Origin of the sequence: Shewanella sp. BC20, from assembly GCF_003129585.1 — a bacterium.
Classification (GTDB): Bacteria; Pseudomonadota; Gammaproteobacteria; order Enterobacterales; family Shewanellaceae; genus Shewanella; species Shewanella seohaensis.
The window spans coordinates 1-57,671 of sequence record NZ_NHRI01000011.1 but is presented as its reverse complement, the minus strand read 5'-3'; the positions used below and the strand labels follow the sequence as shown (position 1 = coordinate 57,671).

50 protein-coding genes, 1 pseudogene and 1 riboswitch (1 of these 52 running past the window's edge) are annotated in these 57,671 nt (G+C 46.8%); of the genes and pseudogenes, 26 read left to right on the top strand and 25 right to left on the bottom strand.

Annotated features, from left to right (window positions below):
- From CBX96_RS12560 to CBX96_RS12550, 3 genes are all read right to left on the bottom strand, one after another.
- Positions 1-335, bottom strand: the beginning of a protein-coding gene (locus CBX96_RS12560; RefSeq protein ID WP_109286937.1) for an EAL domain-containing protein. It extends 1,900 nt beyond the left edge of the window; only the first 335 of its 2,235 coding nucleotides appear in the window; the start codon lies at positions 333-335; its stop codon lies off the left edge, out of view.
- A gap of 140 nt (positions 336-475) precedes the next feature.
- Complete coding sequence (locus CBX96_RS12555) at positions 476-1,315, bottom strand: TIGR03899 family protein (protein WP_109286936.1); 840 nt, start codon at positions 1,313-1,315, stop codon at positions 476-478.
- Positions 1,316-1,461: 146 nt separating this feature from the next.
- Positions 1,462-2,667 (bottom strand): MFS transporter, encoded by a 1,206-nt coding sequence (locus CBX96_RS12550; RefSeq protein WP_109286935.1) that lies wholly within the window; start codon positions 2,665-2,667, stop codon positions 1,462-1,464.
- A 432-nt stretch (positions 2,668-3,099) separates the two neighbouring features.
- Between CBX96_RS12550 and hemG the strand changes: the two genes are divergently transcribed.
- The 3 genes from hemG (at position 3,100) to CBX96_RS12535 (ending at position 5,459) form a co-directional block, all read left to right on the top strand.
- Positions 3,100-3,621 carry a menaquinone-dependent protoporphyrinogen IX dehydrogenase gene (hemG, locus tag CBX96_RS12545; protein ID WP_109286934.1) on the top strand — a complete coding sequence of 174 codons (522 nt, stop codon included), beginning with the start codon at positions 3,100-3,102 and terminating at the stop codon, positions 3,619-3,621.
- Between the two features lie 37 nt (positions 3,622-3,658).
- Positions 3,659-4,186: a cytochrome b/b6 domain-containing protein gene (locus tag CBX96_RS12540; RefSeq protein WP_109286933.1), complete on the top strand. Its 528-nt coding sequence runs from the start codon at positions 3,659-3,661 to the stop codon at positions 4,184-4,186.
- A gap of 265 nt (positions 4,187-4,451) precedes the next feature.
- Positions 4,452-5,459, top strand: coding sequence for a DUF4382 domain-containing protein (locus tag CBX96_RS12535; RefSeq protein WP_109286932.1), 1,008 nt, complete (start codon positions 4,452-4,454; stop codon positions 5,457-5,459).
- A gap of 69 nt (positions 5,460-5,528) precedes the next feature.
- Here CBX96_RS12535 and CBX96_RS12530 read toward each other — a convergent pair whose 3' ends face one another.
- Entirely contained in the window at positions 5,529-6,281 is a 753-nt protein-coding gene (locus CBX96_RS12530; RefSeq protein ID WP_109286931.1) for a DsbA family protein, read from the bottom strand.
- Between CBX96_RS12530 and CBX96_RS21575 the strand changes: the two genes are divergently transcribed.
- Entirely contained in the window at positions 6,274-6,423 is a 150-nt protein-coding gene (locus CBX96_RS21575; protein ID WP_181382199.1) for a hypothetical protein, read from the top strand. The genes CBX96_RS12530 and CBX96_RS21575 overlap by 8 nt on opposite strands.
- Positions 6,424-6,547: 124 nt before the next feature.
- Here the strand turns inward: CBX96_RS21575 and CBX96_RS12525 are convergent, their stop codons facing one another.
- Together CBX96_RS12525 and nfsB are read right to left on the bottom strand one after the other, a co-directional pair.
- A complete protein-coding gene (locus CBX96_RS12525) occupies positions 6,548-7,192 on the bottom strand; it encodes a DNA-J related domain-containing protein (RefSeq protein WP_011623806.1) in 645 nt (214 codons plus the stop codon).
- Between the two features lie 303 nt (positions 7,193-7,495).
- Positions 7,496-8,149 carry an oxygen-insensitive NAD(P)H nitroreductase gene (nfsB, locus tag CBX96_RS12520; protein ID WP_109286930.1) on the bottom strand — a complete coding sequence of 218 codons (654 nt, stop codon included), beginning with the start codon at positions 8,147-8,149 and terminating at the stop codon, positions 7,496-7,498.
- Positions 8,150-8,516: 367 nt separating this feature from the next.
- On the opposite strand from nfsB, the gene CBX96_RS12515 reads away from it, so the two are divergent.
- The 3 genes from CBX96_RS12515 to CBX96_RS21500 all read left to right on the top strand — a co-directional run bounded on the left by CBX96_RS12515 (position 8,517) and on the right by CBX96_RS21500 (position 10,926).
- On the top strand, positions 8,517-9,527 hold the full coding sequence (locus CBX96_RS12515; protein WP_109286929.1) for a sugar-binding protein: 1,011 nt from the start codon (positions 8,517-8,519) through the stop codon (positions 9,525-9,527).
- A gap of 530 nt (positions 9,528-10,057) precedes the next feature.
- On the top strand, positions 10,058-10,408 hold the full coding sequence (locus CBX96_RS21505; protein ID WP_146194345.1) for a hypothetical protein: 351 nt from the start codon (positions 10,058-10,060) through the stop codon (positions 10,406-10,408).
- Positions 10,409-10,605: 197 nt separating this feature from the next.
- On the top strand, positions 10,606-10,926 hold the full coding sequence (locus CBX96_RS21500) for a hypothetical protein (protein WP_146194344.1): 321 nt from the start codon (positions 10,606-10,608) through the stop codon (positions 10,924-10,926).
- A 640-nt stretch (positions 10,927-11,566) separates the two neighbouring features.
- Here the strand turns inward: CBX96_RS21500 and CBX96_RS12510 are convergent.
- The 3 genes from CBX96_RS12510 to CBX96_RS12500 are packed head-to-tail and all read right to left on the bottom strand — an operon-like array spanning position 11,567 to position 13,705.
- Positions 11,567-12,292 (bottom strand): amino acid ABC transporter ATP-binding protein, encoded by a 726-nt coding sequence (locus CBX96_RS12510; RefSeq protein WP_109286928.1) that lies wholly within the window; start codon positions 12,290-12,292, stop codon positions 11,567-11,569.
- A complete protein-coding gene (locus tag CBX96_RS12505; RefSeq protein WP_011623798.1) occupies positions 12,285-12,965 on the bottom strand; it encodes an amino acid ABC transporter permease in 681 nt (226 codons plus the stop codon). The genes CBX96_RS12510 and CBX96_RS12505 overlap by 8 nt, the downstream gene beginning before the upstream one ends.
- A gap of 5 nt (positions 12,966-12,970) precedes the next feature.
- Positions 12,971-13,705 carry a basic amino acid ABC transporter substrate-binding protein gene (locus CBX96_RS12500; RefSeq protein ID WP_109286927.1) on the bottom strand — a complete coding sequence of 245 codons (735 nt, stop codon included), beginning with the start codon at positions 13,703-13,705 and terminating at the stop codon, positions 12,971-12,973.
- 371 nt (positions 13,706-14,076) lie between these two features.
- Here CBX96_RS12500 and CBX96_RS12495 point away from each other — a divergent pair, with 371 nt between their 5' ends.
- Positions 14,077-14,901 (top strand): hypothetical protein, encoded by an 825-nt coding sequence (locus CBX96_RS12495; RefSeq protein ID WP_109286926.1) that lies wholly within the window; start codon positions 14,077-14,079, stop codon positions 14,899-14,901.
- A gap of 4 nt (positions 14,902-14,905) precedes the next feature.
- Here the strand turns inward: CBX96_RS12495 and CBX96_RS12490 are convergent, their stop codons facing one another.
- A complete protein-coding gene (locus CBX96_RS12490; RefSeq protein WP_011716019.1) occupies positions 14,906-15,796 on the bottom strand; it encodes a LysR family transcriptional regulator in 891 nt (296 codons plus the stop codon).
- A 120-nt stretch (positions 15,797-15,916) separates the two neighbouring features.
- On the opposite strand from CBX96_RS12490, the gene CBX96_RS12485 reads away from it, so the two are divergent.
- The 5 genes from CBX96_RS12485 to CBX96_RS12465 all read left to right on the top strand — a co-directional run bounded on the left by CBX96_RS12485 (position 15,917) and on the right by CBX96_RS12465 (position 21,382).
- Positions 15,917-16,351 (top strand): CidA/LrgA family protein, encoded by a 435-nt coding sequence (locus CBX96_RS12485; protein ID WP_011716020.1) that lies wholly within the window; start codon positions 15,917-15,919, stop codon positions 16,349-16,351.
- Positions 16,351-17,085, top strand: a complete 735-nt coding sequence (locus CBX96_RS12480; RefSeq protein WP_011716021.1) for an LrgB family protein — start codon at positions 16,351-16,353, stop codon at positions 17,083-17,085. The genes CBX96_RS12485 and CBX96_RS12480 overlap by 1 nt, the downstream gene beginning before the upstream one ends.
- Before the next feature lie 184 nt (positions 17,086-17,269).
- Positions 17,270-17,746, top strand: coding sequence for a GNAT family N-acetyltransferase (locus tag CBX96_RS12475; RefSeq protein ID WP_011716022.1), 477 nt, complete (start codon positions 17,270-17,272; stop codon positions 17,744-17,746).
- A gap of 227 nt (positions 17,747-17,973) precedes the next feature.
- Positions 17,974-19,449 (top strand): carbon starvation protein A, encoded by a 1,476-nt coding sequence (locus CBX96_RS12470; RefSeq protein ID WP_109286925.1) that lies wholly within the window; start codon positions 17,974-17,976, stop codon positions 19,447-19,449.
- Positions 19,450-19,705: 256 nt separating this feature from the next.
- Positions 19,706-21,382, top strand: a complete 1,677-nt coding sequence (locus CBX96_RS12465) for a glucan biosynthesis protein (protein ID WP_181382198.1) — start codon at positions 19,706-19,708, stop codon at positions 21,380-21,382.
- Between the two features lie 87 nt (positions 21,383-21,469).
- Here the strand turns inward: CBX96_RS12465 and CBX96_RS12460 are convergent, their stop codons facing one another.
- A complete protein-coding gene (locus CBX96_RS12460; RefSeq protein ID WP_109286924.1) occupies positions 21,470-22,186 on the bottom strand; it encodes a type 1 glutamine amidotransferase in 717 nt (238 codons plus the stop codon).
- A gap of 83 nt (positions 22,187-22,269) precedes the next feature.
- Here CBX96_RS12460 and CBX96_RS12455 point away from each other — a divergent pair, with 83 nt between their 5' ends.
- Positions 22,270-23,085 carry an AraC family transcriptional regulator gene (locus CBX96_RS12455; RefSeq protein ID WP_109286923.1) on the top strand — a complete coding sequence of 272 codons (816 nt, stop codon included), beginning with the start codon at positions 22,270-22,272 and terminating at the stop codon, positions 23,083-23,085.
- A gap of 248 nt (positions 23,086-23,333) precedes the next feature.
- Positions 23,334-24,809, top strand: a complete 1,476-nt coding sequence (locus tag CBX96_RS12450; protein ID WP_109286922.1) for an inorganic phosphate transporter — start codon at positions 23,334-23,336, stop codon at positions 24,807-24,809.
- 12 nt (positions 24,810-24,821) lie between these two features.
- On the opposite strand, the gene CBX96_RS12445 is transcribed toward CBX96_RS12450, so the two are convergent.
- Complete coding sequence (locus tag CBX96_RS12445) at positions 24,822-25,715, bottom strand: DUF72 domain-containing protein (RefSeq protein WP_109286921.1); 894 nt, start codon at positions 25,713-25,715, stop codon at positions 24,822-24,824.
- A 345-nt stretch (positions 25,716-26,060) separates the two neighbouring features.
- Here CBX96_RS12445 and CBX96_RS12440 point away from each other — a divergent pair, with 345 nt between their 5' ends.
- Positions 26,061-27,521, top strand: coding sequence for a GGDEF domain-containing protein (locus CBX96_RS12440; protein ID WP_109286920.1), 1,461 nt, complete (start codon positions 26,061-26,063; stop codon positions 27,519-27,521).
- A gap of 93 nt (positions 27,522-27,614) precedes the next feature.
- Here the strand turns inward: CBX96_RS12440 and CBX96_RS12435 are convergent, their stop codons facing one another.
- Complete coding sequence (locus CBX96_RS12435) at positions 27,615-29,507, bottom strand: methyl-accepting chemotaxis protein (protein WP_109286919.1); 1,893 nt, start codon at positions 29,505-29,507, stop codon at positions 27,615-27,617.
- Positions 29,508-29,795: 288 nt separating this feature from the next.
- Here CBX96_RS12435 and CBX96_RS12430 point away from each other — a divergent pair, with 288 nt between their 5' ends.
- Positions 29,796-31,328 (top strand): EAL domain-containing protein, encoded by a 1,533-nt coding sequence (locus CBX96_RS12430; protein ID WP_258294577.1) that lies wholly within the window; start codon positions 29,796-29,798, stop codon positions 31,326-31,328.
- 46 nt (positions 31,329-31,374) lie between these two features.
- On the opposite strand, the gene pepN is transcribed toward CBX96_RS12430, so the two are convergent.
- From pepN to CBX96_RS12400, 6 genes are all read right to left on the bottom strand, one after another.
- The gene (gene pepN, locus CBX96_RS12425; protein ID WP_109286918.1) at positions 31,375-34,008 is read right to left on the bottom strand and encodes an aminopeptidase N; all 2,634 of its coding nucleotides are present in this window, start codon (positions 34,006-34,008) and stop codon (positions 31,375-31,377) included.
- 241 nt (positions 34,009-34,249) lie between these two features.
- Positions 34,250-34,843 carry a penicillin-binding protein activator LpoB gene (lpoB, locus tag CBX96_RS12420; RefSeq protein ID WP_007645693.1) on the bottom strand — a complete coding sequence of 198 codons (594 nt, stop codon included), beginning with the start codon at positions 34,841-34,843 and terminating at the stop codon, positions 34,250-34,252.
- A gap of 67 nt (positions 34,844-34,910) precedes the next feature.
- Positions 34,911-36,311, bottom strand: a complete 1,401-nt coding sequence (locus tag CBX96_RS12415) for a COG3014 family protein (protein ID WP_109286917.1) — start codon at positions 36,309-36,311, stop codon at positions 34,911-34,913.
- On the bottom strand, positions 36,308-36,853 hold the full coding sequence (def, locus tag CBX96_RS12410) for a peptide deformylase (RefSeq protein WP_109286916.1): 546 nt from the start codon (positions 36,851-36,853) through the stop codon (positions 36,308-36,310). The genes CBX96_RS12415 and def overlap by 4 nt, the downstream gene beginning before the upstream one ends.
- A gap of 62 nt (positions 36,854-36,915) precedes the next feature.
- Positions 36,916-37,128: a SlyX family protein gene (locus CBX96_RS12405; protein WP_011625380.1), complete on the bottom strand. Its 213-nt coding sequence runs from the start codon at positions 37,126-37,128 to the stop codon at positions 36,916-36,918.
- 9 nt (positions 37,129-37,137) lie between these two features.
- Positions 37,138-38,088 (bottom strand): WD40 repeat domain-containing protein, encoded by a 951-nt coding sequence (locus tag CBX96_RS12400; RefSeq protein ID WP_109286915.1) that lies wholly within the window; start codon positions 38,086-38,088, stop codon positions 37,138-37,140.
- A gap of 154 nt (positions 38,089-38,242) precedes the next feature.
- Here CBX96_RS12400 and fkpA point away from each other — a divergent pair, with 154 nt between their 5' ends.
- From fkpA to katB, 6 genes are all read left to right on the top strand, one after another.
- Positions 38,243-39,013, top strand: coding sequence for an FKBP-type peptidyl-prolyl cis-trans isomerase (fkpA, locus tag CBX96_RS12395; RefSeq protein ID WP_011716036.1), 771 nt, complete (start codon positions 38,243-38,245; stop codon positions 39,011-39,013).
- 625 nt (positions 39,014-39,638) lie between these two features.
- Positions 39,639-42,251: an extracellular exonuclease ExeM gene (gene exeM, locus CBX96_RS12390; protein WP_109286914.1), complete on the top strand. Its 2,613-nt coding sequence runs from the start codon at positions 39,639-39,641 to the stop codon at positions 42,249-42,251.
- Positions 42,252-42,379: 128 nt separating this feature from the next.
- On the top strand, positions 42,380-42,835 hold the full coding sequence (locus tag CBX96_RS12385) for a hypothetical protein (RefSeq protein WP_109286913.1): 456 nt from the start codon (positions 42,380-42,382) through the stop codon (positions 42,833-42,835).
- A gap of 110 nt (positions 42,836-42,945) precedes the next feature.
- Positions 42,946-43,383, top strand: a complete 438-nt coding sequence (locus tag CBX96_RS12380) for a PaaI family thioesterase (protein ID WP_109286912.1) — start codon at positions 42,946-42,948, stop codon at positions 43,381-43,383.
- 53 nt (positions 43,384-43,436) lie between these two features.
- Positions 43,437-43,682 (top strand): YgjV family protein, encoded by a 246-nt coding sequence (locus CBX96_RS12375; RefSeq protein WP_086902120.1) that lies wholly within the window; start codon positions 43,437-43,439, stop codon positions 43,680-43,682.
- A gap of 346 nt (positions 43,683-44,028) precedes the next feature.
- Positions 44,029-45,489: a catalase KatB gene (gene katB / locus CBX96_RS12370; RefSeq protein ID WP_109286911.1), complete on the top strand. Its 1,461-nt coding sequence runs from the start codon at positions 44,029-44,031 to the stop codon at positions 45,487-45,489.
- A gap of 69 nt (positions 45,490-45,558) precedes the next feature.
- Here katB and CBX96_RS12365 read toward each other — a convergent pair whose 3' ends face one another.
- A complete protein-coding gene (locus CBX96_RS12365) occupies positions 45,559-46,116 on the bottom strand; it encodes a TMEM165/GDT1 family protein (RefSeq protein ID WP_041408851.1) in 558 nt (185 codons plus the stop codon).
- A 402-nt stretch (positions 46,117-46,518) separates the two neighbouring features.
- Positions 46,519-46,614: riboswitch (cyclic di-GMP riboswitch) on the top strand.
- A 125-nt stretch (positions 46,615-46,739) separates the two neighbouring features.
- Between CBX96_RS12365 and gbpA the strand changes: the two genes are divergently transcribed.
- The 3 genes from gbpA to CBX96_RS12350 all read left to right on the top strand — a co-directional run bounded on the left by gbpA (position 46,740) and on the right by CBX96_RS12350 (position 52,347).
- Positions 46,740-48,215: an N-acetylglucosamine-binding protein GbpA gene (gene gbpA, locus CBX96_RS12360; protein WP_109286910.1), complete on the top strand. Its 1,476-nt coding sequence runs from the start codon at positions 46,740-46,742 to the stop codon at positions 48,213-48,215.
- A 561-nt stretch (positions 48,216-48,776) separates the two neighbouring features.
- Positions 48,777-49,952: an aromatic amino acid transport family protein gene (locus CBX96_RS12355; RefSeq protein ID WP_011625389.1), complete on the top strand. Its 1,176-nt coding sequence runs from the start codon at positions 48,777-48,779 to the stop codon at positions 49,950-49,952.
- 238 nt (positions 49,953-50,190) lie between these two features.
- Positions 50,191-52,347: a S46 family peptidase gene (locus tag CBX96_RS12350; protein WP_109286909.1), complete on the top strand. Its 2,157-nt coding sequence runs from the start codon at positions 50,191-50,193 to the stop codon at positions 52,345-52,347.
- A 412-nt stretch (positions 52,348-52,759) separates the two neighbouring features.
- Here CBX96_RS12350 and CBX96_RS12345 read toward each other — a convergent pair whose 3' ends face one another.
- The 5 genes and pseudogenes from CBX96_RS12345 to CBX96_RS12325 form a co-directional block, all read right to left on the bottom strand.
- Positions 52,760-53,794, bottom strand: coding sequence for a transposase (locus CBX96_RS12345; protein ID WP_109286908.1), 1,035 nt, complete (start codon positions 53,792-53,794; stop codon positions 52,760-52,762).
- A 203-nt stretch (positions 53,795-53,997) separates the two neighbouring features.
- Positions 53,998-54,685, bottom strand: a pseudogene (locus CBX96_RS12340) (IS630 family transposase); the annotation flags it as partial.
- Positions 54,686-54,932: 247 nt separating this feature from the next.
- Positions 54,933-55,508 (bottom strand): hypothetical protein, encoded by a 576-nt coding sequence (locus CBX96_RS12335; protein WP_109286907.1) that lies wholly within the window; start codon positions 55,506-55,508, stop codon positions 54,933-54,935.
- Between the two features lie 2 nt (positions 55,509-55,510).
- Positions 55,511-56,098 (bottom strand): hypothetical protein, encoded by a 588-nt coding sequence (locus tag CBX96_RS12330; RefSeq protein ID WP_109286906.1) that lies wholly within the window; start codon positions 56,096-56,098, stop codon positions 55,511-55,513.
- A 211-nt stretch (positions 56,099-56,309) separates the two neighbouring features.
- The gene (locus tag CBX96_RS12325) at positions 56,310-57,287 is read right to left on the bottom strand and encodes a transposase (RefSeq protein WP_109286905.1); all 978 of its coding nucleotides are present in this window, start codon (positions 57,285-57,287) and stop codon (positions 56,310-56,312) included.
- Positions 57,288-57,671 lie beyond the last annotated feature (384 nt).

Genomic DNA, 57,671 nt, shown 5'->3' with positions numbered 1-57,671 from the left:
AGCAGAATAATGCGGATTTTCTCGTTTCCGAGCACTTCCCTGATGCCTCGCACGAGTCTGAGGCCTGCATCTTCGGTTTCCATCACCACATCGACTAAGGCAATGGCAAAGTCGTCTTCATTGGCAACCATCTGACAGGCTTCTGCGTAACTAAATGCTTGGGCTAATTCTATTTTTGCGCCAAGAATGGTGAGAGTGGACAAGGCGAAAGCGGTAGAGCGTTGGAAGTTAATATCATCGTCTACCGTGAGAATTTTGACCGCTTTCGTTGCCTTTAGCGCGGTACTTGGTTCGGGTTCATCTAAGAAGATAATGTCTTGCGATTGGCTGACCATATTCTCTTTCCTTGAGATTTCGAAACATCCTTATTTACCCAGTTTAGAATTGAGTGTTTTTTATACTCAAAGTATTTGCGACACTCAGGGGTAATTCAAGAAAAGATTTCGTGGTCAGACATATAAGTCTGTTTAAGCGATTACTCTATTTTAAAATCCTTCGCAAATAGCGCCTGTAGCGCCTTCAGGTAATCTTGGTCTTGTTTTGGTAGCACCAGTTGCGCCAGCTCATCACCAATCGGGGTTAAGCGATAGTAGCTAAACAGCAAGTTACCACTCTTTGGGGTGAGCTTCATTTGGATGCCGGGCATGGTGAGTTGGATGGGGGTTTTACTGTTGAGTAGGCCAGTTTCAAACTCACTGCTGTGCAGGATCCCCGCATCGACTAAGGTGAGAATGCTGGAGTAGGGCAGACCAAATTGGGATAAGCCTAGGGTGACACTGGTATTTTTACGAAAATATTGGCCGAGTCCGCCCGTGAGCCGATAGCCGCTGATCAGCTTTAAGCGCTGCTCATTATTCACTTTGGCCGCCATACCGAGGGCTTTTTCGAGGATTTGCGCTTCCCTATGGGTCAGTTGTTTTAACAGCGCTAGGGTGCGCAGGCTAAAGTTGCCCGGGTTGACGATTTCACTGGAGAGGATACGGGCCCACAGATCCTGCATTTTGCGGTTGTGGATTTGCTCCGCCATCAAAAAAAATTGATGGCTCCAGTCGGGATCCAGATCGACCCCAGTGACATCCGACGGGGTGTAACTCAAGGCGAGGGCGAAAATGGTTTCGACATTGGCTTGATACTGGCTGGCGAGTTTACGCTCCCTTTGTTGCGCACGTTCGGCAATAGAGGCATTGGCGGGGCGATATTCCTGCTCACTGGCGAGACCGAGTTGGCGACCCAGTACCAGCGCTTTTTTACGGGCCGAGACCTCGGCTGCGGGAGCCGCTTCATCCGCAAGCATTAAAATATCTGAATCCTTCATGCCTTTATCCTGTTTGACCTATTTGTGTTGGCCCTATTTTTGTGAGCTCGTGGGATCAAGTTGACCCCACGAAATGCTTCCAGCTTAGTCGATTGCAATCCTTAAGTCTCTGCGCTGGATTGCTTTTATTACGCTGCGGGCACTTTTTAACTGTCGAGACTCGGTTTTTCGATGGATTTAGCAGACCAAGCCCAATTGGTTTCATTCCCTGGTGACGGATGGCGCGGCACATTGAGGGCCAATACTAAGGAACAGACCGCAAATCCAGCGCCAATGTAGAAGACGAGGGCGGGATCGCTCAACCACAGTAAGCCCAAGAGCACAGGGATAATCACCGCAGCGATATGGTTAATGGTAAAACTGACCGACATGGTAGCCGCAATATCTTTGCTATCGGCAATCTTTTGAAAATAGGTTTTCATGGCAATCGCCATCGCAAACAGCAAATGGTCAATCACATAGAGGGCGGCGGCCATATGGGGTTGCTCGACAAGCGCATAGCTGACAAACACAAAAAATAACCCAATGTATTCCACCGTCAGGGCGTTGCGCTCGCCAATGCGGCCGATTAGGCGACCAATGGATGGCGCAAACAGTAGATTGACCACATAGTTGATCAGGAAAAGGGCGGTGATTTCACTGACGGTATAGCCGAATTTCTCGACCATCATAAAGCCTGCGAACACCATAAAAATCTGCCGACGGGCGCCAGAGAAGAAGGTTAACAGGTAATACAACCAGTAGCGTTTACGCAGGATGATTTTTTTGTGTTGCACTTCGTGGGTATCAAACTGTGGGTAGTACAGACTCATGCTGATCACCATCAGCAGGCCTAATACACCAATAATCAAATACATATGCCAGTAATCGAGTTTTAGCCAAGTCATGACAATCCAAATACTGCCATAGCCGACCAAGGCCGCTGCCGAGCGCCATGCCAGCGCTTTGCCCATAAAACCTGCGGTATCCTGCTTCGCGACCCATTGTAGGGTGAGGGATTGGTTAATGGTTTCAAAGTAATGGAACCCAACCGACATCAATACTGTGGTGAGGTATAAGCCCAATACCTGCGGAAAGAAGCCGGTAATTGCCACGCCAATGCACAGAAGGGCTAATGACAGCAGGGCGAAGGCTTGCTCGCGCACTAACAGCAATACAAAAATAGCGGTAAAGGCCAAAAAGCCGGGGATTTCCCTTAGGCTTTGCAGCATACCGATTTCGGCGCCAGTGAATTGGGCTTTTTCAATCACGAAGTTGTTCAGTAGGGCTTGCCAAACGGCGAAGACGAGCGACATAACAAACGTCATCCACAGCAGCAGTGCTTTGGGATCTGCGTTTTGAGTTGTTTTCATGGGTAGGGTACTCAGGCGATAAGTGAACAAATGCTAATGCTTTTGCCTTTTATGTGCTAGCGCTAAGGATTGGCACTTATTTCTGATTTTGTAACATTTTGATCCCAGAGATGCGGATATTTATTTTTGTGAGCAAGCTAGAATTACCGTATATCCAGCGGCCATTTGGCGCTAAGCCCGTGATCTATTTCATGTAAATTGGTGACTAAATCACCTAGTATGCAATATCGTAATAGGCAGTTTGCTTTTTGCGTGGTAAACCTAAACCGCCTCTATTTAACTCATGCACCATAGACTCGCTTAAATCTTGCCGTGGTGAATTGTGTTATAGAGGCTGAATTAATCGGTTTGTTTAGGTCAACATAAAGCCGCCGTTCTTTGTCTTTCTTCTGGCCGCTTTTTCTTATTTTTGTTGAGATAATCGAGGCTTAAGTGAAAAAAATTCTGATCATCTTCTCTAGTGTTCATGGTCAAACTCGCAAAATCACCAATCAATTGGCGCAGCAACTTAAAGAGTTGGGCAATTCTGTGGTGATTGCGGATATTAAGGCTGTGCCGGCGATGGAGTCCTTCGATAAGATCGTTATTGGCGCCAGTATTCGCCACGGAAAACATAATCCGGCGTTGTACGAATTTATTCAAAAGCATCAAAAGATCCTCTCGCAAAAGGTGAGCGGTTTTTTCTCCGTCAGTTTAGTCGCCCGTAAACCTGAGAAAAACACCCCAGAAACCAATCCTTATATGCAGGCGTTTTTAAGCAAAACCACTTGGCGCCCAACCTTGTTACAAGTGTTTGGCGGTAATCTAAATTACCAAGGCTATAATGCCTTCGATAGAAATATCATTCGCTTTATCATGTGGTTAACTAAGGGGCCGACGGATCCTGTGACCAATGTTGAATACACGGATTGGCAAAAAGTGAATGATTTCGGCCTGTTGATCCACCAAGCCTGAGCGAGCCCGTCGCTTAGCTCTTAAGGGGAAACCCACTATGTCGGCAAAAGTAACCCAGATATTCGATTTTGTGTTGGCACGTCTACACCTGTGGATTGTGCTATCCGTGGGGCTACTCGTCTGCACCAGCCCATGGATTTTTATCGGTAGAAGCCTGCGCGCCAATGCCAGTATCTGGGATTATCTGCATGTTTATCTTGGGTTAATTGCTGCTGCATTGGGGATCTTATTTTTACTGCGTAACAGTATTCAAGGTAAATGGCATCAATACTTCGCCTGGCTGGTGGGGGATTGGGGGCAACTGATACAGGATATTAAAGGACTTTTTAAGGGAAAACTGCCCGTTGCCGGGGGCAAGGGCTTATTCAGCACGATTGAAGGCATTGGCATGTTGCTGCTGGTCGCAACGGGCATGACAGGGGCGTTGTGGTTTTTCTATCAAGGCACCCCGCTGGCGATGACATGGCGTGGTTACCATCAAATTTGCGCCGATGTATTTATTGGCTTTTTAGTGGTTCACTTGGTTTTAGCGGCATCTCACATTATTGAATTTATTAGGCAATAAGTCGCAAATAGGTTCGGATGCACCTAAGGATGTGGCTTTGTTCTGCTCGAGTCCTACACCTTCTTAATATCTTCCACCGTTGAACGGATTTTCACCGTTCAGCGTACGTTCATCGACAAGCTGCACACTCAGCCCTAGATTTATCTCTACATGCCTACCCAGCCCGTTTTAGCCGTTGTTTTCATGCTTTGGCGTTACTATGTGTGCTCATGGGGCGAGGTATGACGATGTTGAGAACTTTTTGGAAGACTAATGAAGGTATCCTATGAATATTCAAAAAAGTGCTCTAGCGATAGCGTTGACAGGTTTGCTGTTTGGTTGCGGTGGATCTGACTCGGGCGAACCTGCCACCCAAATGGCGACATTCAGCCTAGGCGTATCCGATAATCCCGCTGATGCCAAATCGGTCACGATTGCATTCAGGCAAGTGGTATTAAAGAACGACACAGGTAGCTACTCGTTCAATGTCGCCCCAAATGGCGAGCTTAAATTTGTCGATTTATTGGAGTTTCAAGGCAGTGCGGTAGATACCCTAGTGAGCGGTCAATCGATTCCCGTGGGCGAATATCAAATGTGTTTGTATATGAAAAACAGTACAGTAGCCAATAGCGACAGCTCACACGTACAAACCTTAGACGACACTCTCTATGGGCTAACGACCAACAGCAACGGCTCATGCGGCGGTGTGGGTGCCGATGAAAGCGATACGGGCCGATTGTTTTTCAATAAGAAATTCACCATTGCGGCGGGCGTCAATAGCTTTGTTGCCGAGTTTGATTTAAGCAAAGGTTTGCAAGATCCCCACGGTAATAAAGATTACTGGACGCTAAAACCGACTTCAGTGCAATTATTTAATCAGTCCGAAGTGGGCGCGATTAAAGGCACAGTTGGCGCTACTGTGATGGAAGGCTGTGAAGTCGCCGCGGGTGGCTCAGTGTTCTCGCCAGCGGTTTATTTGTATCCAGCCAATACCACGCTGGAGCAGATGAAGGATTTCAGAACCGAGGCCGACACGGCCACTGAGATTGCGCCTATTGCGGCGGCTCGGGTGAATGATGTCACCGATGCAAACGGCCAAGTCATCGGCCACGATTATGAATTTGGCTTTGTGGTCGCAGGGGATTACAGCTTAGGTTATACCTGCCTAGCGCAAAATGATGATCCAGATGTGAGTAACAATCCCGATGATGTGGAATCGCCTTTCTTTATTCACGCCGCAGAAACTGGGGTGACTGTGACGGCCAAAGGGGTTGCCGAGCGTAACTTCCCTTAGTCGTTAACCGAGCCAACAAAAAAACCAGCATCACTGCTGGTTTTTTATTGGCTGCTCGTCAATCGAGCCTTAGCTCAAACGCTTTTGGCGGCCAAGGGCGATAACGGCTGCAAAGGCTAAGAATAACCAGTTTAAGCTGCCGCCTGAACTCTTAGGCGCCTGAGCATCTTTCTCGACGGCCAGATAGTTAATTAAGCCAATCAGCTCATCTAAGGTTTTGATACTGCTTAAGTTAACCGCATATTTATCGTTAACGATAAAAGCAGGCACGCTTTCAACGCGGAATTGATTTTGCTGGGCACGCCACAGGGCCAGCTTCTCATCTGTGCTTTTACTGTCGGCGAGTTGGTCGTACTTGGCCGCATCGATACCAAACTTGGCGAAAATTTGCTTAATGTCGTCACGGCTGTTGATTTGCGGTTCGTGCTTATGGCCTGGCGCACCGTGGTCGTGGCCGTTTGCGCCTGCTTCGCCTTGGATGGCGGCAAACATCGCATGGGTTAACGCATCCTTATTATCTAACTCATGAATGACTGCCAGTGAGCGCATCACTTCGGTGCCAATGTCGCTATTCATAAAGTCGACATGCTTAGTATCAAATGCAATACCTTTGTTTAGATTGGCTTTGATATCAGGCAGATAGTTGGTTTCCATATTGAAACAGTTATGACAATAGAAGGAGAAAAACTCGGTGAGTTTTGGCTCGCGGCTCGGTGCTTTGTCAGAGATTTGCGTGTAGTGCGTGCCTTCGACAAAGTTGGCGGCAAAGGTGCTAAATGGTGCAACGATTAAGGCGACAGCCAAGGCGATTGGTTTGATCATAGAACCCTCAAATTCGGTTAGAGTGAATTCACCGCATCAATTGCATGCGCTGTACCTACCTAAGTGGACTAAGGTGGCTCAGGTGATTTCAGTCTCGGAGTTACGCTCGCGTTATACCAGCGTGTATATGGTTTTAGGTTAGTTTGGGATGCTTAATTATCGCTGAAACGGGCGGTAGATATTGGACTAAATCTGTGATCCCGCGGGAGTTTAGCTCGATAACTTTGTCAGACTGCAAAGGGGATCACAGATATAAAAGGAAAAACTTAAGCAATATCGCGCAGGGATTGCCAAGCCTCACAGACCTCGCGGAAACGCGCCGCATCGCCTTCGGGTCTATCGGGATGCCATTTCAGCGCTAAACGGCGCCATTGTTTGCGGATGTCCCTTGGTGTTGCGCTCTCATCTAACTCGAATACCCTCAGGGCGTGGCCCTTGTGCATCAAGTTCACGTTCAGGCCAATATAGCTCTTATAACTGCTCCAGAAGGCTTCCAATAATTCGCGTACTACGTTTTCACTGGTGTCGTAGTTATTCCAGTCAAGATAGTATTCCCGCAGTGAAGTATCTTCCATTATCAATAGGTTAACGTTGGAAGGCACGAGGCGGAAAATCTGGATCTCCATCGCTTTGACTTGTAGCCATTGCTTTGGCATCAGGATCTCTTGCAATTCGAACAGGGCATTCATCAGTAAAAAATTGCGTTTAAACAAATCATTACCAGGATTTTCATCTAACGGATGGATTAGCCCGCGATTTTGCAGTTCGGTAGCTAGGTGATGGATTTTCCAGCTTTGATTAGAGGCTTGTAACACGGATAACACGGGCCAGATTAACGGGTTATCGCCCTTAGTGGTCGAGAGCGTTGCCGATTGAGCTTCTGCACTGAGTGAAGGTTTAGCGAGTAGCATACTGACTGTCCCATCCTAAGTTGTTATCAAGCGAGTGTGATTAAAAGTAAGGCTTTACTATCTATAAGATTTTAAATGCTTTTATCTTATTGTGATGCGAGTCGTTACTGAGCTTGGAATACACTATGCCATAGAGGAAAAGTGTAGGCAAAGAAGGATTCTAGAGCAATTTACCCCGAGGTCACTCCGACTTTGGTTGGTTTTAACTGCGGCATGGGATCTGCTGATGCTGGAGAGCAGGCGATAAAAATGCCCTTGTTTGCAATCACAAACAAGGGCATATGCAAACTTAGCGAACGAGGTTTAGATCTCGGTAAAGATAACCTCTTGCGCTAAACGTGACTTTGGTAACTTAGCGTTGAAGTCTTCTTCGGAGCGGTAACCTAGAGCGACCACCACTGATGCACAGAAACCTTTTTCGCGTAGGCCTAAGACTTGATTGAGTTTAGTCGCATCAAAACCTTCGATTGGACAGGCATCGATATCGAGCACACTCGCACCTAACATTAGGGTTCCGAGTGCTAAATACACTTGTTTTTCCATCCAATGTTGGGCGTCTTTTAACTCATTCTTGTGCATATTGGCAAAGAAAGAGCGGCCGTTGTGCTGGCCTTGCTTGGCTTCTTCATTGGCAAAACGGCCATCAGCAGCCTCTTGCTCTAACACTTGCAGTAAATGGGCTTCATCGAGTTGAGTGCGAGTGCAGAGCACGACCACATGGGAAGCATTAAGGATTTTCTGGGTGTTAAAGGCAAAGTGCTCGGTCGATTGCGCGATTAAGCTTTTGCCTTCGGCCGTGCTTGCTAACACAAAATGCCAAGGCTGCGAGTTAGTCGATGATGGGCTGAACTGCAGTAATGTCTTGATTTCGGCTATCTTGTCGGCAGGAATCGTCTTTGTTGGATCAAAGGCTTTAGTGGTGTAACGCTTTTTAGCGAGAAAACTTAAATCACTCATGTAACAGCTCCAAATCATCGAGGAATACAAAATCAACGACAGCATTTTAAGCGGGTTTAAGTAAAAAACAATGTGATCAAAACGGCTATCAGTTTCAAAATATTTTTGAAATTAATAGCCGTTATGCGCAATGAATGCTGAGGGACGTTTTGTGAAAAGCAGTGAATAGCAAGAGTCACCTCATGGCGTTATGGCTGGTTAAACAAATTGCTGAGTGCGGTTTTGATGTTGCTAGAGAGATGAGCTAACTTAAAAATACTGAGTGAGATCAAAAGTCTTCCATAATAAAGTTGCCACTTGTGTGGTTTAATCTATTCCTTTGCTACATTTTATTAAGTCGAGCTTACTGTTTTATTTAGGGGAATGTATGGCGAGATTATTGATGCTGCTGATTGCTATTAGCCTATTACCGCTGTCTTGTGGCTACGGAAAGGAGCTTAAGTTTGCAGTAGTACCTAAATTTTATAGTATTTTTTTTGATCAAAGCAAAACGGGTTGTGTTGACGCCGCCGCACAAATTAAAGGGGTTGAATGCATCTATCGGGGACCCGAATCAAGTAGTGTGAGATTGCAAGATCAAGTGATAAACCAGCTGATTGATGAAGGTGTGGATGGAATTGCCGTTGCGGTTACCCAATCTAAGTATTTAATTGAAAATAGCCTTAAAAGAGCAAAGGAAGCCGGCATACCCGTTGTTACCTATGATTCTGACTTTGATGCTTCTATTAACCAAGATCCCAAGAATTTTCGCTTAGCCTATATTGGCACGGACAATTTTGAACTGGGTAAATCATTAGGTGAGGAGTTAAAAAAACTACGGCCTAATGGAGGGACGTTAATCACGCAATCTGGGCGACCAGATTCCCCCAATTTGAATTTAAGACTGATGGGCGTTCGCTCCGCATTATCTGGGACTACATACAGTGTTCCTCCCGGGAAAATGCTAAATAACGAACAGGGCTGGACTGAAGTGCGGGAGCCTTTGTTTAATTTTGACCAACTTAGTCAAGCGGTTAAGCAAATGGAGTCCGTGATGAAAGGTAAGCCAGTAAAGGCAAATTCCTTCGTTGCCGTTGGTGGTTGGGCACAAAATGATGCAGCCCTCTACCGAGAAATGATGGCACCCTATCAAGATAAAATCGATAACAAGGACATCGTCATTATTATTACCGACACCTCTCCAGAGCAATTAGCTATGTTGAAAGACCGCCTTGCCCATATCAACATTGGTCAAAGTCCCTATGAAATGGGAAGGCAGGCCATTTTGACCTTATATAAAATTGTCACCAAACAAAAATACGACGACATTATCTACACACCTGTGACCTTTTGTACTCAGCAGAACTATGAGGCCTGCGAGAAACCTACGGGAATGTAATGCCATAGAGGTTATGTTCTAGAGACCGTTTTGGAGAGTGCAGCCCCAAAAAAGTCACAAACAGATGTTTGCACAGTCTTTTATATCCGTAAGTTGGTGATAAAAGATCATTGGTAATCTGTTACTGTATTAATTTGAAATTACCCTATTAATATTCAAACGTGAAAGTGGATCAAACTTGCCTAGTCTTGTTAACTTCGACCCATTTTCAATTTTCGTTGGCTTCTGGCGAACGCGCTTTTGCCCCAAAAAGTGTAACAGTTAGAAGGCTTGCTCTTGCTTAGTCTGATAGTTTGAGATACTTAAAGTAATGAAAACCAAAAAGTATGACCTAACCATGAGCGATTTCAAAAATCGTTAACAGTGAATCAGACTTGCCTAATCTGGTTCTCTCAATTAGGTAAACACTCATGCGCAATAATGAAATGATTTGCGCCAGTAAATTATCACCGATATGATTCTAATATGCCTTTTGTTATGGCAAATTAGATAATATCTCAAATGAAAATACCGTTAGGATATAGAATATCATGAACTTAAAACCTTTATTATCTACATGCCTTTTGGTGTTTCTTTCAGGCTGTGTCGCACCTACGTTAAAGCTAGTAAATCATGTCGGTCCAGTAACTTATGATGCGTCTTCAGCTTCAGAATACAGCAGCAAACAGACTGAACAAGGATTTATAGTTGTAGCTTTTCGTAGTGTTCATAGGTTCCTTCCTGATACACAACCTGATTACCAAGAGTGCTCTGATGTATTAAATTCAGTAGCTAAAGAATATACCCCTGTATCTTGGAGCGCTGTGAATATAACGGCTCATGAATATAATGGTGTAACAGGTATCGCAAACACAACCTGTACTTATACATATAAAACATGATCTTACTCACTCTGATTACGATGTGAAAGGTGTTAACTACTTAAGGAGTATCTTAGGTTGTTAGATAAAGTTGAGTTACAAAAAAATTATGAAAAAGCTCTGTTTAGAGCACTAAAATAGTTTCAGTTTTTAGAATCTATTCTCATAAAATATATAACTACTTCGCATTATGTTATTCGATTCAAGATTCAAATACGTTGCATTACGATTTTTGTGACGAAAAAGTAGAAGAATGGGGTCTTAGCCGATTAGCGACTCGCTTTAAAAATATATGCAAAAATAATGATTTAAGTTCAAAAATAAAAAGTGTATGTAAGACTCGAAATCAATTAGCACATGATGCTTTTTTTCAAAGTTTTCGTGATAAAATTAATGGTATAAATAACGAAGAACTACATACAAAAGGTTGCAAAATATATAGTAAATCAGTTGAAGTTAGCCAAATTATCACCGAATTACTTAGAGAGCTCAAAGTATTAGAACAGGAATATGAGCAATTAACAAAGCAATCAAGGTGACGTTTTGGTATGAGTTTTGACTTGTTTTGCAGGCTCAGCGCTGGACTCCTAGCGCTATCATATAGGAAATTTTATATTCTCTAGTCTGCAAATCAGCAATTCTGTGTTGAAAAATCTATCCCACAATTGCCTCAAACTAAGCGAGTGAATCACTCTACACCAGACTGATTCACGCGAGCCGCTAAAACCCGTCCCAATCCCCCGATTGCGGCTATTCTGGGGCGGTTTTTTCCCTTAAGATGAATCAAATCTCTAGATAACTGATTCATGCCCCTGTTATGCTTATTCCGACAGGAGATATCGAGTGTTAGTTGGTTTGTTGCCAAACGAAGCATTGCTATTAGAAGAGCTAATCCGAATCTGGCTAAGAAGGGTGAATAATCTAACAAGGTTTTGTCCCTTTGCTTTTTACGTACATATCGCAAATGGGTAGTTAAAATTGGCATTGGGGCACCAGTGACCGTTGGCGACATGGATGTCGCCGTCGAGCCTATAGGGATATATTCACGGCGAGTCACTGGGGAAACAATGACAATAAACTCCATAAATAGATAAAAAATTCATCGCTTCTGTCTCGAAGCATGCTGAGTCTCATCGAGCAAATACCATTGTTCAACTTTCAATGTTGTATAAGTCTTTATTACCTCAGCACTTTACTTAAAAAGCTTTGGGTTCTGGCTTCTTTGGGGCGGGTGAATAATTCCTCGGGGATATTGGACTCCACCACATAGCCGCCATCCATAAAGATGACTCTGTCGGAAACATCGCGTGCAAAGCCCATTTCGTGGGTGACAATCACCATGGTCATGCCTTTTTGCGCTAAATCCTTCATCACATCCAGTACATCGCCGACCATTTCGGGATCGAGTGCCGAGGTGGGCTCATCGAATAGCATCAGATCCGGCTCCATCGCCAGCGCGCGTGCAATGGCAACCCGTTGTTTTTGTCCACCCGAGAGACTCGAAGGATAAGCATGGGCTTTATCCTGCAAACCCACTTGAGTGAGTAGCGTGAGCGCCTTGTTATCGGCTTCGGCTTGGGTCATTAACTTTAGGCTCACTGGCGCTAAGGTAATGTTTTGCAATACGGTTTTATGGGGGAACAGGTTGAAGTTTTGGAACACCATGCCCACTTTTTGCCGTAATTTGTCGACACAGGCATCCTTAGCGGTAATGGATTGCCCTTCGATTTCAATATCCCCTTGGGTGGGTTTTTCTAACAGGTTGATGCAACGTAAAAAGGTGCTTTTACCGCTGCCGCTAGGGCCGATCACACTCACCACTTCGCCTTGGCGAATATGTTCGTTGATGCCCTTAAGGACCGCATTATCGCCGTAACTTTTGTGTAGGTTGGTTATGTTAATCACTTTGCTTCAACCTCTTTTCGAATTTCGACAGCATAAATGTGAAGCTGTAGGTCAGGAACAGGTAAATCAGTGCACAGGTAAAGAGTGGGATACTGTCTTCAAAGGTACGGCTACGGATAATCTCACCCGCCCGCATTAAATCCACGCCGCCAATAAAGCCAATTACGGCGGTTTCTTTGAGTAGCACGATAAACTCATTACCTAATGCGGGCAGAATATTCTTAATCGCCTGCGGCAGAATAATTAGCTTCATGGTCATCGCCTGTGACAGGCCGAGCGAGCGTGCCGCTTCGGTTTGACCCTTATCGACGGCTTGAATTCCTGCGCGAATAATCTCAGAGATATAAGCGCCGCTGTTTAAACCAAAGGCGATAATGGCGGCGGTAACCTTATCAACATCGAATGCGGCCAGCACGATGAAGTAAAGGATCACTAACTGCACCACCACTGGCGTGCCGCGGATCACGCCAACATAGAGTTCAGCGGGGAAGCGGATATACCACTTAGATGACATCTTCATCAGTGTGGTACCCACGCCTAATACTGCGCCTAATAACATGGCGAAGAAGGTCACAATCAAGGTGACTTTTAAGCCGTTTAAGATCAGCAGTATGCCTATCATGCCGTCGTCGCCAATGGGACTAAACAGCGAAGTATTGATTGCTTCTAACATAGGGATCACTTGATATGGGCTGAAACGAGCGTCTGATATTGGCCGCTTTCTTTCAAGTTTTTCAGCGTGTTATTAATGCTATTGAGAAGTTCAGGCTGCTGCTTTGATACCGCAAAACCATAAAACTCTGGGGGGAAATCCAGCTTGATCAGTTTGAGATCAGGGTTTTTCGCCAGATAGTTCGCCGCAGGTTCGCTATCGAATAGCACTAAGTCGACTTTGCCATTCTTCAGTTCCATGATGGCTTCGAAGCCGGTGTTAAACGCCGTGACATTTTGGGTGTATTTTTTAGACATCATATCGGCGGTTGAGCCGAGCTGCACCGCAAAGTGTTTGTCTTTAATGTCATCAAGGGTATGAATGGTGTCGTTATTTTTATTCACGAGCAGCACTTGAGTCGCTTCGTAGTAGGGCTCCGAAAAGTTAACGCTGGCTTGGCGCTCTGGAGTGATGGTCATGCCCGAGGCGATAAAATCAATCTTGCCTGAGTTTAGCGCGACGATCAGTGAATCGAATTTCATGTTTTCGATTTTAAGCGTCTTGCCGGCATCCTTAGCGATTTGTTTGGCAAGTTCAATGTCGAAGCCTTTGATTTCGTCGCCACTTTGTCCGCCTACGTATTCAAAGGGCGGGAAGGCCGCATTGGTGCCAACCACTAAAACATCGTTACTTTTCCCACATCCAGCTAACAACAAGGTGGCAGTCAGCGCTAGGCCGCCTAATAACATGGATTTTTTCATTTAAGACCCTCTTTTGAATGACTCGCAATGTGGCGACTATAGGGATATACAGCATGGGTGTCAATAATTATGCTTTAAAAATGATTAAAAATTCACTAGTGAGTGTGGGTGACTTAGATAGGATTCTATGTTTAATAGGATAGTGTCATTTGATATCAATAGATTTTTAAAAAGTTGCCAAATTGTTTAGGGTGACCGTGAATAGCAATTTCACGATTTTAAACCGCGAGATATGCAATTTTTTATTCACTTTGGCGAAAGGGATGGATTTTTATGAACTATCTCAGATACAAATGGTAAAAACTTCATTAAATTACACTTAAATCATCTAATCTTAATGCAGTATTAAACAGTATTTTATGGAGCGAAATGTGAGATACCTAACTCTGGCACCAGTGGCACTCCTTCTCGGTTTAACCACCTCAGTCAGTGCAGAAGAATCCACCCAATGGCATTACACCATGGGGATACATGATTTTATTGTGGAGCAGGAGAGTTCACATACCTTTGGATTCAACGGCAATATTATGATTGAACATACCACTGCATCGGATATTTATTTGTCTGCGGTACTGGATATGTTTATCGATATTGATACGGATAAGTTGGATCCTGACCATATTCCGATGTGGTTCAAATCGGAATATGCCGCTCTTGGGGAGCTTTATCTTTTTTCTCCCGAGTTGTCCTTAGGATGGCAAGTGGATTTGCAGGGCAAGCGTAATACCGTGAGTTCAGTGGAGAAGCAGGCGAAGTTTTTTCCTGGCCTAACAGCCAATTATCACGGCCAACAAACCCAAGCCCAGCTTAAAGCGGGCGCAGGTTATTACTATTTAGAAATCGATGACGACGTGCCCCGTACCCGTGGTTACGATCGGGGCGATTTTGGTAATGGCGAGTTCGCTTACACCTTAATGGGCAGTTTTGGTTTTGATATCACGCCCAAGTTAAACATGAGTTTTGCCGCGCAAAACTGGAACGACGGTGATAAATGGCTTGAAAATCAATATCGCTTCAGCATGAGTTACGATACGGATTATTGGGAGAAGGGTAGCCAGTGGTTACTGTATGTGGAGCATACAGAATACAACCTAGACCACTATGCCAAGGAGAGTGTGCACTCACCCGACTACTTGCCCATCCTGCCTTGGGATAACGATACCTTAGTGCGCTTTAGCTTAGTCGTGCCTTGGTAGTGAGCTACTTTTGCGTTAAGTGTTTCTCCACTAACGCAATCATCGCCTGTGCCGCAAAGGACAATACCTGTTCTTTGCGCCAAAACAGTGATAACTCCCAGCGCAGTTCATCGCTCGCCAATGGAATATTCACTACTCCAGATACGCTGTAACGCCGCGCGATAGAGCGCGGCAGTATCATCACGCCCGTGCCCGCCGCCACGAGGGCGATCCCGAAGTCGGCTTGGCTGACTCGAGTGATGTTTTTAGGGGTAAATCCGGCGTGTTGGCAAGCGGTTAACACCAGTTGATACAAGGTGTATTCGGTTTCAAACATCACTTGTGGCTCGTCGACTAAGTCGTGGATCGACAGCATAGCTTGTGAGGTGAGGGGATTCTCCTTGGGCAGTACCACCACCATGGGATCGTTAAACACCCGAATGCCGTGGTAACCATCGTCGAAGTTGATAATCCCGGTGGCCAGTTCAATTTCACCCTTTTGAATCGCTAAGGTTTGCTCCACACCGCCGCGCACCAGCAGGTGCATATCAATTTGCGGATATTGCTGGCGATATTTGGCAATGATAGGGGCAAAAATTTCAGCACTGCCGAGTGGCGCGAGACCGAGTTTCAATTCGCCTGCGGTTAAACTGCGCTGGGCACTGAGTTCGGCCAGCATGCGTTGTCGCCCAGCGAGCAACTCCTTGCCATGGCGATAGACCACTTCTCCCGCTTGGGTGAGCTTAACCTGAGTGCCACGCTTGCCGCGCTCGAGTAGTACCAGATCCAGTTCTTCCTCCAATTGACGCAGCGCCTTGGAGAGGGCGGGTTGGGTGAGATGAACCTTTTCGCTGGCCTTACCAAAACCGCCGGCATCGATGATCTCGATAAAATAACGCAGCACTTTAAGATCCATTCTCGCCTCGATAATACATTCTTAAAATTCATGGATTACATGCTTAATATTCATTTTTTTTATTGAATAGGCAAGCCTAAAATATTCCCATAGCAACTTTAGTGTAAATCGAGAAACCACATGTCTTTCCTACAAGCCGCAATACGTCGATGCCGTCATGGGGCTTTATTGTTAACTCAAATTGGCCTCTTTTGTTTATTGTCTTTCGCCTGCCATTGGTTAGCCACTTGGGCGCATTTACCTGTGCCTGGTAGTGTATTGGGTTTAGGTATCTTACTGATTTTACTTGCGACTAAGCTAATCCCTGAAAATGCGGTGCAGCTTGGTGCCGCTTGGTTGATTGGTGAGTTACTGCTGTTTTTTATTCCGCCAGTGATCTCTGTTATCAAGTACGAAGGCCTGTTTGAGCAATATGGGGTGAATATTCTCTTCACCTTAGTCATGGGCAGTGTGTGCGTGATGGTGGGTACGGGATTTGTGGTTGACCGAGTATTTCGATTCGAGCGTCAACTCAATATCAAAAAGCATGCACGTCGCCATGCTAAGGCCGCCTAATGTCGAGCCTTAACTTAAGCCCAGCAGCGATTTCCGAGTTACTGTTTTCGCAGACGGGATTGGCACTTATCAGCTTGTTATTAACGCTATTCTGTTACTTTGCAGCCAAGCGTTTATATAGGCTCCACCGTGTGTGGTGGTTGGCGCCGATTGTACTTGCACCCGTGGTGATCACGCTCTTGGTGTTTAATCTCGATATTCCACTGCCGACTTATTTTGAATACACCCATTGGTTAATGGCGATGTTAGCACCTGCGACAATCGCATTTGCCTTGCCGATTTATCGGGAGCGTAAACTCATTCGCCAATACCCGCTGACCATTGCCCTTGGGGTGATAGCGGGATTGTTGCTGGGCATGATTTCTAGCTGGCTGTTAGTGAAATTTGTGCCGCTACCGGTCGAGCTGTCTAAGAGCTTGTTGGTGCGTTCGGTATCTACGCCCTTTGCGATGGAGGCGACAAGCGCCTTTGGCGGTGTGCCAGAACTGACCGCCATGATGGTGCTCATCACTGGGATTATCGGCATGTTGGTATGTGAGCCGCTGTTCAAGCTGATGCACATTCGTACGTCTTTAGGTAAAGGCGTGGCATTAGGCGCTTCGGCCCACGGTGCGGGCGCCGCAAAAGCCAGTGAGTTAGGCCAGCAAGAGGGCGTTATTGCCAGTTTGACCATGATTTTTATCGGAATCGCCATGGTGCTGGGCGCGCCCGTATTTGCTGTGATCTTCAGTTAGTGTTCGAGAGTGATGTGCTGAATTTGCGTTAACCCTCTCCACCTTAATGTGATTTTGTCAGTTTTAATGATGTTGTTTTGCCTCTTAGGGCGCTAACCTCTGCTTGGGTTATGCGCCCATTTTTTTAGCTGGCGGCGAATGTCGAAATAGAATCACACTAAATTAAATCGAATAGGGATATAGGATGGACAAGCAAACACGGGTATCGAATGTGACATTGAGACCCATAGGACAAGACGATCTGGAGTTGATCTTCACCCATCAACAGGATCCGATTGCCTCCCAATTGGCGCAATTTCCCTCGCGGGATCGTGAGGCATTTTACCTTCATTGGCAGCAAAATATTCTCGGACAGGCGTCGGTACTGGCACGGGGGATAGAAGTCGATGGCTTGCTGGTTGGCAATATTGGCCATTGGCATATGGACGGTCAGGCGATGATTGGTTACTGGATTGACCGCGCATTTTGGGGGCGCGGGGTAGCAACCTTAACCTTAAGCGCATTTTTACCTTTAGTGACCTCAAGGCCGCTTTTTGCCCATGTAGCACAGCATAATCTTGCGTCCCAGCGGGTGTTGCTGCGCCATGGGTTTGTAAAGATGGACAGACTCATTCAAGAGGCTGACGATGTGGCGCCTTTGTTGGAGTTTGTGCTGCGCTGATGCTTAAACCGTCACGCTAACCAAAGGCTTAAAGCCCTTAACCTGAGATTTTGGCATATTGGGAGCCGATACATTATTTGCTAAATCTATTTAGATATGCGTGTTTTATCGTAAATTTAGATTTATCAACCCGACTTTAGTCTAGTACCTGATGGCTTGACCTCATTGGCTAACTCAATGAAACTCTCCATTTAATCACCTCCTACTAAAGTATGGATAATTAAATAATGTTTATTTTCTTCTTATGCCTTGCGCTCTTAGTGCTGGCATACAAGTTTTATAGCCCATTTGTTGAGCGCCAAGCAGGGATTGATCCTAAAGCGCAAACTCCCCAAGCAAGATTCGAAGATGGTGTGGACTATGTGCCCGTTCACCCCGCCAAAGCGTTTTTGATCCAATTCTTAAACGTTGCCGGTGTAGGCCCGATTTTTGGTCCTATCCTAGGTGCTTTATATGGTCCAGTAGCCTTACTCTGGATTGTGTTAGGTAACATTATTGGCGGCGCGGTACACGACTATTTCTCTGGCGTGTTAAGCATTAAAGAAGACGGTAAGAGCCTGCCAGAAATCGCCGGTCACTACTTTAATGTCTACTTTAAAGGCGTGATGCTGCTGTTTACTGCGATGTTACTGTTCTTCGTGGGCGTGGTGTTTATCATGAGCCCTGCGGGTCTGTTAAGTAACCTCGACTATTTTAAAGATACCATTTTTGGCAATAACACCTTCTGGGTGTTAGTGATTTTGGCTTATTACTTCTTAGCCACCATGCTGCCAATCGATAAGATTATCACTAAGCTTTACCCTGCTTTTGGTCTGTTGATGATCGTTATGACCACTTCGATTGCGGTTGCTCTGCTGATCAGCGCGCCACAGTTACCCGAAATGGGCGATGTGTTTGCTTACTTCAACCACAGCCATTACAACAATGACTTGCTCGAGCCAAACCCAGACGGTTTACCGATTTGGCCATTGCTGTTTGTGACTATTACCTGTGGTGCAATCAGTGGTTTCCACTCGACTCAAGCACCTATTATGGCGCGCTGCCTGACCAACGAAAAATACGTTCGCCCTGTTTACTATGGCGCTATGGTGGCTGAAGGTGTTGTGGCTTGCGTGTGGGCAACTGCGGGTATTGCGGCCTTCCCTGGTGGTTATGTTGAGCTTAAGAGCTTACTCGACCAAGGTGGTCCAGGCCTTGTCGTTAACCAAGTGGCTACTAGCTATCTTGGTGTATTAGGTGGTGTGATGGCGATTATTGCGGTGGCTGTATTCCCTATTACCTCGGGCGATACTGCATTTAGATCGCTACGTCTCACTATTATCGACGCCTTTAACATCCCACAGAGTATGCATAACCGTTTGTTGGTGGCAGCGCCCATCCTGACTATCGCTTACTTTATGACTAAGATCGACTTCTCCTTGATCTGGCGTTATTTCGCCTTCTCAAACATGTTGTTATCGACAAGCGTGCTGTGGTTGGCGACTAAGTACCTGTTCGATAGAGGCAGCTTCCATTGGATTGTGAGTTTGCCTGCGATTGCCGGAACCTGTGTGACCATCTCTTACATCATGACGGCGGGTATTGGATTAGGTTTGCCTCAATCTCTGAGTCAACCCGTGGGGATTGCGGTCGGCGTGGTGTGTTTAGTGGCCTTAATTATTGCCCATAACAAACGCAAAACAGTGCTGAATACAAACTCTTAACCTCATCGATTTTATAACTGCTAAGGGCTGCATTTTGCAGCCCTTTTTAATACTATTTTCATAAACTGGCGTCAGTATTGAATATTGTCACTGTGACATATTCCATTGCGTCGAAATTATGTTAGATTCTGGCGAACTGATGGAGATAGAGGTATGGTTATCACTGTCATCAACAGTTCTCCACAGGGCAGTCACTGCAATATTGCTTACTTTTGCAGAGAAGTGTCAGGAAGTTACACCAAATCAGAGTCTGCTTATGCAACCCAATTTATTTCCCGAACAAAGACATTTTAATCGTGAGCCGATGGTGATGCCGTCGGTGGAAGCTCAGTCTACCCGTAGCCGTTTACAACGCATGGTGGGCAGTGTGCTACTCACCTGCAGCGTGTTGTTAAGCTTATCTGCTTGTGCAGCGGGTAAGGCGAGCGCACCGCAGGAAGAAGAGTTTAGCTACGCCTGGTTGAAAGGCTATGCCCATACGTTGGCGGCTGAGTCCTATGTGAGCCATAAGGGCGAGTTGCCAAAAAGCTTACAGGGCATGAGCTGGGATGATTACCAGCAGTTCCATTTCAAGAAAAAAGCCGCCCTGTGGCGTGAGGATGATTCGGAGTTTCGCGCCGAGTTATTCCACTTAGGTCTGTACTTCGATACGCCTGTGCATATTTATCAATTGGAAAATGGCAAGGCAAAGCTGATCGAATATTCGTCTTCCATGTTCGATTACGGTAAATCCAAGGTAAAGGGTAGCCAACTACCGAAAGACCTAGGCTTTGCTGGGTTTAGAATGCAATTTAATACCGACTGGCAGCGTGACGTGGTCGCCTTCCTAGGTGCCAGCTATTTCCGCGCCGTAGGTCAGGAAATGCAATATGGTCTATCTGCCCGTGGTTTAGCGGTCGACACTGCGCTGCCTAAGCCAGAAGAATTCCCCATGTTTACCCGTTTCTGGTTAGAGAAGCCACAACCGGGTTCTAATATTGCGACTGTGTACGCTCTGTTAGATTCACCAAGTGTAACAGGGGCTTACCGTTTTGATATCGAACCGGGCGAGCGTTTAAAAATGAAGGTCGATGCGGCAATTTACCCGCGTAAGGCCATTGAACGTTTAGGCGTTGCACCACTGACCAGTATGTACATGGTGGGTGAAAACGATCGCCGCACCGGTTACGACTGGCGCCAAGAGATCCACGATTCAGACGGTCTTGCCATGCATACGGGTAACGGTGAATGGATTTGGCGTCCGCTGGGCAACCCAAGCAACCTGCGTTTCAATGCCTACAGCGATGAGAATCCAAAGGGCTTTGGTTTAATGCAGCGCGACCGTAACTTCGACCATTATCAAGATGATGGCGTGTTCTACGAGAAGCGTCCAAGCCTGTGGATTGAGCCAACTGGCAATTGGGGTAAAGGTTCGGTGCAGTTAGTGGAAATTCCAACACTGGATGAAACCTTCGACAATATCGTGGCGTTTTGGAACCCTGCAGAGCCCATTCAGCCGGGTCAAGAGTTACTCTACAGCTACAACATGTACTGGGGCGGTATTCCACCCGTGCAGTCGCCCCGTGCCCGCGTAGTCGATACCTTTACCGGTATTGGTGGTGTGGTTGGTCAAAAGCGTAAGTACTATAGCAAGCGCTTTGTGATTGATTTTGCTGGTGGTTCCTTACCTATGCTGGGTAAAGATACCCAAGTGAAAGCGGTGATTTCGACCTCTCAGGGTCGTGTGGAAATCGAATCTGCTCGCCCACAACATGCGATCAACGGTTACCGCGCTATGTTTGACCTAGTGCCGCCAGAAGACAGCGTTGAGCCAATTAACCTCAGAGTTTACTTAGAGGTAGATGGTCAGCCGTTAACTGAGACTTGGATGTACCAGTGGACACCACCACCAGTGAACGAGCGTGAATTGCATAACGCCGGTCATCTGCAGTAAGCCGAGACTCAGTTTTAAACCTTAAAACGCCAGCCCTGTGCTGGCGTTTTTGTTTTGGCCTTAGCTACTTTTTACTCAGTATGGTGTTTATACCGCTTGATAGGCTAAGACTAGATTATCTAAAAAATGCCCTAGCAACTGATTCATCTGAGTCGTTGATTGCTCCAGGATGAACTCAGGGCTTTGAATGTATGGCATGGTATGCGTACTGGAAAAAGCCTGTTCTTGGGCAATGAGTGGCGTTAATTGACTACTGATAAATTCAAGATGGCATTGGAATCCATAAACTAAATTTGTGTAACGCACAATTTGTCGTGGGCAAGCTTCACTGGTGGCGAGTACTTCGCTATTGGGAGTGAGGCCTGGCATGTCGTTATGCCAGTGGCCGACTATTTCGGTTGTCGAAAATGTCTTAAGGTTAATATCATTTTTACCAGCTGCCGTTAGCTCTATGGGGAAATAACCAATCTCGGCATGTGGGCTCTTTTGATAACGGGCGCCTAATGCTTCGCCAATTAATTGTGCGCCAAGGCAAACCCCCACAACGGCTTTATTTGTTTGAATAGCTTGCCTGATAAGTCTTTGTTCTGCTTGACTATCAAAATATGGACAATCGCTTTGGCATGTGGCGGGAGACTGAGGGCCTCCGAGGATAATTAACAGATCAAAACCATCAGTATCTTCGGGGAGGGCTTCACCTAGATAGACTCTGCTAAAGCTCATTTTGTAGTTTTTGCTGGCGGCCCAATCACTAAAATATCCTGGACCTTCATAGCTTTCATGAATAATGCAATGAATCTGCATTGAGTTTTCCTGTGTCTTTTATGGGATTACGCTATGCTACAATTCTTTTATTTGGCCGAATAACGTCATATGGACAAGTAATAATGTTAAGTCGCCAACCTGATTCGATTAATACTATTATTGAGCAAGCACCTAATATGCCTTGCTTTGTAAAAACGATTGAGATGCAGAAGGGGTATGTGGATGTTTTACATAAGCACTGTTGGCATCAGCTTATTCTTCCGCTTCAAGGCCTGTTACAGACAGAAGCGAATGGGGCACTGTTCTTAGTTCCCCATACCACAGCGCTTTTTGTGCCAGCAGGGGTGATACATGAGTCTGTTGCGATTACTGATACTTGTTTTATTGGTGTCTATCTGAATCCAATGTGTGGTCGAGATTATGGCGCCACGATAAAACCCGTCGCTATGAGTGCTTTTCTAAGGGAATTAGTGTTAACGATCAGAAAACAATGTGTTTTTAATACCTCAATGAATGTTGAGCCAATAGCTCTGCCGACAATACAGCGTTTGCTTGAGGTGTTATACGATCAAATTAATAATGCAGAGGGACAGACTTTTAAGTTATTGATACCACAAGATAGGCGCCTAAAATTGATTTTTGAGCACTTAACTCAAACGCCAGCTTTAGATTTATCTTTAGCGAAATGGGGTGAGATGGTTGGGGCATCGGAACGAACATTGTCGAGGTTATTTGTTAGGGAGTTTGGTTCTTCCTTCGGATTATGGCGCCAACATTTACGGTTGATCTATTCGCTATCACTATTGGCCACTAACCTATCAATACAGAATGTGGCCCACCAAATTGGTTATCAAAATGATTCATCCTATATCAAAGCTTTCAAGGAGCGTTTTGGGATGACGCCACAGCGATTTCGGTTAGGCGATCATGGGATATAACGCTATTACGACTTATGGTAAAGAATGCTCTATCCAGTTAGAATTTATTAAATTTAATCAATATTTTGAGTGCTTTTTTGGCCTGAGTGTTCATGGGCGCAGAATAAAATCAAGCCAGTGTTAAATGCAAGCCTGACACGGAGTTATTGAGGACTGATTCACTTTTTGCAAATCTAAATAATTTTTCACTGTCAAAGAGGTCAACCTTAGGCGTAATCTGTGGCGTCCTCGTTATAGGTTAGCGATTCATGTTTGAGATATTGACTTCTATCGGCCTGGGTTGGTCGGTAGCTTTAGTGCTGGCGGTGTTATTTGTGCTGGCCTACGAATTTATCAATGGTTTCCACGATACCGCCAATGCTGTTGCCACAGTCATCTACACCAAGGCTATGCCTGCCAACCTCGCGGTAATTTCTTCAGCCCTCTTCAACTTTGCCGGAGTGCTGCTCGGTGGGCTTGGCGTCGCCTACGCTATAGTGCATCTTTTGCCCGTCGATTCTTTACTGGGAATGGATTCAACCCAAGGGCTGTTGATGGTGTTCTCACTGCTCTTCTCAGCCATTATTTGGAACTTAGGGACTTGGTATTTTGGCATTCCTGCCTCCAGTTCCCATACCCTGATTGGCTCGATTATGGGTGTTGGCGGCGCATTCGCCTGGATACACAATGAACCTGTACTGCACGGCATTAATCTCACCAAAGCCACGCAGATTATGCTGTCGTTGATCATTTCGCCCACGCTGGGATTTGTGCTGGCGGGGATACTGTTATTGCTAATGAAGTACGTGTGGCAAAAGCACAAGATACACCGCACCCCCGATGAACAATTTCAGATTAATGGCAAACGCCATCCGCCGTTCTGGGCGCGCGTCAGTTTGATAGCCTCGGCCATGGGGGTGAGCTTCGCCCACGGTTCTAACGATGGCCAAAAAGGCATTGGTTTAGTGATGCTGGTGCTGATCTGTATGGCACCAGCGTATTTTGCCCTCGACATGAGTAGCCAATCCTATGATTTGGCGAGAACACAGGATGCTAACCGCCGCATTATGGCTATCTACAGTCGCAATCAAGCTGTGATTAGCGATTTGGTGGATGTTAAAGCACAAGTGAATGTGACTGACACTGACACTTTACTGAGCCACTGCTCGGCACAAACCGTGTTACCGGCCATGTCGCTGCTCGATCGCCGTTTAGATAAGGCCAGCAGTTTTCAAGAGATGAGTGTCGAAGAACGTCGTGAAGTGCGTCGCTTGCTGCTATGTATCGATGATACTGCGCGCAAAGTGGCAAAATTAGACTTACCCGCCAAAGAGTTAACATCACTCAATAAATGGCGTAAGGACCTAACTAAGTCAACCGAATACGCGCCTTTGTGGGTGATAGTGGCCATTGCGACGGCCTTGGGCTGTGGCACCTTAGTGGGTTGGCGCCGCATTGTTTATACCGTCGGTGAGAAGATAGGCTCCTCGGAGATGACCTACAGCCAAGGGATTGCGGCGCAGGTGACGGCGGCGGCATCGATTGGGATTGCCAGCGTGACGGGCATGCCAGTATCGACTACGCATATTTTGTCTTCGGCGGTGGCGGGCACTATGGTGGCCAATCGCTCAGGCTTACAAAGCCAAACCATTAAGCAGATTTTATTAGCTTGGGTGCTGACACTGCCGATTACCATGCTCTTATCTGCCTTGGTGTTTATCTTGGCTAACGCGCTCTGGGGTTAAGCAAAATTCCTTTTACCACGTCAGTTGCATCTGCGCGGCAGACTCTGCCAACGCTTTATGCAACTGAATAGTGGGCAAGCTGACCTCATCGGCCAGTTGTTGCTGCAACTGCTGGTATAAACGGACCGCTAATTCGGGCGCGGTCTGGTTATCGGGCGTATGGATAAACAGATAAGGCTCGCGCCCCTCTTTTATCCAGAGTGCGAGTTGCCTTAGCCAGTTGTTAAAAAAGCTATCGTTATTCTTTACCAGCAATTTATCGTTACTCGCCGCTAAGGCTTCAATTGTGCCATCCGTTTGGCCAATAAAACGTACCACGGGCGTATGGGCGGTCGCGATAGCGTGAACGGGCACCTGTGGCTTTTTCTTATGGGCATCAATAATCGCCTCGTTCGCGGGCGGCAGGGCAAACAGCGGTCGACTGTCCATGATGATGCGATTGACTTGTCTGTCCATCAGCAGGCGATTCAGTGCTCGCTCGGCGTCTCCCTTGGCAAAAAAGCCTAAATGGCGAACCTCTACGCCATAGCTTAAACCTTGCGGTAAAAGATCAAAAAAACCTGCTAACACTGGTAGCTGTTCGGGGCCGAAGGAAGCGGGAAGCTGAATTTTCCACAAACCGGTTTTTTCAACCAAGGGTGACATCACTTGGAAGAAGGCTAATAACTCCTGCTGACAATCCTGCAACTGCTTTTGATGGGTGATGGTTTGCGGCAGTTTGAAGGTAAAACGAAAATCATCGGGAGTGGCGCTGTGCCAATTCATCACTGTTTGCGCATTTGGCGTCGCGTAAAAGCTGGTGTTGCCTTCTACTGTGTTGAAGATACTGGCATAGCGGGCAAGTCTTTCAGCTTGTTTAGTGCTTGAACCATAAACACTTTCTTGCCAATGGTTATGTGACCACATGGCAAGCCCGAGACGTAAATGTCGCGCGCTATGGGCAGGGGATTGGAACGACGTCAAACATACTCCTACTTAACTGGCAAACAGTGGAATGAGGCTTAAGTGGGCGACACGTGCCATCGCCCTTTAGGGTATTGTGCTTAAATCGGTTTGTGTCCGTCAAATACACCGCTGGCTTTTATCAGTATGCGGGCGCAATTGCGCTGGATTTAGCTTGGAACTGTCATAGTAATTAACCTACTCTAATAGTATGTTATTCTGTGTTTTGGACTTTAACGGCGGGGTTTTTCCCGGTTTGTTAATGGGCCTTGTGACGTAAATAAACCCTCGGCATAGTTGGAGAGTTGTGTGAAAAACGATGGTTATACTTCCCTAAGCCAATTTGTTGATTTGTTATTAGATGCTATTTGCGTCGTCGATAAAACCGGGCGCTTCGAGTTTGTCAGTGCGGGCGCTGAGCGTATTTTTGGTTATACCCCAGATGAAATGCTGGGGATGCAGATGTTAGATCTTGTGTATCCAGAAGATAGAGAACGCACACTGGCCGCCGCCAATGACATTATGGCGGGCAGTTATAAGCTCGATTTTGAAAATCGTTATGTTCGTAAAGATGGCTCACTGGTCGATATTCTCTGGTCTGCCCGCTGGTCTGAGGATCGCCAGCAGCGGATTGCCGTCGCACGCGATATCACTAAAAGCAAAGCCGCTGAGCGGCGTCAGGCTGCGCTGTATGAGATTTCTGAAGCCGTGCATGTTACCGAAGATCTCCTCGCCCTGTATCGACGCATTCACCAGATCCTGGCCAAACTGTTACCGACGGATAATTTTGCAATCGCGCTGTATGATGCCGATCTTAATGAGTTAGATTTTCCCTATCGCGTGTTGGCGGGGGAGCAAAATCTGGCGCAATCCGCCAGTTTCGATCATTTTACCGAGCAAGTGATCCAAAGCGCAGAGTCTATGCTGCTTTGTCCCATGACTCGGCCTGTTTCTGCGGTTGAAAGTGAGCTTTGCTATTCGCAAGTCGGTCCGCAAAAAAATCAGCAAGATAATCAGCAAGATAACCCGCAAGCCATAAGTTGGCTTGGTGTGCCGCTAACATTGCAGAAGGGCATTATCGGCGCCTTGATTATGCATAGCACCCCTGATTCTCGGGCTTATACTCAGCAGGATCGCGAACTGGTTGAGTTTGTGTCGACACAAATCGCCTTCGCTATCGAGCGTCGGCAAATGCTGGCGCGATTGGAGCATATTGCACTTTATGATCAACTCACCCATTTGCCCAATCGCGAATTGTTTTATGACAGATTCCAGAAGGCGTTATCGCGCGCGAATCGCGAGTCGAGCTATTTTTCCTTACTCTACTTGGATTTAGACAAGTTTAAATGGGTGAATGATACCTATGGCCATGGTGTGGGTGATCTCTTATTGCAAATTACCGCCCAGCGGATTTTAGGATGCGTTAGAAGCTCGGATACGGTTGCACGCTTTGGTGGTGATGAGTTTGTGGTCCTGCTAGAGCGTGTCGATTCGGCGCAGAATACCTTACTCGTTGCGCAAAAAATTCTTGAAGTGCTTAACCAACCCTTCGAGTTGGTGAATCAGCAGATCCATATTTTGCCTAGCATTGGGATTGCTCTGTATCCTGAGCATGGCAGGGATGAAAAACAACTGTTGTCCTGCGCCGATACGGCGATGTACAAGGCGAAGCGTAATGGCGGTAATCGGATTGAAATGGGTTATCAAGGCTTAAAGACCAACTATTTCGAACCTTTAATCCAACCCCATCGAGAGGCCTTGAAGCGCTAGTGTAATCTTTATAAAAAAATCCCCGATAAGCTCAAGATTATCGGGGATTTTTTATAGCATGGCGATGCGTTAGGGCATAAGCCGTTGATGCATTTATAGCTTAAAGCGGCCGACTTCCTGCTGCAGCGAAGCGGCTAAATGAGCCAATTCCTGCGCTTGTACCATAGAGCTTTGCGCCTCTATAGAGAGGTTTTCAGAAACTTCGCGAATCGACTCGGTATTACGGTTAATTTCACTGGTGACCGAGGTTTGTTCCTCTGCGGCGGTGGCAATCTGACTCGCCATATCTGATATCTCATTAATGGCTTTGCTGATCTGTAGCAGGCTCTCACTGGCCGAGTTGGCGTCGGCGACACTGGTTTCAGCCATATCATGGCTTTGAGTCATAGATTTAACCGCCTTACCCGCAGTTTGCTGTAAGGTTTCGATCATCGCCTGAATTTCTTGGGTCGAGGAGTGAGTTCGCTGCGATAACACGCGCACCTCGTCGGCCACCACCGCAAAGCCGCGACCTTGTTCACCGGCGCGGGCGGCTTCAATGGCGGCGTTTAACGCCAGCAAGTTGGTTTGTTCGGCAATGCCACTGATGGTGAGCAGGATGCTATTAATTTTTTGCGAGTGTTCATTAAGCTCACTGATAATACGGCCCGCGGTCTCGACCTCATTGGCCAAGTTGCGGATCGATTGCTGACTCTGCATCACTTGTTTTTGGCCGTGGTTCGACAAACCAACCGCGTCTTGTGCCGTTTGCGCGGTATGCTCGGCGTTGCTAGCAATCTCTTCGGTGGCGCTCGCCATCTCAGTGACAGCGGTCGCCACCATGGTCACTTCGTCCTGCTGCACGGCGATGCGCTGGCTATTATCCGTGGCCGATGCACTGCTGCCCTGGGCTTGATATTCCAGTTGGCCAGCAATCTTGTGCATTCTGGAGATCATGCCATGCAGGCGCTCGACGAAGCGGTTAAAGCCCGAGGCCAAGATACCAATCTCGTCGTGGCTGTTGGCTGTGTGTATTCTCATTGTTAGGTCGCCATCCCCTTCGGCAATATCATTGAGTGCCAAGGCAACGCGTTCTAAGTCTTTAAATTGAATTTTAAAGATAGCCACGAGAACCAAGCCGAAGAGGACCAGTAACGCGGCACCGACGGCGGACATCCACCAAGCAAGTGTGGTGGCCTGCGACATGATCTCCTCTTTGTTCATCACGAAAATCAACTCCCAATCGGTGGACGGTATTGCCGCCACATAAATGAGTTGAGTTTCGCCACCGAGTTCACGCTCTTCTAAGGTATTGGCATTTGCCCGTTGGGATAACCAGCTGGGGGTAAAGTCTTTATCTATGGTGTTCAGCTGTTGATTGTTGAGCTGGCTATTGGGATGGCTGATGATAAGCCCTGTCCTGTCTACCATTAAGGTGTAGCCTTTACCTGGGACTTGAAGGCGCTGAACCGCATCGGTGAGCTGGTCTATGGTGAGGTTTGCTGCGGCCACCCCGAATAGGCTACCCGAGACCATGACTGGCTCGGCAATGGTCACCACTTGTTTTTTCAAGGTCGCGCTAACATAGGGCGCCGTCATCACCATCGCATTGGCGGCTTTGGCGTCCATATACCAAGGACGGACTCTGGGATCATAGTTAGCCGTGTTTAGCGCGGGATCTTGGCGGTACATGTTGCCTTGTTCATCGCCAAAATAGGTCAGCGCGAATCCCATGCCATTATGGGCTTGTAATAAATAGGACGTGATCTGCACATTGGGATCGGCTTCAATGGTCTTTTTAAGACTGGTAATCGCCATTTTGCGATCTTGCATCCACAGGCCAATCCCTTCGGCAAAGGTGTTCGCCAGTTGATCAATTTCATGTTGGGTATTTTCTAAGGCGTTATTGCGGATGAAATAGCTTGAAATGCTTACCAGCACTGCAACAGTAATGAGAACGGCGAAAAGACTACTAAAGAGTAGGCGGGTTTTGAGTGTTGATCTCATATTTAATTCCTTTAAATTCCGTTAGCTGTCTAACGTCAATAGAGTATAGCGGCTGAAAGTGTGAAAGCATTAATTGATAAGTTGCCAATTTTTTAATGTGTTTAAATTGGCAGCACCTCGGATTGACTGTCATCTTGGTAAATTGGCGATATTGCCCAAATAGGAGTTTACTCCTGTAAGATGACTAATTTGATTTGTTGCACAGCTTTCATCGGATATAAGGCATACTCTGATATAACAGTAAGTTAGTACAAATCAGTGCTGATGAATGCAAATGAGCGGAATAATATGAAATGGAATTTTCCTCGCTGGAGCCTTAATCCCTGGTTACATACCTGCCTTATCTTTATTTTGCCCATACTGCTGGCATGTGCGATGCAACCTTGGTTGACCCGTTACAGTATGGAAAAAAGATTCAGCGATGATTTAGATATTATTGCGACTTCGTTTGCCAATGGACTCGATGGATTTGAAGCGACAAATGTCGCGCAGGCCTTCAGCGAATTATCTTTTACCTGCGATACCGACGATATCGCGCTGCTAAATAGCCCATCACTAAGCCCCGCGATCGTTCGTTTTATTCAGTTAGAATTGGTAGACGGCAAGCAATGCTCCAATATAGGGCCTCCGGTTAATTATCAGTTCGACCGTTCTCGAAGTTTATATTTCGATTCACATCGAGTGGATATTGCCACGACAGTCGCGGCTAACGATAGGGCCCGCAGCATTGGTTATGTGTTCCATTTGGGCAAACAAAAGTTAGTCGTGCTCACCAATAGCTCTGTCTATAACGAAACCCTGTCAAATCTGTGCCTAGGTTGTTATCAACTATTGGTTGGTTATCAAGGCCTTTCTTCCCTAGAGCGGGGCGTTGAGCGGCTAGAAACAGAGAACGTATTCATTGAGGACTCTCGTTATATCAACGTATTAGATGTGACCTTGACCTTAAGGGCGGGGGATACGCTTTACTGGCGAGAAGCCTCACACGTAGCCGTTGTGCTATTTGTAGTTGCCTTGTTAGTGTCTTTCCTTGCGGTGATTTTTTATTGGAATTGGCAATCGGCGCGGGTGTCGCTGGGGATGCTCATCCAAAAAGGCATCAGCCGAAAAGAGTTTATTCCTTATTATCAACCGATTATCGATTGCCGCACCGGAGAGGTCGTCGGCCAAGAGATGTTAGTCCGCTGGCGCCGATTCGATGGCGTGCTCGTTCAACCGAACCAGTTTATTCCCTACGCCGAAGATTCGGGCTTAATTTTGCCGATCACCGATCTGATTTTGGAGCGGGTGTATCAGGACTTGCCTCAGCTCAAAGGCTGGGTCAGCGTTAATATCGTCGCCCAGCACCTCGAGTCGGGGTTATTGAGCAAATGGTTCTCCAGCCATAGCGATCCCAAGGTTAAACGTATCGCCTTTGAGCTGACAGAGCGTAAGCCCATTACCCAATTTGAGCTGGCCCTCGCCGAAATGAAGGCGGTGTTACCCCTGTGCCATGACTTTAAATTGGATGATTTTGGCACTGGCTTTGGTGGTTTTAGTTATTTGCAGCGGCTAGGGATTAATAGCATCAAAATCGACAAGATGTTTACCGATACCATAGGCACGCAGGATTTAAAGGGCGCGGTACTCGATGCCATTATCGCCTTTGGCCGTGAGTCGCATATGGATATGGTGGCCGAAGGCGTTGAAACTCTGGCGCAAGTGGAGTACTTAGCCGCGAAAGGGGTTTATCAACATCAGGGATATTTTTACGCTAAACCTTTGGCGCTCGAAGAGTTGCTGCAGTTCTATCAAGAATTGCCTTCTCGGCGTATTGAGTAACGGGATAAAAAAGAGGCTCAATTGAGCCTCTTTTTATGAGCCATTATCAATGGGTCATTTTATTTTTGATCAGTACGCAACGTTGCTCGGTTTGTCGGGTTTCTAACAGCGTGCGGCGCGTTAGGTTAGATAATCCTGTTTGGGTATCTAATACCTTATCCAAGGCGGCAATACTGGTGTAATTACAGTCGGTTGGGATAAGGTTGCGGCTGTAGCTACGCATAAACACTGGGCCTTTCTTATCCATGTCCGCCAAGTTAGCGAGGCGCTCTTCCGCGGTGGCGGCGCTTAGCAGTTTCTGTTCAGCAGGATAGAGGTTTTCCATAATAATCCGCTGTTTGGCAAACGGCAGGGCGTCGGCGTGCACTTTGCTCAACCAGCGGCGTTTGGCAGCGGCTTCTGGGCGGATAACCTGTGCGGCCAATGCGGCCTTTTCACCCGAATCCGAGTTATCGCGGGCGGCTTCCTGGGTAATACGTTGCTGCGCATTCGGGAAGTCATAGCGATTCAGCTGAGTGATGATGGCCCAGCGGAGATCTTGGTCTAGGGTTAAGCCTTTGATTTTGGTTGTACCATCCAGCAATTGCGCTAAGTGGCGCAGACTGTCGCGATCGCCCGCTAACTGAATATAGGCATTGAACCAGCGGCGCTGGAAGTCATTGTCGCCTCGGCTCTCCATGGTTTTGCGAAGGCTCATTTGCGCTAAGCCTTTGACCGCATTTTCAGCATAGTTTTGCTGAATCGGCGCGATTTGCGCGAGGTATTCTTTGCTGTGCAGCAGAGTCGAAATAATCTGGCCGACCACAGTGTAGTCATTTTCCGCAGGGGCGTTGACGAACACTGTGCTTAAGTATTGATCTAGGCTCAGGTTACCTTCACGCACGCTGTCCCACAGGCTTTGCCACAGCATAGAGCGCAGCAGTGGATCTGTGACTCGGCTTAACTGTTGCTTGGCGGTGTCGAAGGATTTGTCATCGAGTTGCACCTTTACAAAGCCCCAGTCATCGTAGTTGGGGTAAACCAAATCCGGACAACGCTCGCCGACCAATTGTTTCACCTCGGTGCGCTCACCCTTATAGGTGACGGCGACCGTGGTCTCATGTCTTAAATCGAAGCGTCCCTTAGTGAACAGGGCGATTTGGACTTTCTGCTCCCTGAGTGTCGGCAACTCACTGCTTGCAGGATACTGCAACAGGCTAAAATCGCTGATGCGGTTACCGTCACAGCGGTATTCGGCCTTAATGGTGTTAACCCCAGCGCTGTAGAGCCAATCTTTCGTCCAGGCGCTTAAGTCACGGCCCGCCGATTTAGCTAGGCTATTGATAAAGTCATCTAGCTCGGCATTTTGATAGCTGTATTGCTTTAAGTAGTTACTCACGCCGCGCTGGAATACCAGATCGCCGAGTAAATGGCGCAACTGCTTGAGGGTCGAGGCGCCTTTTTGATAGGTGATAGCATCGATATTATCGAAGGCGTTTTGCGTGGTCGCCACGGGCACTTCGATGGGATGCGTGGTCACTAGGCTGTCTTGCTCATAGGCGCGTTGTTTGCCTTGGGCGTAAAAGCTGCGCCAGGCATTGGTGAACTCGGTGGCCTCTTGGGTCGCGAGCGTGCCCATAAAGGAGGCAAAACTTTCGTTTAGCCACAAACCATTCCACCACTTCATGGTGACCAGATCGCCAAACCATTGGTGCGCCATTTCATGCATGATAACGCCGGCTAAGCTTTGTTTTTGCTCGGCGGTCATAGCCGCTTTGTGGAGGAAACGATCTTCGGCGAAAGTGATGGCGCCAGCGTTTTCCATTGCGCCGTAGAGGAAATCAGGCACTAAAAGTTGGTCGTACTTCTTAAAGGGATAAGGAATACCGAAATAGGCATCAAAGAAGGTTAAGCCTTGTTTGGTATAGGTAAACCAATCCTCAGGTGTGACTTGGTTAGCCACAGATTGGCGCGCGAACAGGCGCATCGGATAGCGGCCAGAGTTGTCCTGCCACATATGGTACGGACCAGCATGCATCGAGAAGTTATAAGGGCTTAACTTAGGCGTTTCAGGAAACTCCCAACGATTCATGGCCCCAGCTGGTGTGACTGAGGACTCGCGCATGGTACTGATCACTTGCCAGTCCTTCGGCGCGGTTACGCTGATTTTATAGTTGGCTTTCAAGTCGGGTTGGTCGAACACCGCAAACATTTGCTGCGCAGCGGCAGGCTCAAAATGCGAATACAGGTAGACCTTGCCATCGACTGGGTCTTGGAAACGGTGCAAGCCTTCGCCGTTGGTGCTGTGGGGGCGAGTAAATTGCACTTCAATGGTGTTGTCACCCGAGGACAGCAAACGAGTATTCAGGCTGATATAGGCGCCGTTGTAGTTGGGGTAAACCGCAGTGCCGTTGATCAAAAAGCGCTTAATTTGTGCCTTGTTCAAATCGAGGCTCAATTGCTTGGGCACTTCGCTGAGATTGAAGTTGACCTTAGTCGTTGCACTAAACTCAGTGTCGCCAGTCAGTTGAAAATCCAGCTCATAATGCACATTCGAAATCACCTGTGAACGTAAGCTCGCCTGATATTGGCTGATATAGGGGCTTGCATCCCTTGGGCCCGTATTTAACGGACTTTGGACGGCGCACGACATGAGTGCCGAGCAGGTGATGGCAACTAGGCTGGCTTTGAACAAATTCACGACTTCAATCCTTCAACGATTTACTTTATTTATGGCTTGGATGCGGCGCAGGCTGGCAAGTTTAGGCTCTGTGGCCTAGCAAACTTATCCCCATTTGAAAGCGGCACCCATGCTGGGTATTTTGGCCGAGTACACTACCTTATTTAGCAGGGATAACCAATGTTAAAAATGTAAAAAAAAGCCAGCGAAAATGCTGGCTTTTTTTAAGTATTTCGGCTTTAGCCCATGGGGCTTAGCGGGATTACATGCCTAAGAAAGACTTAGACTTAGTCTTACGGATTTCTTTTTCGTCAGACCACTCGATCAGGCCTGTTTCTAAGTCCATCAGACGCATAGTCATCTTGTAGTAAACGTCTTTGGTGCTGCCATCTTGCTTAACGATGCTAGACAGGTTGCCATACAGCATGTATTGGGCGCCGATTTGACGGCCAAACTTGATGGCGGTTGATGGGTCAACCATACCGGTATTGTTTTGGTAATCCAGTTGCTTACGAACTGAATCTACTTTTGTCATGTCGATAAAACGGAACTTGCCTGAGCGCAGTAACTTGTTGCTGATAGAGTCGGTTACTGACTCTGTATCGATATGCTCAGAGGTTTTGTTTTTGATGCTATCGACAAACAAAATTGGGCGGTTGTTCGCCGTCATGGCCACGATAGGTGGGAAAGTCATCATGCTATCGACCATCTTAGCGGCGATGGCTTGCAGATCCGTTGAGCCAAAGTTTTCGTTAACGGTTTCCACTTCTGTGGCATCGCCATATTCGACTTTCGATTGACATGCAGCCAGGCCCATTACGGCAGCCAGCACAAAAATCAGTTTAAATTGTTTCATAGTCAGTTCCATTTTGTGATTGTAAAAACTTAATGACACTCGTTTTATTCAAACATTCACCGCTAGGTTAAATGATTATTGAATAAATTCGGGTGTAATTACCAGTATCAATTGCCCAGACCAAGGTGGTCTTGCCTGCGGCAACTTCAATTTTGGCCGGTGGTGCCTTGTCCAACTGCAGCGTGTATTCCCCGGGATTGAGGTAACGTCTGCCAATTTGCGCCTGTTTTGGCAGGGTCAACCAACTGCGGCGATCCGCCTGTTCGCTGACCACGTTAAAAATCTGCATGGCGATACTGCCAATATCGGCGGCATTGTTGCCGGGCTTACCGCTTTTTTCGACCTGATAGGCCATTTCCGATTTGGCATACACCCGCGCGACTTGGCGAACTAAGGTGCCGGGTAAATCTTCCTTGAGCGCGTTAATCGCTAAGGCATCGATATTGGCGATGGGCTCGGTTTTCAGCACTGTACCTAAGCCTTGTACTTGGGTCTCGGCGACAACACTATTGTTCGGCCCATAGGTGGCCAGAGACACGGTTTGCCAGTTGCCATGGATAGTGAAGGGCACTGTGAGCGCTTGTTTTTCAGGTACGAAGCCCTTTTCGATCATTAGGATGACTTGGCCTTCACCCGCCTTGGGAAGCTTGGCATCGCCCCAGCGCTTTTTAAATTCATCGTATTGTGGCATGCCGAGTTGCTTGGCAAGGCGCACTAAATCCTGTTGCAGATAAGTGTTATCTGGGCTGATTTGCGCCGCTTTACGATAGTCGATAAAGGCATCGTTTGGCTCGCCCAAAACCTCGTGGAGCAATCCCGTCGTGTAGTAGCTATAGGCATTGAGGAAGGAGCTGGTTACCGTACCTGCGGCTTGGCCGAGCTTATTCATTTCGGCATCTATGGTGCCATTGGCCATGGCCTGCACGGATTTTTGCGACTTCTGATAACGCTCCTGCTCAGAGCCTTGCAGCTCGTTACTGCGGCGAACTTCCACTAAGGCGCCTTGATAATCACCGCTGAACAGGTAATTCAAGGCTTGATATTGGTGCAACATAATGCGCTCGTAGCCTGGGCCACGGTAGGGGATGGCATTATCGTTTAATACCAAGCTTGTAGCGGTTGCGCCTATGTCGCTGGCGCTAATCTTGGCTTTATCATCGAAGGCTGTATAGGCCTCGACCGCTTGCTGGTAGTACTTACGGCTGCTAGCAAAGTCTCCGGCCACCTGCGCCACGCGTCCCGCTTCTTGGGCGTAGAGTAGGCCATCGTTACCTTGGATATTGCTGGCTAATTTCTCGATATCCGCCATGGGCGTTGCGGTATTGAGTTCTTGTTTTATCGGTGCAATTTGCGCCGGATAATTGATAAAAATACTGTTATAGGCACAGCCGCTCGAGCCTAAGATCGCGGCGAGCATCAGGGTGCTAAGAGTTGGTTTGATTAAAGAGTGAATGAAGGTGCTATTCATGCCTGTGGTTTACCTTCTCGCGCCATGTGTTTTTGTTCTGGCATTTGTGAACGCTCAAGCAAAGTGATCCCCTGAAGATGATCAAACTCATGTTGGAAAATACGAGCAATAAAACCTGTTAACTCAGAGCGTTGCCAGTGTCCCTCCAGGTTTTGATAGCGCACAACAATAGTCTGATGGCGCCAAATGGTAAACCTTTGCCCAGGAACCGATAAACAACCTTCCTCACCGCTGACTAAATCCGCGGAGGCGGATAAAATTTGCGGATTGACCACCACTTCGGGGTCCATCAGCGGCGCATCGGGATAACGCTCGTTTGGCCGAGATGCCATGATAAAGAGAGCGAGTGGGCTGTGCACTTGCGGCGCGGCAATACCAACGCCTTTCGCGGCCACCATGCTCACAGCCATCTGCTCTGCTAATTGACTCAAGGCCGTATCGAAGTCGCGAACTTCAACGGCTTGCTCTTTTAAAATGGCTTCACCCACCACGGCTATCGGCAGTGGCTGACTGGGTGTGGGTGATATCGCATCTTTAAACATCGCATTCCTTGGATATTTATGGGCCATTGTGTCGTTAACGGATGGGGCTATCCGCTATCACATTAGTAATGGGGTGGCGGCGTTTCTTCGGCTTGGGTCGCAATATTGCTGGGTTCCATCGCTTTTAATTTACCAATCAATAACTGAATTTGATGTTGCTGATGGGCGATGAGCTGGTTCAGCTTAATGACCTCTTGGTTTAACTCTTCAACCGTGAGCTCTTGAAAAGCCATTTTCATTTGCAGCTCTTCAATCTGTTCTTGTACGCCTTGCATGACTAACCTCTACTCCTGCCAAGTCTCGACTAAGCCTTGGCTACTGATACTAACCACTTTATTGGTATCTCGAATTGCCACAGAGTATACAACGGCTCCTCGGTTTTGGCTGTTTTTAGTCAGCGCAATTTGCCACTTAGTAATAGGTTTACCCGTTTGGCGTTGCCAGAGTATGACTTCGCGTGCGGGCGTGCCTGTAAGTAGTTGACTGTCTTGCTTAGCGAAACGCACCGCCGAGAAGGTCATTTGCCGGCGTTTAATCTCTAATTGATTTAACAGCTTACCATTGGTGTTATCCCAAATCTTCGCCTCATTGGTACTGCCATTGGTAAAGCTTAATGTGCCACTGTCGTTGAGTGCCACCTTAGTCACCCTACTACCTATATCCCAAGTGTGGATCGGCTGTCCCGTTTGCGCTTGCCACAGGATAGCCTGCATGTCGTTAGAGCCTGAGAGGGCAATGCGCCCATCGGCGGAAAGCGCAACGGTATTCACCCTTTCCTTATGGCCTAAAAATTTAATCAATGCCGTCTTGGCCGCATTGAGTGACATCACACTGCCATCGTTTAAGCCTATGAGCAGGGCGCCATTATTCGCCACGGCAACACTCTCACCCGAGGCGGGCAGCGACCACCATCCTCTGGATTTACCGTCGGCTATTGTCCATAGGGCAACTGAATCGCGGCTTAACGATGCGGCGAACTCACCGTTAGGGGAAATGGCGGTGGCCGTGACACCGGTATTCAGGTCGCCATGCACCCATTGGTACTTGAGGCTGTGGGTGGTTAAGTCCCAACATTGCACCCCTTGGCTTTGGGTGGCGACAATGGCGATATTGCCGTCGCTAGAGAGGCTCGCGCTGTATGAGGGTTCCTGTGAAATAACTCTAATATCATCGGCTTTGGGCTGACATGCTGCTAAAAAAAGTGTGCAAAATACCAGCAGTAGGGTTTTCTTCATGAACTTGCTCCTAAAGTTGGTGTCTCTAGTCCGGTAGAGTGAGATTAATCACAGTTAACACATAACAGAATCTAGTTGGTATAACCCAGATAACTAGTATACAGTTGTCGCGCTTAGGTTATTGTAACCGCTTGAGGATGCTGAGGAAGCTTTAATGAAATCGATTTATAAATTATCGTTAGTTGCATTGGCTGTTATTGGCCTATCTGCTTGTAATCAAGAAGAAAAAGCAACAAACGCAAGCACAAATGTTGAATTAACGACTGAAGCACAAAAAGAAGCCTACAGTGTTGGCGCTTCAATCGGTCGTTATATGTCTGGCCATATCAAAGAGCAAGAAGAATTAGGCCTGCCAGTTGACCGCGCGCTGATCGTAACTGGTTTTACTAACGGTCTGAATGATCAACTGAAATTAACCGAAGAAGAAATGCAAACCATTCTTCAAGGTTTAGACAAAAAGTTAAACGACAAACGTACAGAACAAGCTAAAGCCATTGCTGCGAAAAACATCGAGGATGGTAAAAAGTTCCTCGAGGAAAACAAAGCTAAGCCTGGCGTAGTGACCACTGAATCGGGTCTGCAATACGAAGTGTTAACTCCAGGTTCTGGTGACAAGCCAGCGGCTGAAGACACTGTAGAAGTGGATTACGTAGGTACACTGCTTGACGGTACTGAGTTTGATAGCTCATACAAGCGTGGTCAAACGGCTAAGTTCCCATTAAACCGCGTTATTCCAGGCTGGACCGAAGGCGTACAGTTAATGCCTGTGGGCGCTAAGTACAAGTTTGTTATCCCTGCAAACTTAGCTTATGGCGACCGCGATACTGGTACTATTCCACCAAACTCAACCCTGATTTTTGAAGTTGAACTGAAATCAATTGAGAAAGCACAAGCGGCTCCTGCTGCTGAGCCTGCTAAAAAGTAATTTACCGTGATGACGGCTTAACTCGGGTTAACTCGTTCACTCATAAAATACCGCCCACACAGGGCGGTATTTTTTTGCACTCGAAATGACTAAGCAGTGCTGCAATCGATACAAATAAAATCATGGAGGAGTTTGTTTATCCGTTTTATACCATCTCGCAAATGACCCACCGCCAAGCTTTTTAAATCGAGCTAGCGTTTAAAAGACGGATAAGGAGTATTCGTTTTTCAACGAATAATATTTCAAAATAATGATCAAATAATTAAGTTATAAATAAATCGACATTATTTAAATTACCCAAAAGCAATATTTTATTCAGAATGTCATACCTAAAAATATCATCAAAATATCATATTTATTTTTTGATTGTTATTTGCTCGTCTTTAATGTGATATGTCGTTGTGATGTCTTTATCTTACTTATTGTTTTCTTACTGCTTAACACTTTTGCTCTACAGTACTGTTCTGTATATAAAACAGTTTGCTTTGTAAAATTTCATTTTCATCAATATCTTATGCGTGCATAGTGAGATCTTCCCCTCTTTTTTTAACCTATCAACTCTGGAATAATCCGCCCGCACGTTAATAAAAATTAGCGGCAATATTATAATAATGGGGTTGTTGATATGGATAATGTTAATAAGTTAACGGCTATTTCTTTAGCTGTAGCCGCAGCTTTGCCAATGATGGCAAGTGCTGATGTGATGATCACTGAATATGTTGAAGGTAGCTCAAACAACAAAGCTATCGAGTTATATAACAGCGGTGATACGGCAATTGATTTGGCGGGTTATAAACTCGTTCGTTATAAAGATGGCGCCACTGATGCCTTAGATATGCAGGTATTAGATGGACAAAGTATTGCGCCAAAATCGACAAAAGTCATTTTAAACTCAAGCGCAGTCATTACCCTTCCTCAAGGTGTCGATAGTTTTTCGGGTTCTTTAAGTTTTAACGGTGGCGATGCGGTTGCCTTAGTTAAAGATGGCGCTGTGGTCGATATTATCGGTGACGTGCCAACGCCGACTGGTTGGGGGCTCGATGTCACCCTTAAGCGTAAACTCGACGCATTAGTCGCCAACACTGTCTTTAATCCTGCCCAGTGGGAACAATTACCTAAGGACACTTTCACAGGTTTAGGTTCGTTAGATACGCCAACTGAACCTGAAACGCCAGTCTTTAGCTGCAGCGGCGCGAAAATCGTTCCGATTTATCAAGTCCAAGGCGCGGGTGAATCTAGCCCTTATGTGCCTGAAGGTGCATTCGAGTCTGAAAGCGAAGTGACGGTTCGCGGTGTGGTGACGGCCCGTGGCGAGAGCTTATTCAAAGGTTTCTATCTCCAAGAAGTGAAGGGTGATAACTCGCCATACACTTCCGACGGCGTGTTCGTGTTTTTAGGTGAGAATCCACCAGAAGCGATTCAACCCGGTGTTGAAGTCTGTGTTCAGGGTAAGGTGAAGGAATACTTCGGCCTAACCCAAATCGATATCAAAACCGACAAGAAATTTGAAGTTGGTGCTAAGGGCGAAGTCCCCGCTGCGGCGCCATTCTATGTGGCCGATGGCGAAACTTTAGCGCAGGCATTAGAGCGCTACGAAGGCATGAACGTGAAACTGGATGCCGGTAGCGATCTGAAGATCAGCCGTACCTTCAGCTACGATTATGCTGGCCGTCGCAATAACATGTTGGTGTCTTACAAGGCGCCATTGATGAAGCCAACTCAGCTTTATCCAGCATTGTCAGCAGAAGCGACAGCTTTAGTTAAATCTAACCTTGAAAATCAGTTGTTTATCGAATCTGATTACAAGCCAGCCGATGGTGTTATTCCTTACTTCCCTGACTTTAACGTCGAAACCGGTTATATCCGTGTGGGTGACCAGTTGACCAACCTCGAAGGTGTGATTGGTTACAGCTATGGTGCCTACCGTTTAGTGGCGACCAACACTATTACCGCTGGCGACTTTATCCGTGGTGATGATAGAACCGACGCGCCAAGTGTCGCCACTAAGGGCGATATCCGTGTCGCCAGCTTCAACGTGCTGAACTTCTTTAACGATGTTGTTGGTGGTGATACAAACCCATCGGGCAGTAACCGCGGCGCCTTGACCGAAGAAGAAATGCTGCTGCAACGTGCGAAAATTGTCAGTGCTATCACCGCCATGAACGCCGATATTGTCGGTTTAATGGAAATCGCTAACAACGGTTTTGGTGAAAAGAGCGCGATTAAGAACTTAGTCGATGCCTTAAACGAGAAGCAAACCGCTGAAAATGCTTACAGCTTCGTTGAAATCACCGACGAAGATAAATACGACGGTAAGTACTTCGGTAGTGATGCCATTACTGTAGGTATGCTTTACCGCGCGGGTAAAGTGAGCCTTGCGGGTGCGGCCCGTGCGATTGATACTCCAGAGCAGCACGCGACCGCTGGCAGTGTGACTCGTGTTAAAGATGGCAAGACTGAAACTAACCCAGGTAACGATGCTTACCAACGTCACAGCCTAGCCCAAACCTTTAAGATCCATGATCAGAACTTAACAGTTGTTGTTAACCATCTGAAATCAAAAGGTTCAGGCTGTTTAGAAGATTGGGTCAACTTCGAAGAGTCAGTCGATCCGGCCGATCAACAGGGCAAGTGTAATGCCTTCCGCGTATCGGCTGCTAAAGTGCTCGGCGAAGCCTTAAAAGACGTTAAAGGCGATCTGCTGGTGATTGGTGATATGAATGCCTACGGCATGGAAGATCCTATCCGCGTATTGACCGATTACGATGCGAGCAAGTCTGAGCGCGATATCATGACCGCCTCATGGACCACCTTAGATGGCAAAGTGTTTGAGCGCCAAGGTAGCAAGATTGAGAAGGGCTATGGCCTCATCAACCTCAATACTCAGGCTCACGGTGCTGGTACTTACTCATACAGCTACAACGGTGAGTTAGGTAACTTAGACCATGCCTTAGCAAACACCAGTCTTGCTAAGCGTTTAGTGGATATCGAAGATTGGCATATCAACTCGGTGGAATCTAACCTGTTTGAATACGGCAAAAAATTCTCTGGTGAACTGGCCAAATCTGAGAATGCTTTCTCAGCGTCTGACCACGATCCTGTTATTGTCGCACTTAGCTACCCAGCACCTGTTGAACCACCGAAACCTGAGCCAAAACCAAAGGATGATGGTGGTGCGTTAGGATACTTAGGTCTAGCCTTGCTATCCCTATTTGGCCTACAACGCCGTCGCCGTTAATCGAGTGATTGCACGCTCACAACTGAGTTTGTGAGCTAAACTCAGAGCTAAGGGATGGTTTTACCATCCCTTTTTTATGGCACTGTTGTTGTGGGACTTTATGTACCTTGATCACAAGGAGAGCGGACATGGCAGCGACTGGCTCCGACCATGTAATCGGCGTGGCAAAAGCGCCACTGTGGTTTTATTTTGTCGCATTCATCAGTTTGTTATGGAACATCATGGGCTTATTGGCATTTGTTATCCAAATGACCATGACGCCTGAGGCCATGGCGCAAATGAGCCCAGATCAAATAAAGCTCTATGAATCGACACCCGCTTGGCTCGACTGTGTGTTTGGTTTTGCGGTGGTTTCTGGCTTTATAGGTTGTTTGTTGTTACTCATTAAAAAAGCCTTTTCTTATAAAGTGTTGCTTGCATCTCTTGTCGCCGTATTGGTGCAAATGGGCTATGTATTTGGTATTCAGCAGGCGGCTGCGGTATTGGGGAGCGATGCCCTTATGATGCCGAGCGTGGTGATCCTGTGGGGAATGTTCTTAGTCTGGTTTAGTCGTTTTGCTGTCACAAAGCATTGGTTAACTTAGGCGTAGCGGTTCTTTGCCATTATCTGGCTGTTATTAGCCAATGCTTATGTGTTGAACTTCAGTCACTTCTTAGTAAACTGCTAGCTGGTTTTCTTTACTAGGATGTTGAAATGAGTATTTGGTTTAGACCTGTCACTTTAGAGGATTGTGCCCGTTTAGATGCTGGTATGGGGGGCAAAGGCACCCTAATGCAGACCCTAGGGATTGAGATCAGCGAGATTGGCGATGACTATATGAAGGCGACTATGCCTGCCACGCCCGCGATACATAACCCCTTAGGCATTGTCCATGGCGGCGCGAACGTGGCACTGGCCGAAACCGTGGCCAGCTATGCCGCAAACTTTGTGGTGGATTTCGAGCAATATTATTGTGTTGGACAAGAGATTAACGCCAACCATTTACGCGCTTCGCGTAATGGCGTACTGACCGCGACGGCTAAACCAGTTCATTTGGGGAAACGCAGTTCGGTGTGGGAAATCTTAATCCATAATAGTGCAGGGGAGTTGACCTGTATTTCACGGATGACGGCGGCGGTAGTAAAACGCTAAGAAGGCTCAACCAACCTGTTTTAGTTGTATCAATCGATAAATAAGGACGTGATATGGATAGTGCAATGATGTGGGAATGGGTTGGTTATTTGGCGTCTGTGGTGGTAGCCATCTCTTTAATGATGTCTAACATCAAAAAGTTACGCTGGTGGAACTTGTTGGGGTCGGCATTGTTCGTTGCCTATGGGGTTGCGATACAAGCTTACCCGGTGGCGGCGGTTAACTTTTTTATCGTGTTAATCGATGCCTATTACTTGGTCGTTATCTATCGCGAGCAGGCGAGCTCTGTCAATGAGTAATATGTAGCACTTTGAATCAATTGAAGTATTTTTTAAGTTTGTCTTAAGCTCGAGTTCTCATTTTTGCCAAGTCGGTTTGCGTTACGGCTGGCATACTCTTTATTCTGTTGCTGGCTATTTCATCACATACGGGGAGTGAACTTTACTCCCTGAATGATCTAAGCACTCTTCGTTAATCTGAAATGTAGATTATTTGAATCTATATTAATCGTTTTATTGAATTCGTATTTTTGCCTATTCTAACTCCATCGACAACACGTCGCCCTGCCAAGGAGATAAGCCATGGCCACCATTTACGATTTAATTGAATCTTGGGTTAACACCAATCAAGAATGAGGAGCAAGATATGAGTCAACAGTATTTAACAAGCCAAAGCGGTTCTCCAATTGCTGACGATCAAAACTCATTGTCAGCGGGTGAGCGTGGTCCCTTACTACTGCAAGATTGGCATTTAATTGAAAAACTTGCCCACTTTAACCGTGAGCGTATTCCTGAGCGTGTTGTGCATGCGAAAGGGACTGGCGTATACGGTACTTTCACCCTGACTAAAGACTTAAGCGAATACACCATCGCCGACCACTTTAACGGTGTGGGTAAGCAAACTGAGACCTTCGTGCGCTTCTCTACCGTGGGTGGTGAAATGGGCTCTGCCGATGCCGAGCGCGATCCCCGTGGTTTTGGTCTGCGCTTCTATACTGCTCGTGGTAATCACGATATCGTGGGTAACAATACGCCGACTTTCTTCCTGCGTGACGGTATTAAGTTCCCAGACTTTATCCATACCCAAAAGCGTAACCCATTGACGAATTTGAAAGATCCACAAGCTATGTGGGACTTCTGGTCATTAAACCCAGAAGCCATGCACCAAGTGACGATTCTGATGTCTGACCGTGGTATTCCGGCAAACTACCGCCAAATGCACGGTTATGGTTCGCATACTTTCTCGTTTTGGAATGCTAAAGGTGAGCGTTTCTGGGTGAAGTTCCACTTCAAATCGCAGCAAGGCGTAGTGAACTTAACCAATGAGCAAGCCGACAAGTTAAAGGGTATCGACCCTGACTCATCCCAGCGCGATATGGTAGTAGCAGTGACCGACGGTAACTTCCCTCGTTGGACGGTGAACGTACAGATTATGCCTGAGGCTGATGCTAACACTTATCATATCAACCCATTCGATTTGACTAAGGTGTGGCCACATGGCGATTACCCGTTAATTGAAATTGGTGTGTTAGAGTTGAATCGTTTACCGCAAAACTACTTTGCCGAAGTCGAGCAAGTGGCATTAGCACCGAGCAACTTAGTGCCAGGTGTGGGCGCATCGCCCGACAAGATGTTGCAGGCGCGTTTATTCGCCTATGCCGATGCGCAGCGTTACCGAATTGGGGCGAACTACAACCAGTTACCCGTAAACTGCCCACATGCGACTAAAGCCAATCATCACCAACGTGCGGGTGCCATGGCGGGAACACAATGCCCGTACCACGGTAGTCAAACCGGTGGCGATGCCGCGGCTAACTATGGTCCAAACAGCACTGCGGGTGCTTTAGTTGAACCGGCAAACTTTGCCGAGCCACCACTGCGTTTAGATGGCGAAGCGGCGCGTTACAGCCGTTACAATCAGGATGATTACACTCAGGCGGGTAATTTGTATCGCATCTTCAGCGAAGCCGAGAAAGCACGCTTAGTGGAAACGATTTCTGGCTCTCTGCGTCAGGCAAGTGTAGAGGTACGGCAACGTATGCTGGCACATTTCCACAAAGCCGATGCCGATTATGGTCAACGTATCCAAACTGCTCTCGGGTTATAAGTTAATTCGTTAGCCCAATAAAAAAGGCCAGTGTTATCACTGGCCTTTTTTTTATCTTCATTTTATCAATCAGTTAACCATTAAGGTTGCTACGCCGAGCAGGGCAAACAAAATTGCGCAGCCCCTGTGGATCCACTTCATTGGTAATTTTTCGGCACTAAAATGTCCCGCAATAACCACTGGGACGTTCGCCAGCAACATACCCAAAGTAGTACCTGCAACCACCATGGCTAAGGCATCGTATTTAGCGGCTAACACGACAGTCGCGATCTGGGTTTTGTCGCCCATTTCGGCGATAAAGAACAGAATAAAGGTCGCAACAAAGGGCCCCATCTTATAGAAACGGCTCTCTTCGGCGTCCACTTTATCGGGGATCAGTACCCAGAGTGCAATCGCAAAGAAGGAGGCGGCAACCAAGTAGCGTGCTACATCTGGGCTCACCCAGTTAATCGCCCATTGGCCAAGCCAAGCGGCGGCAAAATGGTTAAACAGAGTCGAGAGTAAAATACCCAAGATAATCGCGGTTTTATTTTTAAATCTTGCTGCGAGTAATAGGGCAAGCAGTTGGGTTTTATCGCCAATCTCGGCGATGGCAACCGTAAAGGTTGAGGCGAGTAACGCTTCCAAGTGTGATCCTTTTAGGGGTGGTTTTTGACATAAGCACAATAGACCGTCCACCCCTAGGTGCGGTTACTGTGCTCAGGTCTTGCAGGACAAATCGATGATTTGCTGTGAACACCATGGCATGCGGCCAAGTATGTTGATGTTCACCCTGAATATCGATGGCTCGAAATCCAGTTAGCTACTCCCCCGAAGCGAGGTGGGCATTATACCCAAGTGAAACAGGGTTTCAAGATTAAACTCATCGAGTCAGAGGGCAAATAATCTGACAGGTGCCAATAAAATACCGCTTTTCGTTTTGTAACACATTGAATTGTAATAATTTAAATTTTGACAACGCTGTCTTTTGTTGTTAGGTTAGCCGGGTCTCAATGTTTAAGTTACATACTGTTAACTTCAATAGAGATCCACCGTATTTGGCAAACTAATTGAAAAATTAGGACGCAAAGCCTCCGGTCTAAGGTTGTAAAGGGATGTTGAAACTAAGATAGCGGGGTTGCCTCAGAATTGGGCTGATGCTTTCAATTCTTTGAAAAATAAACGGCTTTGCTTAATGCTGTTTTGCCTAAATACCACTTTTATACCTATGCCAATCTCGTCGAGAAAGGCGCCCTACGGAGTACAATAAAGTGGCACATCTAACTGCTTTTACATCAATCACAAATGCTAACCGCAAACACCCACAACTGGCTCGTTTAAGCCTAATTGCCTTGGCCTTAAGCGCTACGAGTGCGCTCGTTAGCCAAACGGCGTCGGCCCACGGTTATGTGGTTTCACCAGAATCACGCTCATACGCCTGTAAAACTGGCAGCAATTTAAACTGCGGCGCCGTTCAATGGGAACCGCAAAGTGTTGAAGGCACATCAGGTTTTCCTGAGTCAGGCCCTGCCGACGGTAAAATTGCCAGTGCAGCCAATGCTGCGTTTTCTCCCTTGGATGAACAGAGCCCAAGCCGTTGGTCTAAGCATGACATTAAGTCGGGTTGGAATGACTTTAGCTGGCAGTTCACCGCTAACCATGTGACCCGCAATTGGCGTTATTATTTAACTCGCCAAGGGTGGGACCAAAACCAAGCGTTGAGCCGTGCAAGCTTTGACTTAGCTCCCTTCTGTGTGGTCGATGGAGGCATGGTTCAGCCGCCTAAGTTAGTGACACATAACTGTTATGTACCTGAAGACAGAAGCGGTTATCACGTGATTTTGGCCGTGTGGGAAGTCGGTGATACCACCAACAGTTTCTATAATGCCATCGATGTGAACTTTAGCTCAGATGTTGTGGTGCCGGGCGAGTGGACCGATATTGGCGATATCAATCCGTCACTCGATCTTAAGGCGGGCGATAAGGTGATGACGCGGGTGTTTGATGCTAATGGCGAGCAAACTGCCAAGCAAACCCAGATAACCATTGCCGACACCACTCAAGGTGCCAAACAAAATTGGACATTCCTGTTAGCCAGTGCCATTAATGCCCAGCAGCCACAACTTAAGGCGGGGCAGAAGAATGCCTCTGGGGTGATCTCGCCCGTTTACGGTAAAAATGAGATTTATGCCGCGCCTAATTCGGGCCTAGAGCGAGTGGAAGTGAGCTTCGATATTGCGCCTGCGCCGGGCAATCAGCTCGATGTCACGTCACTGGCCGATGATTACACCATTGTCGATGGTGCCGCAAAGGTCAGTTTCGATGTCAGCACTAATGCGGATATGCAGGTCTCGGCTTACCTATTTAGCCACGATGGCACGGCAGCTGGTTATGTGACCCAAGCGGTCAATAACACCAACGCGAGTCTAGTGCTTGATGTCGTCGCGCCAAAGGAAGGCCATTATCACTTACAAGTGAAGGGCGAGCCTAAGCAAGGTGAGGTTATCCAGCAAAACTTCGATCTGTTCTTAAAAGATCAAGCCACAGCGCCGGATGCCGATTTTGTCTTCCCCGAGGGAGTTAAAAACTATGTGGCGGGTACTAAAGTGCTGCAACCTAAAACTGGCAAGGTCTATCAATGTAAACCTTGGCCTTACAGTGGTTATTGCATGCAATGGTCGCCAACTGCAACCGGGTTTGAACCGGGTGTCGGCGGCTCTTGGAATATGGCTTGGACTGAGCTGTAATCGGTTAACTGGGGAATAAGCGGATTGTGAGTCGCGTTAATTCGCTTTAGCGCAATCCCGTATCTCCGTTAGCGAATCGCTAGACTCATTGATAAACCCTGCAACGCTACAGGTGTTGCAGGGGTTATTGTTTTGATAACAGTTCCGCCTCGATTTTTTATCTTTTACTCACATTTCCCCTTCGGATAGCCAAAGCGGCGTCATCTTTGTCTATAACTGGCTTGCCCGCTGGGGTTGGCTCTGTTAATGTCCAGAGCTATCTTCTTTTACGCGCGACGTCGCTGCTTTGCTAAGGCAATCACGGTTGAAATTAATGTCACTTTTCTGCAAACGATTTAGTTAGCCTCAATGGCGACTGGGTTGAAATATTCAAAAGCTATTGGGGCCAATTGATCTGCTCTTTGAGATCGGATTGGATGCTTTAAGTTTAGTGACGCTTTTCGTTTGAGATTGCTGTTGGCTTAATCACAGAGTGCGCAAGGCTTTATCCTTCAAATCTACTCAAAAAACCTTAAAAAATAATAATTAATACTTGAACAGGATAATTGTGTGAATTCAAAAATGTTAGGCTCGATAGCCATTGTCGCGGGGACCGCCATTGGCGCGGGAATGTTAGCCTTACCCTTAGCCACGGCCGCCTTAGGCATGGTGCCAGCCATTTTGTTAATGGTGGTGATTTGGGGCTTGTCAGCCTATACCTCATTGTTAATGCTTGAGATTAACCTGCGCTCAGGCGTCGGTGATAACGTTCATGCCATCACGGGCAAACTCCTCGGCAAGAAAGGCCAAATGGTGCAAGGCGCCTCCTTTCTCAGCTTACTCTTTGCCTTAACGGCGGCGTATTTGACGGGCGGTTCATCGCTGTTAGTGCTTAAAGCCAAAAATATGTTCGACCTCGTGTTAGATAACCAACTGGCGGTCGTGCTGTTTACCTTAGTGCTGGGTGGATTTGCGGCCTTAGGGGTGGCTTGGGTCGATAAAGCCTCGCGCTTCTTGTTTTCGCTGATGATTTTATTACTGATTGTGGTCGTGCTGTTTTTATTACCGGAAGTCAGTATCTCGAGTATGGCAACCAGTGCAGTGGCCGAGTCCATGACCAGCAGTTGGATGGCGGCGATTCCCGTGGTGTTTACCTCCTTCGGTTTTCACGTGTGTATCGCGACCTTAGTACGTTATTTGGATGGCGATGCCGTTTCGCTGCGCAAGGTATTATTAATCGGTTCAACCATTCCACTCGCGTGTTATATCTTCTGGTTATTGGTGACCTTAGGCACAGTGGGTGGCACCGAAATCAGCAGCTTTAATGGCTCTTTACCTGCGCTGATCAGTGCATTACAAGAGATTGCCCACACGCCTTGGATCAGCAAATGTATTTCGCTGTTTGCGGATTTAGCCTTAATCACCTCTTTCCTCGGGGTAACCTTAAGTCTGTATGATTTTGTGGCCGAACTGACCCGCGCGAAGAAGACCTTCCTCGGCCGGGCCCAAACCTGGTTGTTAACCTTTGTGCCGCCGCTGTTGTGCGCGCTCTATGTCCCCGAAGGTTTTGTTGCCGTATTAGGCTTTGCCGCCGTGCCGCTGGTGGTGATGATTATCTTCCTACCGATCGTGATGGCACTACGTCAGCGCCAAGCCACGCCGCAGGGATACCAAGTGTCTGGCGGCACATTTGCCCTCGGGATTGCGGGACTGCTAGGCGCGGTGATTATCGGCGCTCAGTTATTTGTCGCGCTGTAAGTTAAAGCCGTTTAGCGTACTGAAACGGCAGAGTTAAACCGATAAATATGATGAATGTATTTGCTTTGTAAGCGAATTTTTCTAACTCTGTTATAGAGTGCGTGCGATATGCTAAAGTCAGGCCCAGTGCCTGACTTTTTGCTTTTTAGCGTTAACCAAAGTGGCATGTAATCCCAATAAATATAAGAAATGGCCTCGCAAGCGCTCGGCTTTCTTCACCTAAAACGGACTTAAGATAATGAAAAAATGGTTACTCTCAGTTGCCGTGGCGGCGAGTTTTGCCTCCCATGCCGATGAAGGTATGTGGCAGCCACACCAATTGCCCGCAATGGCCGATGAACTCAAAGCGAAAGGCTTAGAGATTGATGCGAAATCGATTTCCAAACTGACCGAATTCCCCATGAATGCTGTGATCAGCCTAGGTGGCTGTACGGCATCTTTTGTTTCGCCAAAAGGCTTAGTGGTGACAAACCATCACTGTGCCTATGGTTCGATTCAATATAACTCGACTGCAGAGAAAAACCTGTTGCAGGACGGTTTTTTAGCTAAAACCTTTGCCGATGAATTACCCGCCGCGCCAGGTTCTCGCGTTTATGTCACCGAAGAGGTGACCAATGTGACTGAGCGCGTCAACGCTGGGCTTGAAAACAAAGCGGGCCGTGAGTTTTATCAAGGCGTTGAGAACCAAGAAAAAGCACTCGTTGCCGAGTGTGAAAAGGATGAAGGCTACCGCTGCCAAGTGTATAGCTTCCACGGTGGTTTAGAATACTATCTGGTAAAACAGTTAGAAATCCGCGACGTACGTTTAGTCTATAACCCAGCGGGCAGCGTCGGTAAATACGGCGGCGATGTCGATAACTGGATGTGGCCGCGCCACACGGGCGACTTTTCCTTCTACCGCGCCTATGTGTCTAAAACTGGTAAACCTGCCGAATTTAGCGCCGACAACGTGCCTTACGAGCCAAAGAGTTTCTTAAAAGTCTCGGCCAAAGGCGTGAGCGAAGGGGATTTTGTGATGGTGGCGGGTTACCCCGGCCGCACTAACAGATACCGCACCGCGAACGAAGTGCAAAATCAGTTCGAATGGGCTTACCCAGAAGGCAAGATGCTGCGCGAACGTTTTATTGAAATCATCAAAGAAACGGCACCAGAAGGCAGCGACGAGCGCATTAAGTATGAGAGCCAAATCGCTGGCTTAGCGAACTACGCTAAAAACTTTACCTCAATGATCGAGTTTTATGGCAAATCCACCATGTTAGCCGACCGCAAGGCCCGTGAAGCCGAGCTTGCCGCATGGATTGCCAAAGACAGCAGCCGCGAAGCCAAATACGGTAAAACCTTAAGCGACTTAGACGCGCTGATCGCCAAAAGCAAAGCCCATCAAGAACGGGATATGATTTTAAGTTACATTGGCAATACTACTATGGTGCCAACGGCGACCAATCTGTACCGTTTAGCCCATGAGAAGCAATTGCCTGATATGCAACGCGAACCTGGCTTCCAAGACCGCGATATGACACGTTTCAAGGCGAGCATGGAACGTATCGACCGCCGTTATGCGCCAAGTGTCGATAAGGCCGTTCTCTTGGATATGCTCAAACGTTATGCCGCGTTACCCGAGGCGCAGCGCTTACCTGCAATGGATAAAGCCTTTGGTATCGATAAAAAGGTTAACGAAGCTAAGCTTTCGAAAACCTTAGACAAAATGTACGCCAAAACCGAGCTGGGCAACAAAGATGTGCGTTTAGCTTGGATGGAAAAATCCGTTGATGAGTTCAAAGCCTCTAAGGATCCTTTTATTCAATTCGCCGTGGCCATGTATGACACCAACATGAGCGAAGAGAAGAAAGAGAAAGAATTAGATGGCGAGCTGATGAAAGTGCGTCCGCAATATATGGATGCCATCATCGCCTATAACCGTGAGCAAGGTAAGCCAGTGTACGCCGATGCGAACTCTAGCCTGCGCGTGACCGTTGGTCATGTTAAAGGTTATGAACCTAAAGATGGTTTAGTGGCTAAGCCCTTTACTCGCCTCGAAGGCATAGTGCAAAAAGACACTGGCGTTGACCCATTCGATGCGCCGAAAAAGCAGTTAGAGCTTATCAAGCAGAAGCAATACGGTGATTTCTATGTTAAAGCCATCGATTCTGTGCCGGTAAACTTCCTGTCTACCTTAGACACCACCGGCGGTAACTCTGGTTCTCCAACCCTAAACGGCCGCGCCGAATTAGTGGGTTTACTGTTCGATGGCGTGTATGAAAGCATCATAGGTGACTGGGCGTACGACGACAATATCAACCGCTCAATCCAAGTCGATAGCCGTTATATGCTGTGGGTAATGAAGTATTTAGATAATGCCGACAACCTGTTAGCCGAGATGGAAATCGTTAAGTAATCCACCTCCGCATCGCATAGGTGCGGCCTATAATGGCCGGATTATCAGCATTTAAGCGTGATATAAGACTGCAATAGCAACACATCAAAATAGCGATAAACTCAGTGAGTTTATCGCTATTTTTTTGTGCAATGACTACTGATAGCTGTTGAGATAGCAGTATTGCTAGGCGAGCCATGGTATTCGCTCACCGACACGCAGCAAGTCCATCCGTGGATGCTCGACCGCCTCGTCCTTGAGGCGGAAGGTCGTCTCGCCAATCACCATGACTCACCCTTTTAGCATCGGTGTAGCTTGCAGGTTTTAAAGAAACACACAGCATGCTTTGGGACAAAATCGTGCTATGTTTTGCGCGAAATTATCTTCATTTCGGATAAACAAAAATAATCCTAAACGCTGAGTCGTGAGCAACTTAAGGATGTAACGCTTGGCTTGAGGCTTTTCCTTTACACCATTTGCCGCTGTTATGCTGCTTTTTAAATGCGCACATGCTATCCCATCGACCACTTATGCCACTGTATTGACGACGAAACTCTTTAGCTGATGTGAGCCACGCATCGGGCGCAATACCTAATTCATTGAGTAGTTTCGGCCGTTGATTATCGATATAGCCTTTCTTATCAAGGCGAATGGCGCGGCCCGTCCAATCAATCAGTTCGAGATAATCGGCAAAATGAAATGGAATGCCTGTTTGCTGACTCAGGTGAGCTGCGCCATCGAATTGGACGAGAGCCTTGTGGGGAATATGAGCTTCATTAGTTGAAAAGTCAGTTTGTGGCACTGGGAGGGTTAATGGATGATTTGGGGTGTTTAGCGAGTCAATTCGCTCCTGAATCGATGTAAAATCAGAGGATTGCAAAGAATCAGCAATGCCTGCTCGAATGGGATTTAAATCGACATACATCATGCACGCGAGCAAGGCTTGCTCATCTAACAGCGCTTGCGATTTAAAACGACCTTCCCAAAAGGCGCCTTTACACTCATCTTCTCGATTGGCTTTACGAGCAATTTCCTCATTTAAACAACGCATAAACCAAGAAATACTGCTTAATCGTTCATGCCACTCGGTAATTAAGCCATCGAGTAACATGCGTTCACCTTCGATTAAAGCATCACCATTCATATACTTAGTAGCAATTGCATGGCCTTTAGTGATTTGGCACCAACGGCTGATAATGTCTTTTGGCGTTAAGGATTTGGCCTTATCGACATCTATTTTAAGCACTAAGTGGTAATGGTTACTCATCACCGCGTAGGCGCAAATATCGATACAAAATATCGCTGATAATGCCTTAATTTTATCTACAATCCAGCCACGCCTATGCTCGTAACTGCGGCCAGTGAGTTTATCTTCACCACACAAAAAAGCCCTTCTAACACAGCGATTTATCACATGATAGAAGGGCGTTGCATTAGCATCAATTAGCTGTCTTCTGGCCGAAGTCATAGCCAACTCCACACAGACAAAATCAGGATAATTTAAAGCCTAGTAGAATACGCTGAAAAACACAAAAAGATGTGGCTGTCCTCTCTTTTTCGACAAAAAGCCCCAAGAAAATGAGGCTGATTGAAAAAGAGTTATGCCTGTCCTATTTCTTCTTTTTCTTCTTTTCTGAAAAACACAAAAAGATATGGCTGTCCTTGCCTCTCGTACATAAAGCACTTTCCCGGTGCTGGCATGCAGGGCTCCAGCTATGTAATGCTTACGGTTGTTGCCTGGGGTGACAACGCGTTTTTGCTGTCCTTTTGGCATCCAATCTGCCCCGATTTTTGGGTTCAAGTCGATGTCTACTTCATCTTCATAGAAAACCGGATGCTCGACGCAACACTGCTCAAGTGCCTGATTTATCGCGGCCATTTTCTCCTCTTTGTGTGGGTCTTTGATACGCAATGTCGGAGCCGAGCGGCGCCAGACCATTCCTGCTTTGGGTAGTAATCGGCGGACGGTTGATGCAGCGATGCTGAGCTTAAGCTGTGCATTAATCACCATGGCAAGCAGTTCACTGCTCCAGCGGCTACGTTGGTAACCAAAGTCCTGTGGGCATAGCTGAATAAGCAAAGATAGACAGAGCAATATGGGGTCTATGGGCAAGCTTGCCGGCCGTCCCAGCTGCAGAGATTTTAGCCCATCAACGCCGCTTTCGGTATACCAGCCTAACCAACGACCAATACTGGAGCGTGCTGCACCAGTAGCGTGATGAACGTCAGTAATCGACAGCCCTTGATGCAGCATCAGCATAGCGATAAGACGTCGAGCGAAGTGTTGATCCTTGGTTTTATGGATCAATTTCTGTAGTTGTTTGCGCTCTACGCGACAAAGTGGTGGTAAGATGGCCATTCTCAGTCCTCGGCGAGTGGTGGGTTTGTTTGGCGATAGATCAGATCGCTCAAACAGGACTGAGTTCCCTTCCTTTGATCTACTATTTGGAACAGCTATTTAGTAGAAGATGCTGAAAAACACAAAAAGATATGGCTGTCCTTGCCTCACTGGTCGATTAGCACAAATTAGTTTGAATAAAGTAGGACATTGGCCTTGCTAAACCCGAGGTGACCATATATGTCCTTGCCTCTTATTTCCCTGCTATTCAGTCTTTAGCTAAAAAACCAGTAGAACTTCCCAGAAGGTAGCTTACCGTCGCACCTTCAGCACTTAACTTAATAGATGTTATACCTTTATCATTATCAAATTCAAACCTAGCCTTATTGAAGGTGCACTCCGTACAGGCCGCTAAGATTTCTGTAACATGAAGCTTGTTACCAAGTAACGAATATTCTTTTTTAACACTTGTTGTGTATGAGTAGTTTTCCCATGTCCACTTCTGAACGGTATTACCATCGAAGTTAGACGGTAAAGATAACTTCAACAATCCATCAATTACAAGGCACTCCCCCTGAAAGCCATTGCATTTTTTCACCCCTCCAACGCTCGAAAACCTCTTATTTCCAATTAATGGATATACCAAGGATTCACTCAAAGAAAAGCCTGTTGATTTTTCGTAAAGAAGCTCTTTTTGTTGGCTATCTTCATTGTTCAGAAGCCCACTATTGTGACTGCTGGCAACTCCCTCGTACCACTCATCAATTAAAATATAAGTAATTTCGCCAGCCTTCGCGCTCGATACAGAAAGTAATATTGCAGTCAAAAGTATTAATTTAAACATTATTAATTCCCCTCAAAAAGTACCATGTAAAAACTGTCTGCGTTACTTTCTGCATTCCGACTTCTCGCATTAAGGCTTGTTGTGTGCTCAACCTCGTGACCAACAACATAATTAAATGCTCTTTTCCCTGGCCTAATCCCATAAAACCCCGGTAAAGCATAGCCTTGTCTAAGCATGGCTTGCCCTCCCGGAATCCCTTTTCCACCCGGGAGTAATTCCTTCATTAATTGGCCGTTAAACTGGATGTTCTCACCTGCACGATAAGAACCCATCGCGTAAGAGGTATCAAGTTCACTCCATGCTCCTTTAGATTTCGGGTTACTATACCAAACAGCATTTATACTCTTCATTGTAACTCCGCGCATTTGTGGATCATCACTCTCTTGCGCAAGCCTGATTGTTTCAACAAGTGATGAGTCAGCTATGTGAGCAGCATACTTCTCGGCCTCTGAAAGGTCTGTATAGTTCAGCCCCTTGGCCATCTTTATGTGCTCAGGCGCGCTACTAATATCATACTTATCCTTCAGGCTAGATATATCTATAATGCTATTGCCATCTCCTCCCTGAAGAAAATAAATCCAGCCACCCAATATAAATCAATAACATAATGCACTTTATGTTTGCATACAACTTGTCCGAGTTAAAATAGGTTAAGTAAGTACCATCAAAGTCGTATAAACAGCATTAGAGGCAATAATTTGCGCTAATTTCTTTAAAAATGGGGTATTTCAGACGAGGTAAGTCATCCCTTAAAGCTTGGGATGTGTTCTGGATGGGGCTTTGAAATGATATAAGCCGTTGTCAGTTGCTGTAAAAGTGCTGGCAGCATTTAGCAAAATGCCGTCGTCGCTTTTCGAGATGTTCGCAGTAATCGGTCAGTTCTTGCAGTGTGCCCACAGGGCCATGAAATAACTTGCCAAATTCGGTGGTCAGTTTGAGCCAACTGTCACGGGGAATATTTAATCTGTTCAGTATGTTGGCACTATTTTCACTGATGTGTCCACGTTTATCATTGCGAATAATTCGGCCCGTATCATCTACCAATTGAACGTAATCCATTAATGAAAACGCAATGCCATTGGGTTGGTTGTCGCACTCGCTACCAATAAAAGGCAGGAGATTGCTCGGCTGCTCACCTTTTAATGCGGCCCGAATACGCAATTGAATACTGGTATGGTCGGATTGTTCGGGTGTCTCAGCGAGTTGCGCTCGAATCGGATTTAAATCAACGTAAGTCATACAGGCTAATACCGCGGCTTCATCGAGTAGAGCTTGGGATTTAAACCGCCCTTCCCAGAAGCGACCTGTACAGTTATCTTCTTGATTTGCTTGCCTTGCAATCGGTTCGTTGAGGCAGCGCATAAACCAGCTAATGTCGCATAATCGACTGCGATAAAGGGCGATTGAATGCTTTAATCTGTTGACCTGATGAGCTTCAACTAACTCACCTTTAACGAATTTTTGCGTTAATTCATCGCCTTTAAACAACTTATGCCACTGCTCAAGCACTTCGCGGTCAGTCCAGCGATTGGCGCTGTCGATATCGACTCGCAGCACCACATGCAGATGATTCGACATCACGGCAAAGGCTGCGATATCAATAGCAAAAACCGCTTCAAGTTCAAACAATAATGACTCTACCCAACCACGGCGATGGTCATAGTTTTTACCCGAGTAACTATCATCACCACATAAAAATGCCCGCCGAACAACGCGGCTGCAGCAATGGTAATAGGGAGTGTCTTCAAGACTTATCTGAGTTCTGCGAGGGCGCGGCATACAAACCTCCATGTTTAATGCTTAACCAAAGCATAGTCGGAGGTTTACTTCCTCGCTATTAAGGATGGGTGTCTATGTTTTGTTTCGCTGATTTTGTCTCAAAATCATACCAAAACACCTAAATTTAAATACGACTGTATACCCATACATTGTTAGCCGATTTCTGGTAAGGCCAAACATAGACAAATAGATAAGAATATATATGGCAGCAGGTATGGGAATTTTCGATTGAGCTAACGAGCCGAAACACGGAATGAGGCGTGCGACGTGAAGTCGTATGAAGTGCTGTTCACCGCTTAATGAGTGAACCATCTGTATCACCAGATGAACCTAGGAGCCTGAATAAAGTAGCGGCTCTGACAATGTAACGAAGGTTGGTATGCA

Bases quoted from the DNA above. Each gene is read 5' to 3' on its own strand.
- CBX96_RS12400 (WP_109286915.1), bottom strand. From the start codon at position 38,088: ATGAAGAAAACCCTACTGCTGGTATTTTGCACACTTTTTTTAGCAGCA.
- CBX96_RS12515 (WP_109286929.1), top strand. From the start codon at position 8,517: ATGGCGAGATTATTGATGCTGCTGATTGCTATTAGCCTATTACCGCTG.
- CBX96_RS12335 (WP_109286907.1), bottom strand. From the start codon at position 55,508: ATGTTTAAATTAATACTTTTGACTGCAATATTACTTTCTGTATCGAGC.
- CBX96_RS12465 (WP_181382198.1), top strand. From the start codon at position 19,706: ATGCAACCCAATTTATTTCCCGAACAAAGACATTTTAATCGTGAGCCG.
- CBX96_RS12540 (WP_109286933.1), top strand. From the start codon at position 3,659: ATGTCGGCAAAAGTAACCCAGATATTCGATTTTGTGTTGGCACGTCTA.
- CBX96_RS12480 (WP_011716021.1), top strand. From the start codon at position 16,351: ATGTCGAGCCTTAACTTAAGCCCAGCAGCGATTTCCGAGTTACTGTTT.
- CBX96_RS12490 (WP_011716019.1), bottom strand. From the start codon at position 15,796: ATGGATCTTAAAGTGCTGCGTTATTTTATCGAGATCATCGATGCCGGC.
- CBX96_RS12415 (WP_109286917.1), bottom strand. From the start codon at position 36,311: ATGAATAGCACCTTCATTCACTCTTTAATCAAACCAACTCTTAGCACC.
- CBX96_RS12430 (WP_258294577.1), top strand. From the start codon at position 29,796: ATGAAATGGAATTTTCCTCGCTGGAGCCTTAATCCCTGGTTACATACC.
- CBX96_RS12470 (WP_109286925.1), top strand. From the start codon at position 17,974: ATGTTTATTTTCTTCTTATGCCTTGCGCTCTTAGTGCTGGCATACAAG.
- CBX96_RS12450 (WP_109286922.1), top strand. From the start codon at position 23,334: ATGTTTGAGATATTGACTTCTATCGGCCTGGGTTGGTCGGTAGCTTTA.
- nfsB (WP_109286930.1), bottom strand. From the start codon at position 8,149: ATGAGTGATTTAAGTTTTCTCGCTAAAAAGCGTTACACCACTAAAGCC.
- CBX96_RS12435 (WP_109286919.1), bottom strand. From the start codon at position 29,507: ATGAGATCAACACTCAAAACCCGCCTACTCTTTAGTAGTCTTTTCGCC.
- exeM (WP_109286914.1), top strand. From the start codon at position 39,639: ATGGATAATGTTAATAAGTTAACGGCTATTTCTTTAGCTGTAGCCGCA.
- CBX96_RS12550 (WP_109286935.1), bottom strand. From the start codon at position 2,667: ATGAAAACAACTCAAAACGCAGATCCCAAAGCACTGCTGCTGTGGATG.
- CBX96_RS12455 (WP_109286923.1), top strand. From the start codon at position 22,270: ATGTTAAGTCGCCAACCTGATTCGATTAATACTATTATTGAGCAAGCA.
- CBX96_RS12345 (WP_109286908.1), bottom strand. From the start codon at position 53,794: ATGACTTCGGCCAGAAGACAGCTAATTGATGCTAATGCAACGCCCTTC.
- CBX96_RS12460 (WP_109286924.1), bottom strand. From the start codon at position 22,186: ATGCAGATTCATTGCATTATTCATGAAAGCTATGAAGGTCCAGGATAT.
- CBX96_RS12325 (WP_109286905.1), bottom strand. From the start codon at position 57,287: ATGCCGCGCCCTCGCAGAACTCAGATAAGTCTTGAAGACACTCCCTAT.
- CBX96_RS12445 (WP_109286921.1), bottom strand. From the start codon at position 25,715: ATGTGGTCACATAACCATTGGCAAGAAAGTGTTTATGGTTCAAGCACT.
- CBX96_RS12475 (WP_011716022.1), top strand. From the start codon at position 17,270: ATGGACAAGCAAACACGGGTATCGAATGTGACATTGAGACCCATAGGA.
- CBX96_RS12405 (WP_011625380.1), bottom strand. From the start codon at position 37,128: ATGCAAGGCGTACAAGAACAGATTGAAGAGCTGCAAATGAAAATGGCT.
- CBX96_RS12355 (WP_011625389.1), top strand. From the start codon at position 48,777: ATGTTAGGCTCGATAGCCATTGTCGCGGGGACCGCCATTGGCGCGGGA.
- lpoB (WP_007645693.1), bottom strand. From the start codon at position 34,843: ATGAAACAATTTAAACTGATTTTTGTGCTGGCTGCCGTAATGGGCCTG.
- CBX96_RS12525 (WP_011623806.1), bottom strand. From the start codon at position 7,192: ATGCTACTCGCTAAACCTTCACTCAGTGCAGAAGCTCAATCGGCAACG.
- CBX96_RS12500 (WP_109286927.1), bottom strand. From the start codon at position 13,705: ATGAAAAAATCCATGTTATTAGGCGGCCTAGCGCTGACTGCCACCTTG.
- CBX96_RS12375 (WP_086902120.1), top strand. From the start codon at position 43,437: ATGGATAGTGCAATGATGTGGGAATGGGTTGGTTATTTGGCGTCTGTG.
- CBX96_RS12485 (WP_011716020.1), top strand. From the start codon at position 15,917: ATGTCTTTCCTACAAGCCGCAATACGTCGATGCCGTCATGGGGCTTTA.
- CBX96_RS12535 (WP_109286932.1), top strand. From the start codon at position 4,452: ATGAATATTCAAAAAAGTGCTCTAGCGATAGCGTTGACAGGTTTGCTG.
- CBX96_RS12380 (WP_109286912.1), top strand. From the start codon at position 42,946: ATGAGTATTTGGTTTAGACCTGTCACTTTAGAGGATTGTGCCCGTTTA.
- CBX96_RS12530 (WP_109286931.1), bottom strand. From the start codon at position 6,281: ATGATCAAACCAATCGCCTTGGCTGTCGCCTTAATCGTTGCACCATTT.
- CBX96_RS21505 (WP_146194345.1), top strand. From the start codon at position 10,058: ATGAACTTAAAACCTTTATTATCTACATGCCTTTTGGTGTTTCTTTCA.
- fkpA (WP_011716036.1), top strand. From the start codon at position 38,243: ATGAAATCGATTTATAAATTATCGTTAGTTGCATTGGCTGTTATTGGC.
- CBX96_RS12555 (WP_109286936.1), bottom strand. From the start codon at position 1,315: ATGAAGGATTCAGATATTTTAATGCTTGCGGATGAAGCGGCTCCCGCA.
- CBX96_RS12385 (WP_109286913.1), top strand. From the start codon at position 42,380: ATGGCAGCGACTGGCTCCGACCATGTAATCGGCGTGGCAAAAGCGCCA.
- katB (WP_109286911.1), top strand. From the start codon at position 44,029: ATGAGTCAACAGTATTTAACAAGCCAAAGCGGTTCTCCAATTGCTGAC.
- CBX96_RS12350 (WP_109286909.1), top strand. From the start codon at position 50,191: ATGAAAAAATGGTTACTCTCAGTTGCCGTGGCGGCGAGTTTTGCCTCC.
- def (WP_109286916.1), bottom strand. From the start codon at position 36,853: ATGTTTAAAGATGCGATATCACCCACACCCAGTCAGCCACTGCCGATA.
- CBX96_RS12505 (WP_011623798.1), bottom strand. From the start codon at position 12,965: ATGTTAGAAGCAATCAATACTTCGCTGTTTAGTCCCATTGGCGACGAC.